This is a genomic window from Halorussus salinisoli, from assembly GCA_005239435.1.
GTDB classification, from domain to species: domain Archaea; phylum Halobacteriota; class Halobacteria; order Halobacteriales; family Haladaptataceae; genus Halorussus; species Halorussus salinisoli.
Genome location: SZNP01000001.1, coordinates 388,345 through 443,385 on the forward strand (window position 1 = coordinate 388,345; position 55,041 = coordinate 443,385).

The 55,041-nt window shown below is 66.3% G+C and carries 59 protein-coding genes and 2 pseudogenes (2 of these 61 cut by a window edge); 36 read left to right on the forward strand and 25 right to left on the reverse strand.

All coding sequences use genetic code 11. The features are described 5' to 3' along the window. The 3 genes from E2484_RS06485 to E2484_RS06495 form a co-directional block, all read right to left on the reverse strand. Positions 1-165, reverse strand: the start of a protein-coding gene (locus E2484_RS06485; protein ID WP_321111986.1) for a cytochrome c biogenesis protein. The gene continues 558 nt to the left of window position 1, outside the view; only the first 165 of its 723 coding nucleotides appear in the window; it begins with the start codon at positions 163-165; its stop codon lies off the left edge, out of view. A gap of 117 nt (positions 166-282) precedes the next feature. Beyond that, positions 283-963 carry a cytochrome c biogenesis CcdA family protein gene (locus E2484_RS06490; RefSeq protein ID WP_137284409.1) on the reverse strand — a complete coding sequence of 227 codons (681 nt, stop codon included), beginning with the start codon at positions 961-963 and terminating at the stop codon, positions 283-285. 28 nt (positions 964-991) lie between these two features. After that, positions 992-2,395: a c-type cytochrome gene (locus tag E2484_RS06495; RefSeq protein WP_321111988.1), complete on the reverse strand. Its 1,404-nt coding sequence runs from the start codon at positions 2,393-2,395 to the stop codon at positions 992-994. Positions 2,396-2,676: 281 nt separating this feature from the next. On the opposite strand from E2484_RS06495, the gene E2484_RS06500 reads away from it, so the two are divergent. Genes E2484_RS06500 through E2484_RS06510 form a run of 3 tightly spaced genes read left to right on the forward strand, consistent with a single transcriptional unit; the run spans position 2,677 to position 6,738 of the window. Continuing rightward, on the forward strand, positions 2,677-3,159 hold the full coding sequence (locus E2484_RS06500) for a thioredoxin family protein (RefSeq protein ID WP_170977254.1): 483 nt from the start codon (positions 2,677-2,679) through the stop codon (positions 3,157-3,159). Continuing rightward, entirely contained in the window at positions 3,156-5,549 is a 2,394-nt protein-coding gene (ccsA, locus tag E2484_RS06505) for a cytochrome c biogenesis protein CcsA (protein ID WP_137284410.1), read from the forward strand. The genes E2484_RS06500 and ccsA overlap by 4 nt, the downstream gene beginning before the upstream one ends. Position 5,550: 1 nt before the next feature. Further along, on the forward strand, positions 5,551-6,738 hold the full coding sequence (locus tag E2484_RS06510; protein ID WP_137284411.1) for a carboxypeptidase-like regulatory domain-containing protein: 1,188 nt from the start codon (positions 5,551-5,553) through the stop codon (positions 6,736-6,738). 191 nt (positions 6,739-6,929) lie between these two features. Here E2484_RS06510 and E2484_RS06515 read toward each other — a convergent pair whose 3' ends face one another. The 11 genes from E2484_RS06515 to E2484_RS06565 form a co-directional block, all read right to left on the reverse strand. Continuing rightward, a complete protein-coding gene (locus tag E2484_RS06515; protein WP_137284412.1) occupies positions 6,930-7,604 on the reverse strand; it encodes a heme exporter protein CcmB in 675 nt (224 codons plus the stop codon). Next, the gene (locus E2484_RS06520) at positions 7,601-8,335 is read right to left on the reverse strand and encodes an ABC transporter ATP-binding protein (protein ID WP_137284413.1); all 735 of its coding nucleotides are present in this window, start codon (positions 8,333-8,335) and stop codon (positions 7,601-7,603) included. Before E2484_RS06520 ends, E2484_RS06515 begins: the two co-directional genes overlap by 4 nt. Next, on the reverse strand, positions 8,332-8,706 hold the full coding sequence (locus E2484_RS06525) for a cytochrome c maturation protein CcmE domain-containing protein (RefSeq protein ID WP_137284414.1): 375 nt from the start codon (positions 8,704-8,706) through the stop codon (positions 8,332-8,334). The genes E2484_RS06520 and E2484_RS06525 overlap by 4 nt, the downstream gene beginning before the upstream one ends. Before the next feature lie 113 nt (positions 8,707-8,819). Next, a complete protein-coding gene (gene nirK / locus E2484_RS06530) occupies positions 8,820-9,884 on the reverse strand; it encodes a copper-containing nitrite reductase (protein WP_137284415.1) in 1,065 nt (354 codons plus the stop codon). Between the two features lie 190 nt (positions 9,885-10,074). Further along, positions 10,075-12,372 carry a nitric-oxide reductase large subunit gene (locus tag E2484_RS06535; RefSeq protein ID WP_137284416.1) on the reverse strand — a complete coding sequence of 766 codons (2,298 nt, stop codon included), beginning with the start codon at positions 12,370-12,372 and terminating at the stop codon, positions 10,075-10,077. A 518-nt stretch (positions 12,373-12,890) separates the two neighbouring features. Then, positions 12,891-13,199 carry a cupin domain-containing protein gene (locus E2484_RS06540; RefSeq protein ID WP_137284417.1) on the reverse strand — a complete coding sequence of 103 codons (309 nt, stop codon included), beginning with the start codon at positions 13,197-13,199 and terminating at the stop codon, positions 12,891-12,893. 22 nt (positions 13,200-13,221) lie between these two features. Continuing rightward, on the reverse strand, positions 13,222-13,449 hold the full coding sequence (locus E2484_RS06545; protein ID WP_137284418.1) for a DUF2249 domain-containing protein: 228 nt from the start codon (positions 13,447-13,449) through the stop codon (positions 13,222-13,224). Positions 13,450-13,635: 186 nt separating this feature from the next. Further along, positions 13,636-14,535, reverse strand: coding sequence for a phosphatase PAP2 family protein (locus E2484_RS06550; protein ID WP_137284419.1), 900 nt, complete (start codon positions 14,533-14,535; stop codon positions 13,636-13,638). 60 nt (positions 14,536-14,595) lie between these two features. Beyond that, positions 14,596-15,975 carry a hypothetical protein gene (locus E2484_RS06555; RefSeq protein WP_137284420.1) on the reverse strand — a complete coding sequence of 460 codons (1,380 nt, stop codon included), beginning with the start codon at positions 15,973-15,975 and terminating at the stop codon, positions 14,596-14,598. Then, positions 15,972-16,199 carry a DUF2249 domain-containing protein gene (locus E2484_RS06560; RefSeq protein WP_137284421.1) on the reverse strand — a complete coding sequence of 76 codons (228 nt, stop codon included), beginning with the start codon at positions 16,197-16,199 and terminating at the stop codon, positions 15,972-15,974. The genes E2484_RS06555 and E2484_RS06560 overlap by 4 nt, the downstream gene beginning before the upstream one ends. Before the next feature lie 25 nt (positions 16,200-16,224). Continuing rightward, positions 16,225-17,088 carry an extracellular solute-binding protein gene (locus tag E2484_RS06565; protein ID WP_170977255.1) on the reverse strand — a complete coding sequence of 288 codons (864 nt, stop codon included), beginning with the start codon at positions 17,086-17,088 and terminating at the stop codon, positions 16,225-16,227. A gap of 207 nt (positions 17,089-17,295) precedes the next feature. Between E2484_RS06565 and E2484_RS06570 the strand changes: the two genes are divergently transcribed. The 7 genes from E2484_RS06570 to E2484_RS06600 are packed head-to-tail and all read left to right on the forward strand — an operon-like array spanning position 17,296 to position 26,343. After that, positions 17,296-20,457 (forward strand): molybdopterin-dependent oxidoreductase, encoded by a 3,162-nt coding sequence (locus E2484_RS06570; protein WP_137285320.1) that lies wholly within the window; start codon positions 17,296-17,298, stop codon positions 20,455-20,457. After that, complete coding sequence (locus E2484_RS06575) at positions 20,457-21,638, forward strand: 4Fe-4S dicluster domain-containing protein (protein ID WP_137284423.1); 1,182 nt, start codon at positions 20,457-20,459, stop codon at positions 21,636-21,638. Before E2484_RS06570 ends, E2484_RS06575 begins: the two co-directional genes overlap by 1 nt. 9 nt (positions 21,639-21,647) lie before the next feature. Next, a complete protein-coding gene (locus E2484_RS06580; RefSeq protein ID WP_137284424.1) occupies positions 21,648-22,481 on the forward strand; it encodes a TorD/DmsD family molecular chaperone in 834 nt (277 codons plus the stop codon). Next, positions 22,474-23,490 (forward strand): ethylbenzene dehydrogenase-related protein, encoded by a 1,017-nt coding sequence (locus E2484_RS06585; RefSeq protein ID WP_137284425.1) that lies wholly within the window; start codon positions 22,474-22,476, stop codon positions 23,488-23,490. Before E2484_RS06580 ends, E2484_RS06585 begins: the two co-directional genes overlap by 8 nt. Continuing rightward, positions 23,487-24,410, forward strand: a complete 924-nt coding sequence (locus E2484_RS06590) for a HEAT repeat domain-containing protein (protein ID WP_137284426.1) — start codon at positions 23,487-23,489, stop codon at positions 24,408-24,410. The genes E2484_RS06585 and E2484_RS06590 overlap by 4 nt, the downstream gene beginning before the upstream one ends. A 6-nt stretch (positions 24,411-24,416) precedes the next feature. Continuing rightward, entirely contained in the window at positions 24,417-25,055 is a 639-nt protein-coding gene (locus tag E2484_RS06595) for a hypothetical protein (protein WP_137284427.1), read from the forward strand. 1 nt (position 25,056) lies between these two features. After that, positions 25,057-26,343 carry a P-loop NTPase gene (locus E2484_RS06600; protein ID WP_137284428.1) on the forward strand — a complete coding sequence of 429 codons (1,287 nt, stop codon included), beginning with the start codon at positions 25,057-25,059 and terminating at the stop codon, positions 26,341-26,343. A gap of 38 nt (positions 26,344-26,381) precedes the next feature. On the opposite strand, the gene E2484_RS06605 is transcribed toward E2484_RS06600, so the two are convergent. Together E2484_RS06605 and E2484_RS06610 are read right to left on the reverse strand one after the other, a co-directional pair. Further along, positions 26,382-26,933 carry a metal-dependent hydrolase gene (locus E2484_RS06605; protein ID WP_137284429.1) on the reverse strand — a complete coding sequence of 184 codons (552 nt, stop codon included), beginning with the start codon at positions 26,931-26,933 and terminating at the stop codon, positions 26,382-26,384. A 64-nt stretch (positions 26,934-26,997) separates the two neighbouring features. Continuing rightward, positions 26,998-27,615: a hypothetical protein gene (locus E2484_RS06610; RefSeq protein WP_137285321.1), complete on the reverse strand. Its 618-nt coding sequence runs from the start codon at positions 27,613-27,615 to the stop codon at positions 26,998-27,000. A gap of 119 nt (positions 27,616-27,734) precedes the next feature. Here E2484_RS06610 and E2484_RS06615 point away from each other — a divergent pair, with 119 nt between their 5' ends. The 3 genes from E2484_RS06615 to E2484_RS06625 are packed head-to-tail and all read left to right on the forward strand — an operon-like array spanning position 27,735 to position 29,884. Continuing rightward, positions 27,735-28,265: a halocyanin domain-containing protein gene (locus E2484_RS06615; protein WP_137284430.1), complete on the forward strand. Its 531-nt coding sequence runs from the start codon at positions 27,735-27,737 to the stop codon at positions 28,263-28,265. A gap of 4 nt (positions 28,266-28,269) precedes the next feature. After that, complete coding sequence (locus tag E2484_RS06620) at positions 28,270-29,403, forward strand: radical SAM protein (protein ID WP_137284431.1); 1,134 nt, start codon at positions 28,270-28,272, stop codon at positions 29,401-29,403. Between the two features lie 7 nt (positions 29,404-29,410). After that, positions 29,411-29,884: a molybdopterin-dependent oxidoreductase gene (locus E2484_RS06625; protein WP_137284432.1), complete on the forward strand. Its 474-nt coding sequence runs from the start codon at positions 29,411-29,413 to the stop codon at positions 29,882-29,884. 191 nt (positions 29,885-30,075) lie between these two features. Here the strand turns inward: E2484_RS06625 and E2484_RS06630 are convergent, their stop codons facing one another. Beyond that, positions 30,076-30,525, reverse strand: a complete 450-nt coding sequence (locus tag E2484_RS06630; protein ID WP_137284433.1) for an adenylyltransferase/cytidyltransferase family protein — start codon at positions 30,523-30,525, stop codon at positions 30,076-30,078. Next, entirely contained in the window at positions 30,522-31,214 is a 693-nt protein-coding gene (gene mobA, locus E2484_RS06635) for a molybdenum cofactor guanylyltransferase (RefSeq protein WP_137284434.1), read from the reverse strand. The genes E2484_RS06630 and mobA overlap by 4 nt, the downstream gene beginning before the upstream one ends. 93 nt (positions 31,215-31,307) lie before the next feature. Between mobA and E2484_RS06640 the strand changes: the two genes are divergently transcribed. The 3 genes from E2484_RS06640 (at position 31,308) to E2484_RS06650 (ending at position 33,511) form a co-directional block, all read left to right on the forward strand. Next, on the forward strand, positions 31,308-31,574 hold the full coding sequence (locus tag E2484_RS06640) for a hypothetical protein (protein ID WP_170977256.1): 267 nt from the start codon (positions 31,308-31,310) through the stop codon (positions 31,572-31,574). A 103-nt stretch (positions 31,575-31,677) separates the two neighbouring features. Beyond that, positions 31,678-32,997, forward strand: coding sequence for a protoporphyrinogen oxidase (hemG, locus tag E2484_RS06645; protein WP_137284436.1), 1,320 nt, complete (start codon positions 31,678-31,680; stop codon positions 32,995-32,997). A gap of 112 nt (positions 32,998-33,109) precedes the next feature. Further along, entirely contained in the window at positions 33,110-33,511 is a 402-nt protein-coding gene (locus E2484_RS06650; RefSeq protein ID WP_137284437.1) for a hypothetical protein, read from the forward strand. 10 nt (positions 33,512-33,521) lie between these two features. On the opposite strand, the gene E2484_RS06655 is transcribed toward E2484_RS06650, so the two are convergent. After that, entirely contained in the window at positions 33,522-34,145 is a 624-nt protein-coding gene (locus E2484_RS06655) for a helix-turn-helix domain-containing protein (protein ID WP_137284438.1), read from the reverse strand. Between the two features lie 135 nt (positions 34,146-34,280). Between E2484_RS06655 and E2484_RS06660 the strand changes: the two genes are divergently transcribed. After that, on the forward strand, positions 34,281-34,553 hold the full coding sequence (locus tag E2484_RS06660; protein WP_137284439.1) for a DUF2249 domain-containing protein: 273 nt from the start codon (positions 34,281-34,283) through the stop codon (positions 34,551-34,553). Positions 34,554-34,586: 33 nt separating this feature from the next. Here the strand turns inward: E2484_RS06660 and E2484_RS06665 are convergent, their stop codons facing one another. Continuing rightward, positions 34,587-34,805, reverse strand: coding sequence for a DUF7511 domain-containing protein (locus E2484_RS06665; RefSeq protein WP_137284440.1), 219 nt, complete (start codon positions 34,803-34,805; stop codon positions 34,587-34,589). Positions 34,806-34,832: 27 nt separating this feature from the next. Next, positions 34,833-35,303 (reverse strand): universal stress protein, encoded by a 471-nt coding sequence (locus tag E2484_RS06670; RefSeq protein WP_137284441.1) that lies wholly within the window; start codon positions 35,301-35,303, stop codon positions 34,833-34,835. 337 nt (positions 35,304-35,640) lie between these two features. Between E2484_RS06670 and E2484_RS06675 the strand changes: the two genes are divergently transcribed. From E2484_RS06675 to E2484_RS06685, 3 genes and pseudogenes are all read left to right on the forward strand, one after another. Then, positions 35,641-35,784 (forward strand): DUF2080 family transposase-associated protein, encoded by a 144-nt coding sequence (locus E2484_RS06675; protein ID WP_137284442.1) that lies wholly within the window; start codon positions 35,641-35,643, stop codon positions 35,782-35,784. After that, positions 35,785-37,013, forward strand: a pseudogene (locus tag E2484_RS06680) (RNA-guided endonuclease InsQ/TnpB family protein). It begins immediately after the preceding gene. A gap of 252 nt (positions 37,014-37,265) precedes the next feature. Further along, positions 37,266-37,445, forward strand: a pseudogene (locus E2484_RS06685) (DoxX family protein); the annotation flags it as partial. A gap of 30 nt (positions 37,446-37,475) precedes the next feature. On the opposite strand, the gene E2484_RS06690 reads toward E2484_RS06685, so the two are convergent. Further along, the gene (locus E2484_RS06690; protein WP_137284443.1) at positions 37,476-37,751 is read right to left on the reverse strand and encodes a DUF7521 family protein; all 276 of its coding nucleotides are present in this window, start codon (positions 37,749-37,751) and stop codon (positions 37,476-37,478) included. A 1-nt stretch (position 37,752) separates the two neighbouring features. Next, on the reverse strand, positions 37,753-38,130 hold the full coding sequence (locus E2484_RS06695; protein WP_137284444.1) for a helix-turn-helix domain-containing protein: 378 nt from the start codon (positions 38,128-38,130) through the stop codon (positions 37,753-37,755). A gap of 164 nt (positions 38,131-38,294) precedes the next feature. Here E2484_RS06695 and E2484_RS06700 point away from each other — a divergent pair, with 164 nt between their 5' ends. From E2484_RS06700 to E2484_RS06710, 3 genes are all read left to right on the forward strand, one after another. Further along, positions 38,295-38,654, forward strand: coding sequence for a response regulator transcription factor (locus E2484_RS06700; RefSeq protein WP_137284445.1), 360 nt, complete (start codon positions 38,295-38,297; stop codon positions 38,652-38,654). Positions 38,655-38,800: 146 nt separating this feature from the next. After that, the gene (locus E2484_RS06705; protein WP_137284446.1) at positions 38,801-39,475 is read left to right on the forward strand and encodes a potassium channel family protein; all 675 of its coding nucleotides are present in this window, start codon (positions 38,801-38,803) and stop codon (positions 39,473-39,475) included. Between the two features lie 826 nt (positions 39,476-40,301). Continuing rightward, positions 40,302-41,168: a dihydrodipicolinate synthase family protein gene (locus E2484_RS06710; protein WP_137284447.1), complete on the forward strand. Its 867-nt coding sequence runs from the start codon at positions 40,302-40,304 to the stop codon at positions 41,166-41,168. A 125-nt stretch (positions 41,169-41,293) separates the two neighbouring features. On the opposite strand, the gene E2484_RS06715 is transcribed toward E2484_RS06710, so the two are convergent. Continuing rightward, positions 41,294-42,493: a carboxylate--amine ligase gene (locus E2484_RS06715; protein ID WP_137284448.1), complete on the reverse strand. Its 1,200-nt coding sequence runs from the start codon at positions 42,491-42,493 to the stop codon at positions 41,294-41,296. A gap of 719 nt (positions 42,494-43,212) precedes the next feature. After that, a complete protein-coding gene (locus tag E2484_RS06720; RefSeq protein ID WP_137284449.1) occupies positions 43,213-43,896 on the reverse strand; it encodes a TOBE domain-containing protein in 684 nt (227 codons plus the stop codon). Positions 43,897-43,957: 61 nt separating this feature from the next. Between E2484_RS06720 and E2484_RS06725 the strand changes: the two genes are divergently transcribed. The 13 genes from E2484_RS06725 to E2484_RS06780 all read left to right on the forward strand — a co-directional run. Further along, positions 43,958-45,070 (forward strand): substrate-binding domain-containing protein, encoded by a 1,113-nt coding sequence (locus E2484_RS06725; RefSeq protein WP_137284450.1) that lies wholly within the window; start codon positions 43,958-43,960, stop codon positions 45,068-45,070. A gap of 4 nt (positions 45,071-45,074) precedes the next feature. Continuing rightward, positions 45,075-46,112, forward strand: coding sequence for an ABC transporter permease (locus tag E2484_RS06730; RefSeq protein ID WP_321112008.1), 1,038 nt, complete (start codon positions 45,075-45,077; stop codon positions 46,110-46,112). A 28-nt stretch (positions 46,113-46,140) separates the two neighbouring features. Further along, positions 46,141-47,211 (forward strand): ABC transporter ATP-binding protein, encoded by a 1,071-nt coding sequence (locus E2484_RS06735; RefSeq protein WP_137284451.1) that lies wholly within the window; start codon positions 46,141-46,143, stop codon positions 47,209-47,211. 104 nt (positions 47,212-47,315) lie between these two features. Continuing rightward, positions 47,316-49,130: an LEA/WHy family protein gene (locus E2484_RS06740; protein ID WP_170977257.1), complete on the forward strand. Its 1,815-nt coding sequence runs from the start codon at positions 47,316-47,318 to the stop codon at positions 49,128-49,130. A gap of 80 nt (positions 49,131-49,210) precedes the next feature. Then, entirely contained in the window at positions 49,211-49,699 is a 489-nt protein-coding gene (locus E2484_RS06745; protein WP_137284453.1) for a GNAT family N-acetyltransferase, read from the forward strand. Positions 49,700-49,845: 146 nt separating this feature from the next. Continuing rightward, positions 49,846-49,995 carry a hypothetical protein gene (locus E2484_RS24810; protein WP_170977258.1) on the forward strand — a complete coding sequence of 50 codons (150 nt, stop codon included), beginning with the start codon at positions 49,846-49,848 and terminating at the stop codon, positions 49,993-49,995. Then, positions 49,988-50,467, forward strand: a complete 480-nt coding sequence (locus E2484_RS06750; RefSeq protein ID WP_137284454.1) for a DUF7384 family protein — start codon at positions 49,988-49,990, stop codon at positions 50,465-50,467. Before E2484_RS24810 ends, E2484_RS06750 begins: the two co-directional genes overlap by 8 nt. Positions 50,468-50,644: 177 nt before the next feature. Next, positions 50,645-51,688: a lysylphosphatidylglycerol synthase transmembrane domain-containing protein gene (locus tag E2484_RS06755; RefSeq protein ID WP_137284455.1), complete on the forward strand. Its 1,044-nt coding sequence runs from the start codon at positions 50,645-50,647 to the stop codon at positions 51,686-51,688. 77 nt (positions 51,689-51,765) lie between these two features. Beyond that, a complete protein-coding gene (locus tag E2484_RS06760) occupies positions 51,766-52,221 on the forward strand; it encodes a 30S ribosomal protein S19e (protein WP_137284456.1) in 456 nt (151 codons plus the stop codon). A 92-nt stretch (positions 52,222-52,313) separates the two neighbouring features. Next, complete coding sequence (locus tag E2484_RS06765; RefSeq protein WP_137284457.1) at positions 52,314-52,655, forward strand: DNA-binding protein; 342 nt, start codon at positions 52,314-52,316, stop codon at positions 52,653-52,655. Between the two features lies 1 nt (position 52,656). Beyond that, on the forward strand, positions 52,657-53,247 hold the full coding sequence (locus E2484_RS06770) for a DUF7411 family protein (RefSeq protein ID WP_137284458.1): 591 nt from the start codon (positions 52,657-52,659) through the stop codon (positions 53,245-53,247). 108 nt (positions 53,248-53,355) lie between these two features. Continuing rightward, positions 53,356-54,663 carry a histidine--tRNA ligase gene (gene hisS / locus E2484_RS06775; protein ID WP_137284459.1) on the forward strand — a complete coding sequence of 436 codons (1,308 nt, stop codon included), beginning with the start codon at positions 53,356-53,358 and terminating at the stop codon, positions 54,661-54,663. A 45-nt stretch (positions 54,664-54,708) separates the two neighbouring features. After that, positions 54,709-55,041, forward strand: partial view of an SHOCT domain-containing protein gene (locus E2484_RS06780; protein ID WP_137284460.1) — the 5' portion only. The gene runs 51 nt beyond the window's last position; 333 of the gene's 384 nt are visible here — the first part of the coding sequence; it begins with the start codon at positions 54,709-54,711; the stop codon falls past the right edge of the window.

The window sequence follows — 55,041 nt, forward strand, 5'->3', positions numbered from 1 at the left end:
GTTCCCGCCGTGTTCGATGCCGTACATCGTCTTCGAGGCGACGCCGAACACCAGAACCAACGATGCCACGCCGAAGACGAGCGTCCCCCACTTGACCGGCCGACTGGTCATCGTGCGGTGGAGGACACCCGTCAACCGACCGACGACGCTACTCAATCCCTTCATGATTCTCTTCTCCGTCGTCCTCTACTCCGTCGTTCTCTTCGCCGCCGTTCTACCGCCGCGTTTCGGTCGGTTCTGCGGTCAGTCAGTTCGTATCCGTTCGTTTCCATGTGTGTCGTTTCAGAGCAAGTCGATTAGCGTAGCGAGCAGTAGTTTGTCGAGACCGAACAGGAGCGCGACGCCCAGCGTGACGAACGCATAACCGGTCGCAGTCCGGAACGAGCGACCGATACCGTCGCCCGTCACCGCGTCGAGGATACGCCGTCCACCGTACGCGACACCCAGAAGCGGCACCGAGAACCCCGCTCCGTAGACGAACAGTAGCCACGCGCTGTGGGTGACGTTCGCCGTCGTTCCGGCGTACGCGAGGACGCCGCCCAGAATCGGACCTACGCAGGGAAGCCAGATGGCTCCGAGCAGGAGACCGACGACGAAGGCGTTCGCTAGCGGATACCGCTTTTCGTCCACTATCTGGGTCATCGTCGTCGCTCGACTCGCGAACCGGGAGGCGTACCGCGAGTAGATGCGATTGAGGTCGTCGTCGGCCATCACGCCCCCGAACGCCAGCATGAAGACCGCGAACGGAACCCTCACGCTGTCGGGCGTCACCGACCCCGCGACTCCGGTGAGGACACCGAGGACGGTGAACGTCAGCGTACTCCCCGCTACCACGGCGACCGGTCGCAGTCGGTGGCCGGTACCACCGACTACCAACACCGGAATCATGGGGAGGCAACACGGCGTAAGTATCGTTACGACGCCCGCGAGGAACACTGCGGTCGTCGTCGGGTCGTCTATCATTCGGTCGAATTCGAACGGCGGTGGAGGGTCAACTCGCTCGATTCTCCCGGTTCGAGGCCGTCGAATCGTCGTCCATGGCGACCGTTATCGCGCCGTGGGCCGTCAGGTCGGTCGAGTTCGAGGCCGTCCGGTTGGACTCGGTTTCGTTCGTCGAGAAGCCGTTGTCGTGCTCCTCGTACGTCCGTATCCAGGTGGTTTGCCACGAGCCGTTGACCGAGGCGTTCCGGAGCGGTTCGTCGTACCGTTCGACGTCGTCCGGAATCACGCTCTCGTTGATCGGCTGAGAGCCGATGGGGATACCGGCCATCATGAGCTTCTTCGTCATCGGGTTCATCTCGTAGCCGTGGCGCTCCTGCACCCGCTGGTAGTAGATACCCTCGTCGGGCGCGCCCGACTCGGCCCAGTCTTTGGGCTGGCGCGGCAGGTGTGGTCGCTCGTGGGCGTTCATGAACCCGGCAACGTCGTGGGAATCGTTCCAGTCCTCGAACGTGTGGGCCGCACCGTACGGCATGGCTTCGCGGATGAAGCCAGCCGACGTGTACATGCGTCCCATGCCAGCACCGTCGTTGTAGGAGTCGGGACCCCACAGCGGCGGGTACTGTCCGGCCTTACCCTGTCCGTCCTTCCCGTGGCAGGACGCACAGTTCTCGAGGTAGAGTTCCGCGCCGCGCACGGGGTTGACCTCGGGAACCGGTACCTTCTCGTCACCTTCGGGTTTGCGGATGTGCCGCCAGGGTGGAACCCGTTCGCTCGGGGTGCCCTTGTTCAACCAGACCATGTACGACTCCATCGCCTGAATCTCTCGGCTGTCGTACTCCGGGACGCCCTCTTCGGAACCGGGCGCGTTCATGCTCCGGAGGAAACAACCCATGATGCGCTGGCGCATGTCGCGCATCCGCTCAGTTCGGCCGGTCCACTCGGGGTAGCCCGCGGCGGTGCCGACGAGCGGAATCATGTCGATGTCCTGCCCGACCATGCCGGTGGTCGTCGGCAGGTCGCCGCCCCCGTGACAGTTCGCACACGAGAGGTCGTTACCGACGTTCTCGGGCATCTCGTTCGACGTGTTGGCGAAGATAGCGCGTCCCTCCCGGATGAGTTCTGCGCGGTTCTCGTTCTCCGGCAGCGTCGAGTTGTTCATCTCCTTCGGGACGAACTTCACCTGGTCGCTGGCCGTCTCGTTCTTGTACTCGAAGTCCTGGTCCCGTAGCTCTTCGTCGTACCACTTCTGCCCGCTCCACGTTCCCGGAAGCGAGATTGCGCCACCGTCCCCGCCCGCGTCGGTCGCGGACGGACCGGCGGACGACCCGCCGACTCCGCCGCCCGCCATCGCAAGCAGACCGTTGACTGCGAGGGCGACGACGACGGCCCCGGCGACCGCGCCGACGACGAGGAGTGCTGGCTTGAGCAACAGAGTAGAATCTCCGCGACTCATACGTTTCGTTTAGCGTGTTCTCGTCTGTTCATCACTCGTCTCCTTCGAACTCGTACTATTGCCCATTCGGTAATTCACTATGTGTACACTTCTCCCATAAAGATTTCCCACTTTCCCCTCACCCATCGAGAAAATTATCACGTTTGGTCCGGTAGAAGTTCCGCTTCGACCAGATGTCCGTCTCTCCTTCTCGAAGCTGTTTGGCCGGGATATCGATTCTATTTCCCGATAATGGGAAGACAGTACATTTTAATGGGTAGCGTACAAGCCGACGAACATCGATGAATCCTCGAAAGTCGATGACGCTCGTCTTCTTGATTCTTCTCCTCGGCATCGGCTACGTCTCGATGGACGCAGCACCGGTACTGAGCGACGAAGAGTACTCCTACCACGGTGACACGGCGTGGCGAACGAACTTCTCCGACGCACGGCAGGTCGCGGCCGAGCAGGACAAGCCCGTCGTCGTCTACTTCTGGACGACCTGGTGTACGTACTGCGAGGACTACAACCGAAAGGTGTACCCCGACCCCGACGTTCAGTCGCACCTCGACGACTTCGTGAAGGTCGCGGTGAACCTCGACAGCGACGCACCCGAGGCATCGCAGCTGAAGCGCCAGTACAACGCCGACTATCCGCCACAGCACGTCATCGTGACTCCCGACGGCGAGGAGTTAGTCCGTATCTCGGGGTACGCCGACAGAGACAGCTTCATCCAGTATCTCGAAACCGCCAAACAGCGCGCCGACTCGGGTGAGACGCGATGAACGTCGGAAACGCGCTCCTCGCGTTCGCGTTCGTCTCGCTCGCCTCGGCAGTGGGGATTCTCGCGCGCTCGTACCTCGTCGACGACCGGTATCTCGAACACGCGACGAAACTCGTCGGCGCTGGCACCGTCCTCCTCCTGAGTGCGCTCGTCCAACTCACGTACCAGTTCGTGATAACCGACTACTCGAACGCCTACGTCTGGAACAACACCGCGGATTACCTCCCGCTCCTCTATCGAGTGACCGGCGTGTACGCCGCCAACGAGGGGTCGATTCTGCTGTGGGCGACTATCGTCTCGCTCGTCGCGTTCGTGGCCGCAGTCGGTCGGGGGTTCTCCGACCGACACGCCAGACTCGTCCACGCGCTCACAGTCGGGGTCGCGACCTACTTCACGGGGATGTTACTCCTCGAAAGTCCGTTCGCGTCGATTCGGACCGAGTTCCCGGAGGCGGCTCCGGGGTTCGTTCCGACGAGCGGACAGGGACTCAACCCCCTTCTCGTGGACCCGTACATGGCGATTCACCCGCCGGTCATGTTCGTGGGGTACGCGCTGCTCACGATGCCGTTCGCCATCGGGGTGGCTCACTTCGTCTCGTTGCTCCGTGGCGACGGGAGCGTCTTCGCGTCGTGGCGCGGGAACGTCACCCGGTGGCTCCGACTCGGTTGGCTGTTCCTGACGGCGGCGGTCGCGCTGGGCGGACTCTGGTCGTACACGGTCCTCGGTTGGGGCGGCATCTGGGCGTGGGACCCGGTCGAAACCGCCATCCTCGTCCCGTGGCTGTTCCTGACCGCCACGCTCCACGCGGTCACCCGGTACCGGCCGAACGGCGAGTACCGCGTCCTCGCTCCGGCGATGACCGCCACCGTCTTCGCGCTCGCCATCTACACCACGTCGGTCGTCCGAAGCGGCGTCTTCCGGAGCGTTCACTCGTTCGCCTCCGGGGGCATCGGGGCATCGTTCCTCGCACTGATAGCCATCACTACCCTCCTCGGCGTGGCCGTACCGCTTGGCTACTGGTTCCTGCGCGACGGGGAGAGCGGGAGTATCGCCGAGGGCGAGTGGCTGACGCGGGACAACCTGCTTCACTCGGCTGTCCTCCTGTTCGGTCTCCTGACGTTCGTGTCGCTGTGGGGGCTGACGTTCCCCGTCCTCCGGAACGCGGTGACCGGTCTGGAGGTGTCGGTCGAGTCCCAGTACTACAACCTCTGGAGTTACCCGCTCGTGCTCGCGGCGCTTCTGCTCCTCGGATTCTACATGGACTTCGACGTGGAGGGCAAGCGTCGGAGTCTGGTCGGATTGTCGGTCTTCACCGCCGGGACGCTCGTCGCCGCCGTCGTCGCACCCTCCGAAACGTGGCGGTTGGCGACGAACCCTCAGGACGCGTTCGTCTATCGTATCGTCGGGAGCGCGAGCGTCCTGTCGGTCCTGCCGCCGGTCGCGTACGCCGTCCTCGGCGTCGTGAAACGGGCCCTCGCCCGGATTCCCGCGGCCGCCACCCGGAACGCGAGGCTCAAGGAGTCGGGAATCACGATGATACACGTCGGGGCCGCACTGCTGGTTCTCTCGCTCCCCTTCGTCTACCTCTTCGCCGGGCAGGCGTCCGTGATGGCGACCGGCGTGGCGTCGGGCACCGTGGACTCCTCGCACCGAGAGGTGCCGGACACGGACTACTCGGTTCGCGTCCTCGACTACTCTCGGAGCGAGTTCCCGCAGAGTCCGTCGCCCGAGTCGTACGCGCTGTCCACCGGGGAAGTCGTGGACCGCGGACCGTCGCTGAACGGGTCGGTACAGGCCGTCTACGGGACGGTAACTGACGTTCGGGACGGTCCGCGAGCGACGGTCGTTCAACTCGACGATTCGAGCGTCTGGGTCGGCGTCGTCGGACAGAACGAGACGAACGTCTCGGTCCAGACGGGGCAACGAATCGTCGCCCGCGGCCGCCTGATGTGGGACTTCGTGCCCGACGCCGACGCGATGGTCCTCGCGCGCCCGGCCACCATCGGCACCGCGTCGAACCCGCCGGACGGTGCCGCCCCCACACGAGTCGTCGCCGACGGCGTCTCGCTCGCCGTCTACGAGGACGGCGAACTGGTCACGACGGGCGTCGCAGGCCAACGCGAGTACGTCCAGCAGAGCGGGATGCAGGTCCGGGACGTAATCGTCGACCGCGGACTCGTCTCGGACACCTACGTCATCGCCGGAGTCAGCGACGGAACCGCCTCGATCACGGTCAAACGAATTCCGCTGATGACGCTACTGCGGGCCAGTATCGTCCTGCTCCTCACGGGGATGCTCCTCGTCCTGCTGTTCGACCCGAAACACGGGGTCCGAACCCGCACGGAGACCCGACAGACAGACGCTACTGCCGAACCGGAGGTCGCCGATTGACATGAATCGAACTCTCGCTCTCGTCCTCGTCGTCGGTTGTATCGCACTCGTCCCGGTCGTCACCGCGTCCACGTCCATCTCGGGCACCGTGACCGTCGAGAACGGCACGGCCGACGGCGCGAAGGTGACGATAGCGCCCGTGTCCGAGGAGTTCCAGCGCGTGGACGACCAGGTCACGACCACGGTGAACGGCACGACGTTCTCGGCCGACGTACCGGACGCTCCCGTCCACGTCGTGCGAATCGTCCACGACGGCGCGGTCCACTACGAGGTCGTCCGGAACGAGACGTCGGTAGACGTGACGCTAAACCGGAGCCTCGACGGACGCGTGGTCGATTCGAACGGCGACCCGAGGCCCAACGCGACGGTCGAACTCGTCGACGCCGCCGACTTCTCGGTGGACCGCGCTCGGGCGGGCGCGAACGGGACGTTCTCGTTCGGCCCGCTCCAACCGAACGCGACGTATCGTCTCAGCGTCACGGTCGATGGCGTCCCGTACCAGCGAACCGTGACCACCGCGTCCGAGAACCAGAGGGTGACCGTCTCGACGCCGCCGCCGACGAGCGACGAAGGCGCGCTGAACGTCTCGGGCGGCAATCCGGCCGGTCACGTCGTTCAGGTCATGGCCCCACAGAACGGGTCGGACACGCCGAGCGTCGTGGAGACCGTCTCGCTCCGCAACACGGCCGACCGTCCGTACGTCGGGCCGGTGACGCTGACCGTCCCGACCGACGGCCGACCCTACTCGGCGATGGCGCAGGGCCGCGAGACGGACTACCGGACCACTCCCGAGGGAGTCGTCGTCAACGTCTCGATAGCGGCGAACGAAACCGCGCGACTCGGCGTCGCGTACGACCTCCCCGGACAGACGTTCGAGAAGCGACTCGGGCGAGACACCCACAACCTCGCGGTCGTCCTCCGAGGGTACGACCCCGAAACCGTCGAACACTCGGCGAACTTGCGCGTCGGGGACGCCCCAATCGCCCTTCTCACGAACGCCGACCCCGTGAGCGCGAACGAGACGATCCGTCTGAACGTCTCGGGCGCTCGTTCGGCGTCCGAGCGGAACGTCTCGTCCGAGACGGCACCCTCCGAGAGCAACTCCGTCCCGACGTTCCCGGCGGTCCCGATATTCGGCGGACTGGCGGCGATGGTCGTCGGCGGACTGGTCGCGTACCGGACGCTGTAGGCCCCCGACGCTCCTCGGCATTACATGTGTACACATTTGCTTAAACTTTCTATACCTTGCTTTAGATTAGCTTACGATTGCTATCGGAATCGTCACGAAACCGCTGCCTGACAGGGGTGCTGTGTTCTAAAAACGCAATACTTCTCGGAGTCACGACGGACAGACCAGTCCCGGTCGCACACCGACCGCGCTCACTCCTCCAGGACGAACTCGAAGGTCGCCAGTCCAGCGAAAAACAGGACGCCCGCGTACGCGAGCAGTATCTGAAGCCACGACCCGAGCGGTGCGCCCGTGGCGAGCGCCGCGGTCAGCTCGACTCCGGCGAGCAGGAGCGGCACGACGAGCGGGACGAGGAGGACGGGGAGGGCGAGTTCGTCCAACCCCGACCGGAACGTCAGCGTCGAGACGACGACGGCGACTGCGGCGAATCCAACCGCGGCCGCGGCGAGGACGCCCACGAGCGCGCCGACGGTCCGGGCCGTCGGCGTCCACCCGAGGAAGACGACGGTCGAGGCGAGGGTCACGACGTCCACCGCGAGTACGAACGTCGCGGTACTCACGACCTTCCCGACGTAGATCGCCGACCGGTCGATGGGAGCGAGCAGGAGTCCGTCCAGCGCGCCGTTTCGCTTCTCGATGGCCGTCGTCTTGCTGGCCCCGAGCGTCCCGGCGAACAGGAACGCTATCCAGAGCGCTCCGCGGCCGACGACTCGCGGGTCCTCGAACGACTTGACGAAACTGAAGGCGAACGAGAGGACGATCAACAGCGCGAACACGGCGGCGGTCGCCGTGACTCGCTTCGTCCGAGCCTCTACGAGGAGGTCTTTCCTGACGACGTGCGCGACTGCTGTGAGATACGCTTTCATCTGTCGTCGGTTCGCTCGGTGAGTCCGATGGCGCGGCGATACGACGCCTCGAACTCGGTGTTCGACAACGGTGCGGTCGGCAGGTCGGCTTCGAGGGTTCCGCGGTCGAGGACGAGCGCGCGCGAACACCGGTCGAGTCCTCGGTCGAGGTCGTGGGTGGTCAGGACGACAGTCCGGTCGTCGAGTTCGTCGAAGACGCCTTCGAGGTCGGCGACTGCGCGCTGGTCGAGTCCGGAGTACGGTTCGTCGAGCAACAGTACGTCCGGGTCGTGCAGGAGCGCCCGCGCGAGCGACAGTCGATTCCGGAGACCGTGAGAGAACTCGTCGGGGAAGTGACTCCCCCGGCGAGTCAACCCCACCGTCTCCAGTACGCGTTCGCACCGTCGGCGCGGGTCGGCGAGTCCGTGGAGTTTCGCGTGAAAACGGAGGTTCTCGCGGGCGGTCATCTCGTCGTACAGCATCGACTCGTGGGTCACGACGCCGATTCGGCGATACGCCGACGAGTCGTCGGCGCGGAACGGGTCGCCGTCGAAGAACACCTCGCCGCTCGTCGGACGGACCAGTCCCGCAATCGTCCGGAGGAGCGTCGATTTCCCGGCACCGTTCGGTCCGAACAGTCCGACCGTCTCCCCGGATTCGATGGCGAACGAGACGCTATCGACCGCGAGGAACTGACCGTAGGACTTCGAGAGGCCGTCGACTCGAATCGCGGGCGGGTCGCTGGGACTCATCCGGCGTCGTCGGGGCGCTCCTCGCCTTCGTGTGCCCGGACCGAGAGTTCCTTCGCGGTAAGCCGTCCGTCCCGATAGACGCCCTTAGCGACGACGATTCGACCGTTCTGCATCGTATCGGGGAGTTGCTTCTCGTAGACGACCGGAATCGAGACGTTGCCGTCGTTCACGCGGAAGGTAGCCCGCTGTCCGTCCGCGTCGAGACCCTCGACCGACCCTTCGAGGTTGACCCACTCGCCCCGGTAGTCGCCCTCGTCGAGCGACGTCGGCGTGACGAACTCCGTCGTGGCGCTCATCGTCGTCGTTCCGAGGACGCCGAACAGCACGAGCATCCCCACGGCCGCGACGACGAGTTTGGTCTTCCGTCGCACTCCCGATAGTTGTGCAACGAATCGGTATTATTGTATCGAATTCGGATTACCTTGCACGACTGCCGGCGTCGGTGGTCGGTCGCGACCCGTGCTACGAAAGAAGCATCGCGGCGTTAGGCGTTCGGTTCGGGGTCGAAGATCTCCGGACGTTCCTCGCCCTCGGCAGCCACGACGGCCATGCAACCCTTGTGGGCGACTCGGCTGAGCGAGTGGTCGACCAGTTTGAACGCACCCGGAACCGGGAAGCCCATCGTCGCTATCGCGGTGCTCCCCGGCGCGACCTGCTTGGTCTGGATGTGGGTCTGCGGTCGGGTCGTCAGCGACCCCTCGGGCCAGAGCTTCTCGAAGACGTTGCCGATGGGGTGGAAGCTACTGGTGAGGTTCGGGCCGCCGGTGACGAAGAACACTCGCGCGGTGTCTCCGGTCTCGACTTTGCCCGCTCCGTACTTGTCGGGCGTGCAGGCGTACTTCTCGCCGTTCATCACGACGTAGGTCGGCTCCTCGCGCTTCATCGCCTCCATGTCGAAGTTGTGCTGGCCCTTCTCGCCCGCCCGCTTGTCGGTGTATATCTCCATCTGGCCGAAGTAGAACTCGTGGTCCACTTCGGGGAGACCATCCTCGGGTTCGACGAGGATGATGCCGAACATGCCCGCGGAGATGTGCATGTCCATGTTCGGGACGGCACAGTGGTAGATGTACGCGCCGGGGTAGGTCGCCTTGAACTTCAGGTTGGCAGTCTCGCCCGGCGCGGTCATCGTGGCCTCGGCACCGCCGCCGGGTCCGGCCGCGGCGTGGAAGTCCACGTTGTGGGGCATGTCGTTCTCGGCCGGGTTCTCGAAGGTGAGGTTGACCGTGTCGCCCTTCCGGACCCGAATCATCGGGCCGGGAACCTGCCCGTTGTAGGTCATGTAGTTGAACGTGACCCCGTCCTCGATCTCGGCCGTGACCTCCTCGGGCCGGAGGGTCACGTCAACCTCCGTCGGCTCGGTGCGGCTAATCGGGTCCGGGATGTCGGTCGGGTCCGCGGCGACGCGCTCGACTGTCTGCTGTTTCTGTTCGTTCATGGCTTTCTGAGTCTGGGTTGCTTTGGGCGCCGACCGGGAGGTACACCCGGCGAGCGTGGCTGCGCCACCGAGGCCGATACCTTGCAGGACTGTGCGACGATTGGTTGCGGGCATTGGGAGTCACCTTACAGTTGCAGATAGTGACCGCCACACCTTCAATCGGGAAACCGATTCTCAGGCCGCAAGAAGGCTAACGAACGTGTTCGTAGCGTTCTCAGGTTCTGAGAATCGCCGCGGATTCCGGACGAAATTTGATAGATAGTGCGAGAAGGCGGAAAAAGAGAAGCGACGCGCCGACCGCGTCTCAGTCGTCGCTCTCGACGACCGACCCGGCCGCCACGGGCGCGTCCGCGGGGTCGTCGGTCGGCGTGGTCTCGCCGCGAGCCAGCACCTTCTTCACCACGTCGTAGCCGAAGATGGCGGTACCGAGGATGACCAGCGTGTCACCCGGCATCCGGAGCCAGAATAGCAGTTGGACGAGGTCGCCCTCGTAGAACGACAGGCTCCGGGCGGCGTCGTAGCTCTGTGTGAACGCCACCTCCAGCTGGAGGAAGCCGACCGGGAGCAGGCTGATGCCGACCATCAGCGCCAGCCCGACGTTCCACGTCCAGAACGCCCACCGGAGGTTGCGCTCGCTCCACTTCGACTCGGGCACCGCGATTCGGAGCATGTACGTCACCATGCCGAGCGCGAGGAAGCCGAACGCGCCGAACATCGCGGCGTGGGCGTGAGCCACCGTGAGGTAGGTCCCGTGCTCGAAGTAGTTGATGAACGGGAGGTTGATGAAGAACCCGAGGACGCCCGCTCCGACGAAGTTCCACACCCCGCTGGCGATGATGAACATGAACGGCAGGGTGTAGGGGAACGACTCATCGCTGCCGGACATCGCTCGGTACTGTCCGATGGCCTCGTAGAGGATGAAAACGAGGGGGATGAGTTCGAGCGTCGAGAAGGCGCTCCCGATGGGCACCCACATGTCGGGCTGGCCGACCCACCAGTAATGGTGGGAGACGCCGATGACGCCCGTGCCCATCACGAGCAGGGCCTGGACCATCACGGCCTTCTCGGCCGAGCGCTTGGTCAAGAGGTTCATGCTGACCAGCGTGACGCCGACCAGCGCGACGATGAAGAACTCGAACGCGCCCTCGACCCACATGTGGACGACCCACCAGCGCCAGAACTCCGTGACGACGATGTTGGTCTGCGGGGTGTAAAGGAAGCCCGCGGTGAACAGCAGGGCGATGGAACCGCCCGCGTACAGAATCATGTGCGCGAGACCGTATCTCGGCTCGCGGTCGAGCAGCGGCTTGAGACCGCGCGCCACGAGGGCGGCCCACGCGAGGAAGCCGACGAGGATGCCGACCTGCCAGAGCCGACCGATTTCGAGGTACTCCAGCCCCTCGTTGCCGAGAATCCACCAGAGTGTGTCGCCGAAGTACCCCTTCGAGCCGAGCCAGATGCCCGCCATGGCACCGACGACGACCACGACGAGGACCCCGAGCAGACGATTTATCCACGTCCCCTGCTTGCGGGGCTCGTGGCCGGTCAGCAACGGCGGGAGGAACAGCCCCGCGCCGAGCCACAGGGTGGCAATCCAGAGGATGCCGAGGTCGAGGTGCCACGTCTTGGCGATGGAGAACGGCAGAATCTGGAGGATGTCGAAGCCCAGCATCTCGCCGAGTCCGAAGAAGGCGTCGCGCTCGATGTAGAAGTGCGCGAGCAGGCCCCCGAGCAGAACTTGCGCGAGGAACAGTCCCGCGCCGACGACGGCGAACCGGAGCGAGGCGGCCTGTCCGGGGAACAGGTTCACCTCGTCGGGTCGGGGCACCGTGACGCCCTCGGTCTCGGGTTCGGGGAGTTCGATGGACTTGTAGAGCCAGACGCCGAATCCGGCCCCGGCGACGAGCAGAATCATCGCGATGACGCTCCACGTCATGGCTGCGCCGGTGGCGTCGTTACCGGCCGCGGGGTGGTACGGCCACTCGTTGGTGTAACTGTGGTCCGCGCCGGGCCGGTCAGTGTGGGAAATCCACGCGGTCCAGAGCGCGAAGTCGGCGAACCGCTCGGCCTCCTCCTCGCTCTCTATCATTCCGGCCGGGACGCCGCGCTCGTGGCTCCCCTCGTGATAGCGCTCGACGTAGACCTGCTGGACCTGGTCGTGGGCGTACGCTTCGGCGGCGGAGTACTCGATGCGGTCGCCGGGTTCACCGTCGGTGAGGTCCGACTTCACCGCCACGTCTACGGTGGCCTGCTCGCCGTCCGAGAGACCACTGTAGGAATCGGTGTCGTACTGTTCGCGGGCGTAGTACTGGCGCATGAACTGCACCTTCAGGTCGAGCGTGTCGGCGGTGTAGTCCTCGCCGTAGTACGCCCCGTTACCCAGAATCGACCCGTGATTCATCATCCCGTTCGACTGGAAGACTGTCTTCCCGTCTCGGACTTGCTCGGCGGTCACGATGGTCTGGCCGTCCGGCCCCTGCACTTCCTTGGGGATGGGCGGGGCCTCCTGATAGGAGTACCAGGCCCCGACGCCCATCACGGCCAAGTTCAGGACGAAGACGACCGCGAGTATCTTGCCGAGCGTGCGACGTTTGACTCTCATACACGTCGAGGTTACCCCTCGTGGGGCTTTTAATTGGAACGCGGTTCCTGCATTCTGGGAAGTCGGACGAACGTGTTCGGTCGGACGAGGACACCCATATCTCACCAATCATAGAGTCGGAAATAACCGTACTGCGACAAGTTCGGTTCCGGCACGATTCGTGGTCGAGACGGTTTCACACGACTGGATTTAAAAGGCGTAGCACGACCGAACGTCGCACGAAGCGAGCGCAGGCCCGAGGACCGCAGGGGAGACGGTGCGGACGCTCCGCAGGTCGAGCAGGTGTCGACTACTCGGTCTCCTCGACGACTGCTGGCCCTCTCGAAACGCCACGGCTCGTTAGTCCGAGTAGACGTTCACTTCGTCGCCTTCGGGAATCGTCGCGAGGTCCGCGGTAGGAAAGTGGGAAGACGAGCGATCCAGACTCGTCGGTTCGCGTCTGCACGTGAATCGAGAGCCACACCAGCGATGCCACACCGGCGTGTCTGCGACCGCACACCGCAGGTTCCGAACCGACGTTACTCGTCGTCGGACCGAGGAGCCAACACCAGCAGCGCGGTGCTGTCCTCCTCGGCCTTCGGCGACACCTCCCGTTTACCGTCGAATCGCAGCAGGTCGCCCGGTTCGAGGACGTTCGACTCGCCGTCGACTCGCACGTCGAGGCGGCCCGAGACTAGGTGAATCACGATTTGGCGTTCGGGATGACGGTGGGCCGGAACCTCGTCGCCCGCGTCGAGCGAGAGGCGGACGGTCTTGGGTTCCGACCCCGGAAACGCCACTTCGCGGGGTCGCTCGGTCAGGTCGTCGAGTGCGACTGTGTCGGTCATGGCTGTGGAGTCGTCGCGGTCGCTACTGCTTCGGGAACTTGGCCACGAACTTCTGGGTCTCTTCGCGTTCGACCTCGTAGTTGTCGGCGTCGAACGACTCGACCTCGGCCTGCATCTCGTAGAACAGCGGCTTGGGTTCGTGGTCGTTGACGATTTCGAGGACCTCGCCGCTGTCCAGGTCGGCGAAGGCGTCGTGTATCTTCGGGTGACGTTGCGGCGGCGGAATCTCACGGACGTCTAATCTCGGCATGACAGGTGGAGATAGTCGTGGCCGTCCCTTCGCGGTTTTCCCGAACGTGTTCGGGGCCACGGGTGCTCACCGCCGAGCACCCGGTGGTAGATGCTAAGAGAAACAAATATCTATGTCTAAGAAATATAAAAATATCTCGAGTGATTGTAGAACTTCCTCGGTGGTAGGAGTCGGGAACAGACTACCTCACTCCGGTCGTTCCCCTCGCTGGCCGAGTCGCCGCCACGCTCGCGCGAGGCGCGACCACTCGACGGTCGGAAGCGCCACGATTCCGAACGCCGCGACCGCGTGCAGACCCGCCCGGAGGAGCGGCCGGGGCGGTGCGAAGTGGCTGGCGAGTCGGAGGCCGAGGACCGCCAGTAGACCGGCCAGTACGACGGAATACGACGGTAAGTCGAGACGCTGGCGGTCGGCGACCGGAACCGCGGTCCAGCCGACGAGTCCGCCAGCGGCCGCGCCGAGAAGCACCACCCCGTGCCCGCCGACCGCCGCACCTGCGGCGAGGAGCAGGGCCGCCCAGTACGCCGGTCGAGCGTCGTGCTGGGCCGAGCGAACGTCCTGCCGGGTGAGACGCGCGACGAGAGCCACGTACGCGAGACCGACTGCGATTCCCGCGACCACGTCGCCGAGGTAGTGGACGCCCAGAACCACCCGCGAGAGTGCGACCGCGCCGACCACGAGACCCGCGGCAGCGAATCGGCGCGTCCGCGTCCCGAAATCGACGGCGAGCGCGGTGGCGGCGTAGACGACCGTGGAACCGAGCGCGTGCCCACTCGGGAACGCCAGTCCACCGACCGCGATTCGGTGATACTCGACCGGCGGGCGGGCGAGCGCGAAGTGGCCCTTGAGACCGGAACTGAGCGCGAGACCGCCGAGGGCGACGGGGAGAAGTGCCGCCGACCAACCTCGGTCCGCGGTCCGCCAGTAGACCCCCGCGACGACGAGCAGCAGAATCGTGGGGTCGCCTAGATACGTCAGGGGGACGAACAGGTCGGCGACCTCGGGCGGAAACAGGGTTCGAATCGCACGACTGAGCGCCGGAAATCGGTTCATCTGGACTCGGTAGTGGCCCTCTCCTCGGACCACAAAAGAAGTCCGCTTTCCGCGAGTTCACCTGACCGCTACTCGTTCCATCGAAACCCGGGGTCACGGAAACTGCTCGTCGGGGTCGCCCGACTCCGCCGCAGGGCTACCGACCGCGCCGATTCGGAGCGACTCCGGGCCGTGTCTGACCACGACGCCGACCAGATTCGCCGAGAAGACCGCGAAACCGAGAGTGGCCGCGACGGCACCGACGAGGCGAGCGGTCCCGACCGCTCCGACCTCGCCGAGAATCACCAGTCCGAGACCGCCGAGCGTGAGCCAGAAGTCCGCGGCGGCGAGGCGGCCGTCGTAGAGGTCGTCTATCATCGGCACCGGTTCCAGCCCCACCCGGTCGCTGTACTGGCGGACCCAGACGATGAACGGGACGACGTGGTAGAGCGTCCCGAGCAGGACGAACCCGACCACCGCGGCCGTCAGGAGATGGCCCGCGCTGGGGTGGCCGAAGGTTGTCACGGGGTCGGTCGGGTCGGCGAGCCACGCCGGGGCCGCCGCGAGCGCCCACGCCGGGAGCGCGAGTGCGACCACCGCGTATCTGGACAGCATCGGCGTCTGCTCGACTCTGGTCTCCGAGAGCTTTCGCGCGAGGACCGCCGCGAACGCGAGCAGGCCCGTCAGGACGAGGAGAGCGCCGATTCGGCCGACCCAGGTCGCATCGACGAGTCGCCCGCCCGCCAGCGCGACCACGCCGACCGGGTACGCCACCTCCTCGACTCGCTGGAGCGTCGTGTCCACCCCGTGAAGTTCGGTCTGGGTGAACATCGTGGCGAGTTGGTAGAGCGCGCCCACGACGGTCGTGAGGACCACGCCGAACACCGCGAGCGTGGCGTGGGCCGCGACGACCTGCGACCGAGCGAGACCCGCCGGGGCCAGCGTCGGCCGGACGAAATCCAGCGCGAGCAGGAATCCGAGCGCGGTGACGACCAGGACGTAGCCGAGCGCGAGCGCGAAGTGGCGCTCGGTCGGGTCGAGCGCGAGACCGGCGGTCTCGTCCGCGGACTCCCCCGACGCCGCGCTCCACAGCGTCCGGCCGACGTTGTAGACGAACGTCCAGAACCCCGCGAGCATGGCCGCGCCAGCGACCGGAAGCCAGTCGAGTCGGGCCGTCACGAGCAGGCCCGCGAACCCCGCGACTCCGCCGGCGACGAGCGCGAGTTGCGCGACCGCTAGTCGCCGGGAGTGGAGTTCGACGCCCGACCAGACCGGGACGAACTGGGTCATCGCGCCCAGAATCGTGACGCAGACCCACCCGACCAGCAGGAGGTGGACGTCGGCCGCCCGAGAGAGTCCCGGCGAGACGCCCGCCGCGCCGACGACGCCGAGCGCCGCGCCCGCGAGCAGGAACCCGAATCCCGCGACGAAGTGCGCGAGCGGAATCGCCATCGGCGGGCCGCGGTCGGCGTCGATACCGCCGGGAACGCTCATCGCGGTTCTATCTCCACCCGCCACTCGTCGGGCGCGACCTGCTCGGTCTCGTGGTCGAAACCGCGCCGGTCGAGCACCGCGTAAAGCGGTTCGGGTTCAAAGCTGTTGACGAGGACCAGCGTCTCGTCGTCGCTGAGGTCCGAGAGCGCCGACGTGATGGCCCCGAACGGTTCGCCGTCGATGTCGCGGGCGTCGAGTTCCCGCTTGGTCTCGTTCGCTGTCATGGGTGTAGTTCCGGCCGTTTACCGCCTATCGATTGTCCCGACCATGTTCGACGGACAGTTCTCCCCGACCGCGGACGACGGGATACTCCTCGGGCACGGCGAATCCGTACTCCCGGAGGCGCTCGGCGTTCTCGACCAGATTCCGGTAGAAGGGTTTTCCCTGGTCGGTCAGGAACGCCGCGGCGTACCGAATCGGTTCGCCGCGAATCGTCTCTCCTTCGACCGACACCTCGGCGGTCCGGTAGTGGTCCGCGAGTGCGGGGTCCGAGAGGTCGAGTTTCGCGGGCAGGTCCACCCGCGGCAGGTCGTGAGCGACCGCCATGTTCCGGTAGGCGAACGCGGCGTCGAGTCCTCCGGCCTCCAGCGTCCGGAGGAGTTGGGTCTCGGGGAACACGTCGGCGTTCTCCCGAATCGCGTCGACGGGCACGCCCTTCCGACCGGCGAGGTCGAGCGCGAGAAGGGTCCGGTAGCCGAGGGGGTCGCGGGCGGGGTCGGTCCGGCCTACCGTGACTTCTTCGCGCGCGAGCGCGGCCCGCCAGTCGTCCCGGATGGCGTCGGCGTACTCGGAGTTCGGGTCGTAGACCACGGTCAGCGCGTTACCGGCGAAGACGGCGCGCCACCCCGAAAGGTCGGAGACGAGTTCGGGGGCCGCGAGCGCGAGCGCGTCGGGGTCGCGCGCTCCCGAGCGCACGAGTTCGGCCGCGGCCAGACTCCCGTGGGCCTCGACGGTCGCCCCGGCCACTTCGCCGGCGACGGTCTGAAGACTTCCGGCGACGAGCGCGTCGGCCGTGCCGGAGTCGGTCGTCCCGGTGCCCGACCCCGTGACCCGAACTCCGAGCGCGCCGCCCGCGAGCGCGCACCCCGAGAGCAGTAGGCTTCGTCGTCTCACGTTCGAGCGTCGGCTCTGGACTCTCAAAAAGGAGTGCGGGCGTTCTCACCGGTTGGGAATCTCACTGAAAAACCCCCGACCCGAAGGTGTTCGGAGGCGTTGTCACGCCGTTAGAATCGGCTCGCCGATTGAAGGACGTAAGGTCGCCAACGTCCGGTGTATGACGCGAGTACCTACGCCGAGACGAGCGACGGGCGGTGGTTCGCGGTGAGTCTCTCACGCCGCGACTTCATCCGCGGTGCCGGGACGGGCGCTGTCGGCGCGCTCCTCACCAGCGGTTGGGGCGCGACCCAGAGCGTCGAACCCGTGACCGAGGTGGACAACCCACTCAAGTCCTACCCGAATCGGGACTGGGAGCAGGTCTACCACGACATCTACGCCTACGACGAGGTTGACTGGACGGTCTGCCACCCCAACTGCACCCAGTCGTGCGCCCTGAACTTCTACATGAAGAACGGGGTGCCGATTCGGGCCGAACAGGTCTACCACAACGAGGAGCCGAGCGTCGGCCCCTCGGGCTACGAGGACGCCGACGTCAGCCAGAACTGGAACCCCCGCGGGTGCATGAAGGGGCTGACGCTCCACCGCCGGACCTTCGAACCGAGTCGGATGAAGTACCCGATGGTTCGGAAAGGGTGGGACCCAGACGACCCGAATCCCGAGGGCCGCGGCGAGGACGAGTTCGAGCGCGTCTCGTGGGACGAGGCCATCGACCTCATCGCCGAGAAGATGGCGAGTCTGGACGACCGCAAGCGGTTCCACATCTTCAACGCCATCAAGGCCGACGGGCTGTTCACCCGCCACGGCGCGGGCCGTCGGCTGGCTTCCATCTTCGGCGGGTGCGAGTGGACCGAGTACGACTGGTACGCCGACCTGCCGCCGGGTCACGTCATGACGACCGGCTACCAGACCAGCGACTCGGACGCCAACGCGTGGCGAAAGGGCGACTACACCATCATTCAGGGCAAGAACCTCATCCACAACAAACTCGCGGACAACCACTGGCTACAGGAAGCCCGCGAGCGCGGTGGCAAGATGGTCGGCATCTACCCCGACTACTCGCCGACGGTCCAGAAGTGCGACCGCTGGCTCCCGATTCGCCCCGGTTCCGACCCGGCGATTCCGCTCGCGTTCGCCCACGTCATCATCGACGAGGAACTGTACGACGCCGACTTCATGCGGAAGTTCACCAGCCTCCCCCTGCTGGTGCGCGAGGACGACGACAAGTACCTCCGCGCCCACGAGGTCTTCTCCGACCGCGAACCCCCGAACGAGGAGGACGAACACGACTGGGGCGACTTCGTAGTCCTCGACCGGAACGGCGACCCCGCGCCGGTCACGCGAGAGGAAGTCGGCGACGAGATGCCCGTGACTCCGCAGTTGGAGGCCGACACCGAGGTCTCGCTGGCCGACGGCGGCTCCGTTTCGGTCCGAACCGACTTCGGGCGGCAGAAGCAGAACATCCTGGAGAACTACTCGCCGGAGACGGTCGAAGATATCACCACCGTCCCGGCCGACGCGCTCCGGAAGACGGCCCGAGAGTTCGCGGCGGCCGAGAACGGCCAGTGGTTCACGGGCGAGGGCATCAACCACTGGTTCCACGCCAACGACTCGCTCCAGCGATCGATCTTCTTCGTCCAGTCGATGCTGGGCAACGTGGGCGACGCCGGGAAGGGCTACTACAACTACTCCGGCCAGTACAAGATCGAACTCGTGGACGGGTATCCCCGCTACGTCAACCCCGACGGGATGAGCGCCCACGGGATGTATCCGGGGTACGCTTTCGCGTTCTTCGGCGGCGAGCAGTTGGACCCCCACGAGATTCGCGGCGACTTCGACCGCGAGTTGGACCTCGTGCCCCAGGGTGACGCCGACGAGCCGGTGATGCCGAAAGGGGCGGAGACGTACACGATGTCGAAACCGACCATCCTGTGGACGATGAACTGCAACCTCCTGAACCAGACCAAACATCAGGAGCACGTCATCAACAACTTCGTCAAGCATCCCGACACCGAGAACGAACTGTTCGTCGTCTCGGACATCCACATGACCTACTCGGCCCAGCACGCCGACATCGTGCTTCCGGCCCCGTCGTGGCTGGAGTGTGACTACCCCGACATCACGGTGGGTCCCGAGAACCCCTTCATCACGATGGACCACGGCGTGATGGACCCCATCTACGACACCATGCAGGACGGGGAGGTCATCGCCCGAGTCGCCGAGAAACTCGACGAGAAGATACCCGAGAGCGAACGCGACCTCTCGTTCCGGTCGTACTTCTCGGAGTTCCTCGACGAGGACGGCGACGTTCGCAAGTACATCCAGGAGACCCTCGACGCGGGCATGACCACGCAGGGCATCGACGTGGAGGACCTCGAAGACGGTCCCGAGCGCCTGAACCTCAAGACGTACCCTCGAATCCCCTTCTACTCTCAGATTCACGAGGATCGGCCGTTCTACACCAAGACCGGCCGGATGGAGTTCCACAAGGAGGAAGACCGGCTCATCGAACTGGGGCGCGACGACCTCGACCACATCGAGAGCGTCGAGGGGACGCCCTACGGCGTCAATCAGAAGTGGGACTCGGCGAAAGACGAGGAGAACCCCCTCTACCACGACGAGGGCTACCAGTTCTACTACAACACGCCCCACAGCAAGTACCGAACCCACTCCTCGTGGGGCATGACCGACTGGAACCTCATCTGGTCGGCCCGCGACTTCGGTTCGACCAGCGCCGACCCCGAGGGGACCGAGCGACTGGTGGACGACTTCTCGTTCCCCGAGGGCGAGGGCGAGACCAGCGAGGCCCCGCCGCTCGGCGAGGCCTTCGTGGAGATTCACCCGAGCGACGCCGAAAAGATAGGCGTCGAGAACGGCGACTACGTCCGAATCGAGGGCAAGCGCGGCGGGACCGTCGTCCGGGCGATGCTCAGCGAGCGCCAACGACCGGGTAAGGCGGGCGACATGGGCCAACTCACCGTCTGGCACGGCTGGTGGCCACAGCACTTCCCCGACGACGAGGACGCCGACGAGGACGACGTGAAGGGGTTCAACACGACGACCAATATCTGGATAGACCCCGGCCAAGAGGTGGACGAACTCGTCCACAAGGCCGTGTTCGGCGACCCGAACATCTCCGAGGAGATCTCCGAGGACATCGCGTGGCACGGCGCGGAACTCGAGCACGGCTACGAGGAGACCGTCTGGGCACCGACTGGGGTGAACCGCGACGACCTCGTGACCGTCGAGAAGTACGAGGAGGCCGACTGGTGGCCCGGCGATGCGAGGCGCGACGACCTCGTGCAGGACTACATCGGCGGGTCACTCCAGTCGAACGGCGGCGGAACGACGACGAGAGGTGACGACTGATGCCAGAAGTGTACAACCCACAACTCGGACGAGAGCAGAGTTACCCCTACGAACGCCGCGACGAGGAGCGCGACTGGCACTGGGGGATGATAATCAACACGAACCGGTGCATCAACTGCAACACCTGCTCGTTCGCCTGCAAGTCCACGTGGACCAGCGGGAAGGGGGAGGAGTACATGTGGTGGATGAACGTGGAAACCGAACCCTACGGCGGCTACCCGATGGGGTGGGACATGCGACTGCTCGACGATTTGGGTCCCGACGAGACCATCTTCGAGGCCGCCGACCAGGGCGAGAAAGTCAAGGGCTACGTCGCCCAGAAGGAGGAGTGGGAGTACCCCGCGCTGGGCGACGACTCGGTTCACGGCGAGTACCCCGAGGACGAAGTGGTCGAGTCCGACCCCGAGGAGGGGAAGTACCACGACATCTGGCAGTTCTACCTGCCGCGACTCTGCAACCACTGCAAGAACCCGGCCTGTCTGGCGGCCTGTCCCCGGAAGGCCATCTACAAGCGCTCGGAGGACGGCATCGTCCTCCTCGACCAGGAGCGGTGTCGGGGCTACCGCAAGTGCGTGAAGGCCTGCCCGTACCACAAGCCGATGTACAACCCCGAGACCGGGGTGTCGGAGAAACCGGTCGGCTGTTTCCCCCGCATCGAGGAGGGCAACGTCCCGCGGTGCGTGAGCAGTTGCATCGGGAAGACGCGACTCCACGGCAACATCAATCGCGGGCCGGACCGAGGACGGCCCAACGGCAAGAAGTCGGCCGCGCCGGGTCGGAGCCCCGTCAACTACCTCGCGAAGTCCGACGAGAAGGTCGGGTTGCCCCTGTATCCGCAGTTCGGCACCCGGCCGCAGGTGTTCTACATGCCGCCGTACCACGTGCCGCCGGAGTTCCTGACCCAGATGTTCACGCCGAACACCGACCAGAAGCGCAACGACTGGCCCGGTAGCACCTACGAGGAGTCCATCGAGATCATCCAGCAACGAGTACGGAACCCGAGCCATCACCTGCTCGGCGTCCTCCAGTTGTTCGGCGCGACGACTCGACTCATCGAGACGTACAACGTCAAGGAGAACCGCGTGAAGGGCTGGGACCGGAAAGGAAAGAAAGTCGTGGACATGCCCATCGAGGAGGACCTCGAAGTCCGCGAGGGCGAGCAGTGGACCAACCAACCGTGAGGTGACAGCATGGACGAAACACCCCCAACCGACGACGACGCCAGCGCGAAGAACGAAGAACATTCGTTAGAGAACGAAAAAAGTTTGTCGAGCAACGAAAGAGAAGCCTCGAACGATGAACCGCAGTCCGGTGCGACGACCGCCGCGGAGCGCCACTCGGCCCGCGCCGCCCTCTACAGCGCGGCGGCGGGCGCGCTCTGCTACCCCGACGACGAGTTGGTCGCGGACCTGACCCACGACGAGACCGCCGAGGGTCTCCGGTCGGCGGCCGAGACGCTCGACCTGACCGCCGAGGTCGAGGCCCTGCTCTCGGCGCTCGGTTCGACCGACTGCGAGTCGCTCGAATCGGCGTACAACGACCTGTTCGGACTGCCGAGCGACGACGGCACCTACCCCGTGGTGCCCTACGAGGCCGAGTACACGGTCGGCGACGAGGTGGGCCGCCAACAGCGCCGAATCGCCACCGTGGTCGGCCTGCTCGAAGCCTTCGGCGTCGAACCGTCGGGCGACTTCGACGAGCGACAGGACCACGTGGTCGTGGAACTCGAACTGCTACAGGTGCTGGCCGCGCGGCGTGCGGTCGCCCACGAGCAGGGCGATACCGACACCGCCGACAACCTCGAACGCGCCGAGGCGATGGTCCTGGACGAACACCTCGGGGACTTCGTGCCCGCGTTCGCCCACGAGGTCCGGAAATCGACGGACGTCGACGCCGAGGACGCGTCGGCGGTCTACCGGGCCGCCGCCGACCTCGCGGAGAACGTCGTCACCCGCGACCTCGCCAGCCACCCCGAACCGGACGTGGAGTTCAAGGCGTCGTCGGAGGTGCGGTCCCGTGCCTGATCGAGACGCCGCGCGGCGCGCGACCATCGTCACGGCCGTCGTCGTGGCCGCACTCGTCGTCGCACAGACCGCGGTCACGGCCGCGGTCACGAGCGGGAGCCAACCGGCGATGTCGGTCGAGTCGGTGCCGAGCGACCCCGGCGCGTCCCAGTGGAGCGACGCCCCCGAGCGCACGGTCTCGCTGTCGAAACAGCAGATGGCTCCCCCGTTCGGCGGTGGGAGCATCGACGAGATGGCGGTCCAGACCGTCCACAACGACAGCCACACCGCGTTCCGGTTGACGTGGGAGGACCCGACCCGCGACGCCAACATCCGCGCGCCGGAAAACTACAGCGACGCCGCCGCGGTGATGCTCCGGACCGGCGACCAACCGCCCATCACGATGGGCGCGGCCGGGAAGCCGGTGGATATCTGGTACTGGCGCGCGAGTTGGCAGTCGGCCGACGACGAGTCGTCGGGCGGCGACATGTACGCGTACCCGCATCCCGACGACGAGACAAAGCCAGCACGGGCCGCCGGGAATCCGCTCTCGACGCCGCCGACGGACCGGTTCGCCCAGAACTACTACGCCAAGGGGTACGGGTCGCTGACCCACGCGCCGCGCCAGAACGTCCGGGCGCGCGCCGAGCGGACCGACGACGGCTGGTCGGTGGTGTTCGTCCGCGAACACGGCACCGAGGGTAAGTTCGACGCCGACCTCTCCGAGGGCGAGAACGTCTACCTCGCGTTCGCGGTGTGGAACGGGAGCGCCGACGAGGTGAACGGCCAGAAGTCGCTGACGCTCCAGTTCACTCAACTCGACACCGGGGAATGGGCGATGAGCGACGCGAGCAGTGGGTCGAGTGGATCGAGCAGCGCGGGTCAGTCGGCTGAATCGGACGGCGGGTCGGACTCCGGCGGTCAGTCCGAAGGTCTGTGGATGACTCACTCGGTCACGAACTGGGTCGTCGGTCTCGTGGCGACGACCCTGCTCACGTGGTCGGTCGTCTACTGGAGGGCCAGAGGATGAGCGAGAAGTACGCCAACCGGAGCGCCCGCGCTCGGTCGCCCGCCGACGACGAGACCGACCTCCGGAGCCTGCTCGAATCGCCCTGCGAGTACGAGCGCCAGGACGCCGCGCTCGCGCTGGTGGACCGCGCCGAGAGTGAGGGTCTCGACCCCGAAACCGCGAACGCGCTCGCCGAACGACTCGCCGAGGACGAGAGCGAGGACGTGCGTCAGTTCGCCGTCGAGGCGCTGGGCGTGGCCGGAGGCGAAGCGACCGGAAACGACGCGACCGAGGGCGCGGAAACCGCCATCCGGGCCGCGCTCGGCGACGACGAGGAGTGGGTCCGGGCCGAGGCGGTGGTCGCGCTCTCGCGGGTCGCGCCCGGGGCCGACGTGCTCGCGGACGCGCTCGGCGACGACAGCGGGTGGGTCCGGCGCAACGCGGTCATCGCGCTGGGCAAGACCGAGCGAGCGACCGCCGAGGAGTTGGCCGACCGAATCAAGAACGACCCCCATCCGGCGGTCCGGGAGTACGCCGCCCTCTACCTCGGCAAGCGCGCCGACGACGCCGGAACGGGAGCCGAGGAGGCAGTTCGCCTGCTGGCGGCGGTGCTGGCCCGCGACCCCGAGGCGTTCGTCCGGGCGAAGGCGGCCGAGTCGCTCGGCGACCTCGCCACCGACCGGGCCGAGCAGGCGCTCGAAACCCACGGCGTCACCGACCGGAGCGACGACGTGAAGCGAACTGTCAAGCGCGCGCTGGCGTCGGCCCGCGGCGTGGACCCCGACCAGTTGGACGTGGAGATAGACGACGGCCCGCCCGGCGGCGGACCCCAGGCACCCGGCGAGACGCCGGGCGGCGGTCCCGGAGACGGTCCGGGCGGAACCCCCGACGGGCCGGGACCGAGCGGCGGACAGATTCCCGGCGACCCGACCCAGAGGTGACACACTATGTCGAACACTGACCCAGAGAGCGAAGCGGCACAGGGCGAATCAGTCGGCGTCTCCGCGAGCGAAGAGGGTGGAGGCTCGACGGACGAAAAGCGTGAGTCCGTCGGCGTCTCCATCCCCGACGAACACGTCGGCGCGTTCGTCGCCGAGGTGTTCGAGGACGTGGAGCGCGACACGACGTGGGAACGGGTCGTCTCGGCGCTGGTGGCCGACGAGGCCCGGAGTGAGTGGGACGCCCTCGTACCGACCGAGCAGGTCGCGGCGGTCCTCTCGGCCGCCGCCGACTACGACGAGCGCGCGGTCGGCCGCCTCTCCGGAATCCCGACCGACCGCGGCCAACCCACGCCCGAAATCCGCGACGACTTCGAGGAAGCGATGCGGTGTCGCCGGAACGCCGACCAGTTCCGCGACGGCGTGGCCTCGGCCTACGCCGACGGAGTCGTCGGCGACGACGAGTTGGTCGCCGCGGTCGAGGAAGGCGACTTCGATACCGGCGTCATCGCCGAGCGCGAGGACGAACTCGACCGAGTGGCCAACGCCTACGACTTCGAGTTCCGGCCCTACGGCGGCACCCTGATGCACGACGAGGGCGAGGGCGAAGACGAAGAAAATCCGCTGGAAGACTTCGAGGCGTGGTAAGATGACCGAAACTATCGAAACCCGCGTCGGCGAGGCGGTCGCCAGCGTCGAGGACCCCGACTTCGGTGCGAGCGTCGTCGACGCCGGACTCGTGACCGACGTGTCGGTCGCCGACGGTATCGCCACGATTTCGGTGGATCTGGCGGGCGCGGACCCCGAAGACGCCGAGGAAGTCTCGGAGGCGATCCGACGCGCCGCGTTCGAAGTCGCGGGCGTCGAGCAGGTCCGGGTCGAGGGCGACACCCCCGATTCGGCTGGCGGGACGCACGGCGGCGCGGCGCGAGCGCACGACCACGGCTCCGGGTCGATGCTTCCGGAGGTCGAACACGTGATCGCGGTCGGGAGCGCGAAGGGCGGGGTCGGCAAGACCACCGTGGCGACCCACCTCGCTCGCGCGCTGGCCGACGACTACGACGTGGGCCTGTTCGACGCCGACATCCACGGCCCGAACGTGCCCGAGATGGTCGGCGTCGAGGGGCCGGTCGAAGCCACCGACGACGGACAGGCCGCTCCGGCGGAGGTGGACGGTATGCAGGTCATGAGCATCGGTCTCATCGCCAACGACGCACCGCTGGCGTGGCGCGGGGCGATGGCCCACGACGCGCTGACCGAACTGCTCGAAGACACCGCGTGGTCCGACCGCGACGTGCTGGTCGTGGACCTGCCGCCGGGCACCGGCGACGTGGTGCTGACGATGCTCCAGGAGGTGCCGGTGACGGGGTCGGTCCTGGTCACAACGCCGTTTCCGACCAGCCTCTCGGACACGGGCCGGAGCGCCGCGCTGCTGGAGGAGAACGGCGTTCCGGTCGTCGGCGCGGCCGTGAACATGCGCGGGTTCACCTGCGAGAACTGCGGCCACGACCACGACCTCTACGGCGACGGCGACCCCGGCGACGAGTTGGGCGTAGAGGTGCTGGCCGAACTCCCGTTCGACCGCGGGTTGCAGACTCCCGATTCGGAGGAACCGCCTGCGCCCGTGGCCGCCCTCGCGGGAGCAGTGAGCGACCACCTCGAACGCGACGACACGGGACCGGTCTCGGTGCCCGACTCGGCGCTCGACGTTCGGGGTCTGCCGCCGCGAATCCGCCACGAGCAGGTCGGCGAGGAGTTCCGAGCCTTGGACCCGGGCGAGGAGTTCTACGTGGTGAACGACCACGACCCCTCGCCGCTGGCCGAGATGCTGGCCGGGGAGTGCGACGGTGGGTCGGCCGACGACGTGTTCGACACCTGCGAGGTGCATCGCCGCGCGCCCGACGAGTGGGTGCTAGAGGTACGGCGGGCGGCGTGAGTCGGCGGCCGTCTCGAACCTGTAGCGTTCGTTTCTCGCTACGACGTCGGCGAGGCGCTACCGCCACTGGGCTTCTGCCAGTAGTAGAGACCGACGTTGAGCGCGATACCGACGACGAGCAGGCCCCAGTTGAACCACGGATTGTTGTACCACACCACGTCGATGCCGAACGATTGGCGGTAGAGCGGCCAGAGCGGTTCGATGGCCTCCGAGATGTCCGGGGCCGAGAGCATGTCGGCGAAGACGTGAGCAACACCGGCGACGAACACCATCACGAACCCGAGCGAGTAGGCGTTGGCCTCCGCCGCCTCGGAGAACCAGTCGGAGTCGTCCAGCGCCGTCTTCAGAACCCACCCGACCAGCGGGCCGATGACGGCGGCCAGAATCGTGACCGTGAACACGGTGTGGAAGACGCCGTGGTGCTTGACCGTCGGCAGGATTCCCTCCAGAACGAGGTCTACGTCGGGTAGCATCCCGAACCAGAACCCGACGCCGACGAACGTCGCGGCGGTCTTCCGGTGGTCGATGACGAGCCACGCGGGTGCGAGCCATATGAGCGCCATGCCGAGGTGTCCGGATACGTCGACCATACAGGTCGTTCGATACTCGCGCCCATACTCTTGGTGGCAGGGTCCACCGGCGCGACGCGTCGCGTCAGAACGGAAGCGACGAGTCGTCCGGGTCCTTCTCAGAAACCTCTTCCATTCTTTTGGCAATATTGTCGTTTTCGTTAGCCGCTTTTACGTTGCCGTCACCGTTCCGAAGTCGGTCGTCCAACCGCCGAAGCTTCTCGTTGATCTCGGTGCTCTCGTGGTGCATCGGTGCGACCGCGACCGTCACCCGGTCGTAGTCGTGGCGGTCGGCCAGACCGTTCCACGCCCGGAACGCGCCGACGGTGAGACTGTCGCTCTGCGGACAGAACTCGGTCGTGGGAGTGAACTCCGCGAGCAGAACGTCGGCGGAGTCGGCCCCGTCGCTCCCTTCGGACGCGGCGTCGGGCGCGCGAGCGTACCGCCACCCGGCGTCGGGGTGCCGGGTGTCGAGGTTGAGTCGGGCGAGATTGTAGCCGAAGGTGGCGTCGTAGACGCCGCGCTCTTCGAAGATGTCGCGCGTGAGTCGGTGGAACGCGCAGTGGTCGTCGCCGGTCAGCAGGTCGGTCCCGTCGAGGAACGGGCCGGGTTCGGGCAGGTGGTCCGGCCGGAACTCGTCGTACTCGTCGAACGTCTCCTCGTCGGCGTCGTCGGTGGCGAAGGGTCGCGGGATGGTGGGCATACTTGCAACTATCGCCGAGCGTCGGGTAGCCATAACCCCGAACACGTTCGAAATGCGTTTTCACAAAGTGGGAATCAGGGCCACCGCCATTTATGTAGCCCCCAAAGGACCGAGTGAAGATGAACCGAGATACTCTCGACCGACGAACGATGTTGAAGACGATGGCTGTCGGCGCGACCAGTATGGCGCTGGCTGGTTGTTCGAGCGGCGGCGGTGGTTCCGGCGGTGACGATTCCGGCGGCGACTCGGGCGGCGACGAAAGCGACGGCGACTCCGGCGGGAGCGACTCCGGCGGGAGCGAGTCGATGAGTTTCGACGGTTGGTTCGACAACGTGGGGAACTACGACGGCGTGGTAGACGAAACCGGTTCGTCGGAGGTCACGGTGGAAGTCGGCGCGGAGGGCAACAACGGCGCGTTCGCGTTCGGTCCCGCCGCGGTCAAAGTCTCGAAGGGGACGAAGGTGGTCTGGGAGTGGACCGGCGAGGGCGGGTCCCACAACGTCGCAGCCGAAGGTGGCGAGTTCAAGAGCGAGACGGTCGGCGAAGAGGGCCACACCTTCTTGCACACCTTCGACAGCACGGGCAAGTTCAAGTACGCCTGCACGCCCCACGAGGCGATGGGGATGAAGGGCGCAATCGTCGTGGAGTAACTCCATGTCGAAACCAGCGCATCGTTCGGCAGGGCCGCCGCGACGGGTCGACACCGACGAGCGACCCTTCGTCCTCATCTGGGAGTTGACGCAGGCCTGCGACCTGACCTGCGAACACTGCCGGGCCGACGCCCAACCCGACCGCCATCCCGACGAACTCACGACCGAGGAGGCGAAGACCCTCCTCGACCAGACCAGCGAGTTCGGCGAGAACCAACTGGTGGTGTTCTCGGGCGGCGACCCGCTGAAGCGCGACGACGCCGTGGAGCTCGTGGAGTACGGCACCGAAGTCGGCCTGAGCGTGACGATGACCCCGAGCGGGACCGCCTCGCTGTCGCCCGACGCCGTGGCCGACCTCGCCGACGCGGGCCTGCGCCGGATGGCGGTCAGCATCGACGGCGCGAACGCCGCGCGCCACGACGCCTTCCGCGGCGAGCAGGGGAGTTTCGAGGAGACGGTGTCGGCCGCCCAGTCCGCCACCAACGAGGGGCTTCCCTTGCAGGTCAACACCACGGTCTGCCGCCAGACCATCGCGGACTTGCCCGAAATCGCCGACCTCGTGGCCGACCTCGGCGCGGTCCTCTGGAGCGTCTTCTTCCTCGTGCCGGTAGGTCGAGGCACGGCGCTCGACCCCATCTCGCCGGACCGGGCCGAGCGCGTGATGGAGTGGCTGGTCGAGGAGGCGGACGAGTGGCCCTTCGGCCTCAAGACGACCGAGGCACCCCACTACCGGCGGGTGTCCATCCAGCAGACCGAGGCGACCCCGAAGCGCCAGATGGGCATCACCGCGGGCGACGGCTTCGCCTTCGTGAGCCACGTCGGCGAGGTCTACCCCTCGGGGTTCCTGCCCGAGTCGGCGGGCAACGTCCGCGAGCGGAGCGTCGTGGACATCTACCGGGACTCGGACCTCTTCCAGTCGCTCCGCGACGAGGACGCCCTCCGCGGCAAGTGCGGGGCCTGTCCCTACCGGAACGTCTGCGGCGGAAGTCGGTCGCGGGCCTACGCGACCACGGGCGACCCCCTCGAAAGCGACCCGCTCTGCTCGTTCGTCCCCGAGGGCTACGACGGCCCGCTCCCGTGGGACGACGCCGACCCGGGACCGGAAACGGACCCGGAGCACGCGGTCAACTCTACGTAGGAGAATCATGCAATCCGCGAACGTCGAATCGAACGAGGACGGAGAGCGAACGCCCACGGGACCCGAGCCGCCCGGCCCGGTCGAAGTCGAGGGCCGAAAGACGGTCGTCGTCTCGCCCGCCGAAACCCGGACCGGCGATCTCCCGCGGGCGACCCGCACCTGCACGGTCGAGTGCGCCTCGGGCGTCCGCGCGACCGACGAGTGGGCGGGCGTCCCGGTGGACGCGCTCGCGGCCGCGGCCGACTTCCCAGGCGAGACGACCCACCTCCGAATCGAGGCCGCGGAGTTCGCGGCCGACGTGCCGGTTCTGCCCTCGCTCGACGGAATCGTGGCGTTCGAGCGCCGGGGCGGTCGCGACGACGAGGAGGCCGGACTCCCGCGATTCGTCGCTGACGGCGTGGACGGCGAGCGACTCGTCAAGCGCGTCGAGCGGATTTCGGCCGTCACGCTGGACGCCGGGGAAGAGCCGAGAGTCGGTTGATATCCCGCTTCAGGCGGCGAATCAGTTACTGCCGAATGATGTGATCTTTCGCCGCTTCCTTGAGCGCGTCACGGTCCGAGCGGGAGAGGGTCTCTCCGCGGTACTTGCAGTCCCAGTTCACACTGTAAGCAGACGAACAGTATCCGATTAAAATTTCTGATACACTTCATTTCGGCGCAGATTGGAGGTAGCTACGGCTGGAAAACCGCTACTTCCTGCTCGCCGCGCTCGGCCAGAATCCGCTCGACGATGGCGCTCGACGAGTACAGTCGCTCGTCGTCGGCCTCGGCCAGCGACGCCCGCCTGACCTCGCACTCGACGCCCCACTCGGCGAGCATCGCCGCGACTTTCGCCTCGTCGTGGTGCTGGTCGCCGCCCAGTACCAGCACGTCCGGGTCGATGCGGCGGATGGGCGCAGAGATGTCGGTCGAATCGCCCGCGTGGGCTGCCGTCACCGGGTCGAGGGCCTCGACCATCCGGACACGCTGGTCGTCGGGCAGGACCGGGTCCTTGTGGGCCACGCGCTCGCCGTTCGCCACGACGACGTGGAGTTCGTCGCCCGCGTCCGCGGCCTCCCGCAGGTAGTGGACGTGGCCCGGGTGGAGCAGGTCGAAGGTCCCGATCGCGACGACCCGGGTCATCTCGGCGCACTCACCTCTCGCTGACGCTCCGGCGAGGACGCCTCCCCCGCCTCCCCGAGCATCTCGACCGCCTGCTCGCGGTCCGCGGGCGTGTCCACGTCGAACAGGCTTCTGCCGGCGTTTCCGGCCGCCGACTCGGCCGGGACCGACCGAGCGTCGAGGCGGTCGAACAGCGCCGAGAGCCGCGCCTCGCCGCCGTCGAGCAGGGCGTCACAGGCCTGCCGAGCGCGAGCGGTCCGGTAGACCGCCTGCGTCGGGTGAAGTCGGCCCTCGGTCCGGACCGCGGCGGCCTCGGCGTCCGGGTCGTCGTCCAGTCGCTCGGCGAGAGCCGAGAGGAGTCGCGGGTCGAGAAACGGCGCGTCGCAGGCCACCAGCGCGCAGTTCGCGGTCTCGACCGCTCGGAGCGCGGCCCGAAACCCGAACAGGGGGCCGCGGTCGGGCACCGAGTCGGGAGCGAATCGAATCGGAACCGGAACCGAGCCGAGCGCGTCGGCGAACGCCTCGCGCTGGTCGGTCCGGCAGTTGACCACCACGCGGTCGGCCGCTTCGCCGAGTCGCGCGACGACCCGAGCGAGGAGGGGCCGACCGCCGAGGCGGGCCAGCGCCTTGTCGCAGTCGCCGAACCGCCGGGAGTACCCGCCCGCGAGGACGACGCCAGTCAGGTCGTCGGTCTCCATCTCCGGAGTCATCTCTCGTCCGGTGATTCTCACCCCTCGGCGGTAGTGGTTGGGCCGAACGGGTTCGGCGCAGGCGCTTCGGAGGGAGCGATACAACGACAGTTCGTGAACCGACTCGTCGAAGTGGACGCAGACCCCGACCCGGAGGCTGTCGCCAACCAAATCCGGGACCGGGCCGAGCGCGTCCGTCGCCGGGAACTCGAAACCGCACTCGGGCGTCTGGAAGCCAGCGGCGAGGTGACGCCCGCCGAGCGTCGAGCGGTCGCGTCGCTCTCGGCCAGTATCACCGACGCGCTGGTCGAACGCTGGGCGTCGAATCTCGTCGCCGGCGAGATGGACGCCGAGGCCGCGCTCGACCTGCTCGCGGAGTGACACCGGAGTCGCTGCCCGCAGAGCGCGCCGGAGACACCAGCGCGCCGCCGGACCGAACAGGTTCGGGAACGGGAGTAACGAGGTGGCGTTCCGAGAGTCGAGTATGAGCGTCGGTATCGTCGGCGGCGGTATCACGGGACTGGCGACACACCACTACCTCCGGGAGTCGGGCGTCGAGAGCGTCGTCTTCGAGGCCGACGACGAACCCGGCGGGGTCGTCCGGAGCGCGGAAGTCGAGGGGAGGGTCCTCGACTTCGGGCCACAGCGGACCCGCCTCACGCCGAGCATCCGGGAGTTGGTCGAGTCGGTGGGACTCGACGACGAGATGCGACGGGCCTCGGACCCACCGCTGTACGTCTACCGCGACGGGAAGTTACGACTCGTTCCCCAATCGCCGCGGGAGGCCGTGACGACCGACCTGCTCTCGTGGCGCGGGAAGGCCCGCGCGCTGTTGGAACCCCTGACCGGCCCGGCGCGCGACGGCGAGACCGTAGAGGCATTACTGACCCGGAAGTTCGGGTCGGAAGTCGCGCGCTACTACTTCGGGCCGCTCTACGGCGGCATCTACGGCTCGCACCCCGGCAAGATGCCGACGGAGTACTCCCTGGCGAAGGCGCTCGACGCGGCCGGAATCGAGGGAAGCGTGCTGACCTCGGTCGCTCGGAAGGTGCTAGCGGGCCGGGACGCCCCGCCTATCGTCTCGTTCGACGCGGGCCTCCAGCGACTCCCCGAGGCACTCGCCGAGACTCACAGCGAGAGCGTGCGACTGGAGACGCCAGTCCGGGAGGTTCGGCGCGCGGAGGGCCACGACGGGGAGGGAGACCGGGCGGGACTCGTCGTCGAGACCACCGACGGCGAGGAGTACGTGGACGACCTCGTCGTGACCACGCCGGCGGACGTGACCGCCGACCTCCTCGGGGACCTCGCGCCCGACTCCGCCGCGGCGCTCCGGGAGTTGAACTACAACCCGCAGGCGGTCGTTCACCTTCACTCGGAGGCCGACCTGACCGGCGCGGGGTATCAGGTCCAGTACGACGAGGCGTTCCTGACGCTCGGCGTGACGTGGAACGCCAGCCTGCTCGGCCGCGACGGCGTCTACACCTGCTATCTCGGCGGGTCTCGGAACCCGGAACTGGTTGAGGAGAGCGACGACGAACTGGCGTCGGTTGCAGTCGAGGAGTTTGAGGAGATAACCGGCCACTCGGCGCGGGCGCTTTCGGTCCGCCGACTCCGGCGCGGGATGCCCGCCTACGACCGGAGTTGGTCGGCGCTCGACCGGGTTTCCGCGCCGCAGGGGGTTCGGCTGTGTACGAACTACACCGCGCGCGCCGGGATACCGGGCCGGGTTCGGGAGGCGAAGCGAGTGGCCGAGGAGTTGGCCGACCGCGGGCGTACAGAAGTGCCACCCCGCGAAAGTCACTGAGCTGGGACCGCAGTTCGGGACGACCGGTTTCGGAGGCTAGGCTCTAGGGTCGTACTAGTATCATGTGCAGAAGATAACACGTACTTCCACGGGGGCCCTCGGTCCGAGTACGATGGGACTTAGCGACTTCGAACCGCCGTGCGAAAATCCGTACGAGTGCATCGACGAACAAGTTAGAGAGTGCATCGACGGCCCCGTCGGTCGGCAGGAATCGGACGAGGGATACACGTATTACGTCGGGATGGTGAAGCGGGGTCGGGCGTTCGTGACGGTCCAACCGAACGTCTGGCTCTACCTCGACCCCTCCGTCAGAAGTGGAATCGACGCGTACAGTCCACCGCAGGCGGTGAGCGAACACCAGCAGTTCGAGCGGGTACCCGACGGCGAGAAGTGGCGTTCGTCGTTCGGTCACCGAGTGAAAGTCAGACCGGTCGGGGAGTGTGAACTTTCGGCGCAGACGATCCGTGCTGTGCGCCAGTCGTACGGACAGGTTCGACGGACGACACTCCGTTGATATCCGTCGGCTACCCCTCCACGTACTCCTTGACGATCTTCTCCTCTACGCGGTGCAGGGTCTCGCTGGCGGTCGATTTCGCCACGTCCGCCTCTCCGGCGAGTTCGGTCAGCGAACACCGCCGCGGGGTGTCGTAGTACCCCTCCTCGACCGCCGTGTTCAGCAACTCGCGCTGGCGGTCGGTCAGCAGACTCTCGGAGTTGACCATCTCCCGGACGTACTCCACGTCGAACTGCATCCCGAAGGCCTCCAGTTGCGCGGTGAACGCCGAGAGGCGGTCGCGTGACGCCGTGAGTTCCACTTCGGCCTCGCCGTCGCGGATGGTGAACGGGAGTTCGAGCGGCAGGCCCGACTCCTGGACCGTGAACAGCAGGAGCGGCGCGGTCGTCTCGAACTCGACGAGCGCGGACTCCTCGGAGGCTTGCTGGAGGTCGAGGCGCACGATGTCCTCGCGGTCGTCCATCGCGCCGACGACCGCGGGCAGGTCCGACGACGTAATCTCCAGCAGGCCGACGCCCGTCTCGTCGGCCGGGAACGCGGCCAGTACACGGAACTCGGTGTCCGGGAATTCCGACGATACCTCGGAGATCCACACGTCTTCGGGGAGCGTGATGTGTAGTTTCGCGGTTGGCATCTCTAGCTACTGTTTCTCTTCCCGCAAATGGATAAGTCTTCCCGAACATGTTCGCATTTCTCCCCGGCGACGATCGGTAGGCCGACGAACGTGTTCGGGGCAAACGTCGTGGGAGCGGGCCGCGTAGCGGCGGGTATGCAGACCGACTTCACCGAACGAGCAGTCGAGCGCACCGACGCCCCGGCCGACCGGTCCCGCGAGGTTCTCGACGTTCGGGAATTCGGGCCGCCGAAACCGCTGACCGAGACGCTCGAAACGCTGGCGGACCTCGCCGACGGAACCGTGCTCGTGCAGGTCAACGACCGGGCCCCGCAACACCTCTACCCCAAACTCACCGACAGGGGGTACGAGTTCGAGACCGTCACCGACGAGGACGCGGTTCTGACGGCGATCTGGCGGAAGAACTGAGCCGGCCGACGTACCGGGTCGCTCCCGGCCGGTTCACAGCATCTCGTCGAGCGCGACGTACGACCCTTCTTCGGCGGTAATCCACTCGGTTACGAGGGCTTCGTCCGAGGCCCCATCCGGATAGAGGGTACACTCGTCGGACTGGGAGTCGTGTTCGACCACGACCGCAGTCAGGGCGTCGAGTCGGTCGGAGGACGCGTCGTCGGTCGGCGGCGTTCCGTCGTCGGCGTTGGGTGGAGCGGTGTTCGTCATGGTTGGAGTTAGGCGGCGAGTAGGGAGTCAGTTGTCGGAGTTGGCGTCCAGCGCGGCCTCGACGACCGGCGAGTCGGCGTCCGCGATGTTGACCGTCAGGACGGGCACCGTCGAGAGGGTGACGACCTTCTGGGAGACGCTACCGAGCATGTCGCGCGTCGGGTCGGCCCCGTGGGTGCCCATGACCACGAGGTCGGCATCGCGGTCGTCTGCGGCCGCGAGAATCTCGTCGGCGGGGTTTCCCTGCCGAATCTCGGTCGTGACCGTCACGTCGTCGAACCTGGCCGCGGCCTCGTCGGTCGCGCGCTCGCCTTCTTCGCGGAGTCGGTCCGTCACTTCGGGAATCCGGTCGTCTTCGAGCGTCAGGAACGCTCGGTCGTCCACGACGTAGAGGACGTGAACGTCGGCCCCCCGCCGACCGGCGACGTCGCGGGCGTGTTCGACCACCGTCTCCATAGCTTCGCTCCCGTCGGTCGGAAGCAACACCGTGTCGTACATTACGTGCGATACTCGGTGCCGGGACGGTATATATGTGCTCAGTCGTTCCCACTCGATGAAAACGGAAGACGACCCCCGACAGAAGCTAACCTCTAACGTTCACAAATTTACCTAAATTCAGGCGCTAATGCCCCGTCCTCAAGGAGTCGTTCGAGAGAGCTTCGCTCTCTCGTGATCACGAAAATCTTCGATTTTCGGACAACAACGCAGGCCGAAGGCCGAGTAGCGCAGTAGGTCGGGGATACAGCACCGTCATTGTCCTACAAACAGTCTGCGACGACCAGCCCACAGGCTCACCGATACGATTATACATCTAGACAGTGTATCTATATCGTACATGGACCAGTTCACAATCAACGGCCACGAAGTCATAGACGGCGAGGTGAAAGCCACCGGCAACGGCGCTCATGTCTATGTCCCGAAACGGTGGCGCGGTGCGGACGTGAAAGTCGTCCGTACTTCTGAACCCGACGATGAATAGATGAACTACAACTACAGGTATCGACTGAACCCGTCCGATGACATCCGTGAGCGATTAGCGTGGACTGTCGATACCTGTAGGCAGGTCTACAACCACTTCCTCCACCGTTTCAATCGGCACGACGATACCTCGGCGTACTCCGAGCAAAAGCGTCTGCCGGACCTGAAAGACTGGTGGACTGACCTGCAAGACGTTCACTCAAAGGTGCTTCAGAAAGCCGTCCAGAGGTTATACGACAACCTCTCGACGCTCAAGGCCCGCAAAGAGAACGGCTACAACGTCGGGGAGTTGAAGTGGAAAGCGCCGGGAGAGTACCAATCATTCACCTACAGTCAGTCTGGCTTCAAACTCAAAAACACGAGTGGTCAGACTCGACTGTGGCTCTCGAAGATTGGTGACATCCCCATCATGTTTCACCGTGACCTTCCCGACGACGCGACCCTCAAGACCGTCACGGTCAAACGCGAACCCACCGGCACGTGGTACGCCATCCTTGGCGTCGAAACCTCCGACGACCCACCCGAGAAGCCCGAGAAGGTGACTGACGCTGTTGGTATCGACGTGGGTATCCTGAAACATGTCCACGACAGCAATGGAACCGCTGTCGAGTCACCTGACCTCTCCGACGAACGCGAGCGGTTGGAACGCGCCCAACGCAATCTCTCGCGGAAGGAACACGGCTCGAACAACTGGGAGGAACAGCGCAAGACGGTTGCCCGCAGACACGCCGACTTGAAGCGCAAACGCCGAGATTTCCTGCACAAACTCTCGGCGTACTACGCCCGCGAGTACGACCTTGTAGCGGTTGAGGATTTGGACGCGAAAGGGCTGGTTGAACTCCCCGGTAACTCTCGGAATCGGGCGGGAGCCTCGTGGGGGACGTTCCTCCGGATGCTCGAATACAAATGCGAGCGCGAAGAGCGCACTTTGTCGCCGTAGACCCCCGAGGAACGACGAAAGAGTGCGCGTCATGCGGAACGAAGACGGACAAACCGCTGTGGGTGCGTGAGCATTCGTGTCCGTCGTGTGGGTTCGAGGTGGACAGAGACGCGAATGCGTCGTGGAACATTCTGTCTCGCGGTCTCGAACAAGTAGGGACGGGCTGTCCCGAATCAACGCCTGTGGAGACTGCGCTCCCTACGGACACCGATTCGGTGTCTGCAAAGCGCGTCGTGGAAGCAGGAAGCCCCACCCTCAAGGAGCGACCCGCGTCAGCGGTGAGCGAGTAGGGTGGGGAGGAAGTCACTTATTCAGCCGTTCTCGCCGTCTGGGGAAGGGATACACGGATATACGTCTTCAGTGTGGAATTTCTTACATGACAATCGTAGTTCCGTTCGACGGCTCCGAACTCTCCGAGGCCGCCCTCGTGCGCGCGACTGCGCTACGGGGAGGCCTTCGAGGAGAGCGTCCTCGCACTCACTATCGTCCCCGAGAGCGACGTGGAGTACGCCCGCGAACACGGCTGGCTCGGACTCGACGAGGACTGGGAGGTCCAGCACGGTCTGGTCAACGGCGACCTCGCGTACATGATGGTTTTCCTCGCCGTGGCGGCGTTCGGCGCGGGACGACTCCTCGGACTCGACGCGCTGATAGAGAAGTACGAAACGGGCGGCGAACTACTGGTCGAGCGCTACCCCAAACTGCGGTACGTCCTCGGCTGAATCCCCTCCGCTCGGACGCCTCTCGTTCCGTCACTCGGCGTACAGCGAGTAGAGGATGATAGCGAATCCGACAGCAGTCAGCGCGCTCTCGACGACGAGCGCCGACGTTGCGGCGGTTTCGAGCAGGCGGTCCACGACGCCCGCGAGTAGCGACCCGAGCGTGACGGTGCCGAACCCGAGCGCCAGCGCCCGGAGCGCGGTCGCGCCGGTCCGGCGGTAGGCCTTGAACGCGAAGTAGGTGATGAGACCACCCAGTACAAGCGTTATGGTCTTGAGAGCGACGACGGTAGAGGTGATGTGAACCATGTCAGGTCTCCTTGCGGACCTCGGCCCAGAGGCCCGCGAGTTGCTCCTCGGCCGACTGGGTCGGTCGGGTGATGGACACCTCGAACTGGCGCTCCTCGTCGAGGAACACCTTGACCTCCTCGAACGCCAGGGCGTACTCCGAAGTGTGGTGGCCGTCGGTCCGGATGGCGGTCTGCTCGCTCAGTATCGAGGCGTCGGTGAGTCGCTCTAGTTTCCGATACGTGGTCGACGTGGGAATGTCACACTGGGTGGAAATTTCGCTCGCGGTCATGGGTTCTTGGATTTGGCGGACGATTCGCCTGCAGTCAGGGTCGTCCAGGGCGTCGAGGACGGATTGGAGTTCCGGCGAGTCCTCAGTCCCCAACGGGTCGCGGACCATCGAATGGGATTCATTCTGATACGAACATAAGACGTTCGACTTCAGTCCCAAAAAGCGGTTCCGACCAGCGGAACGAACTGGAACGGTCTGCAACGGACTGCCCCATCGTTATAGCTACGGACCAAACTAGGAACCGTACCGAAGTGGCCTCTACCAAAATCGACATGAACGAAACGCCGACCATACTGATAGTAGATGATAATCGCCCGCTCGCGGACGGCTTTGCTCGCGCCCTCCCCGAAGAATACGAAGTGTTGACCGCCTACACGGGTAAGGAGGCCCGGGAATCGTTCCACGAGGACGTCGACGCGGTCCTGCTGGACCGTCGCCTACCGGACGTTTCGGGAGACGAACTCCTCGACGAGATTCGAGAGGGGGAGTTCGATTGCCGAATCGCGGTCGTCTCGGCAGACCAACAGTCCTCCGACCTCGACTGCGACACTTACCTCACGAAACCGCTCGCCGGCCCCGACGTCGTTCGTGACACCGTTGAAGACCTCCTCGACGGAAACGTCTCGGACTGACCATCTCGGACGTCTCGGCCTGACTATCTCGGGGTCGTGGCTCCTCGCCCACGACTGCGCTCGTGGCTGTTCACGACCATCTGTTTCGTGAACTGTTCACCGATTCGACGCGAACCCTTTTGTCCCTTCTCGGAGTACGTAGTCCCATGAGATTTGTTATCGTTGGTGCAGGACGGGTCGGTCTGCGTACCGCCCGCATCTTGCAGGAAGAGGGCCACGAAGTGACCGTCGTGGAGAACGACGCCGACAAGGCCGAGCGCGGTCGTAAGGAAGGTTTCGTGGTCATTGAGGGCGACGGGGCCAGCGAGGAGATCCTGGAGCAGACCGACCTCGAAACCGCCGACGCTATCGGCGGGTTGACCGGCGACCTGAACGTCAACTTCGCGGCGTGCATGATCGGCAAGCACTACGGCTGTCGGACGGTCCTGCGCATCGACGAGGACTACCGCGAGGACATCTACCACAAGTTCGCCGATGACGTGGACGAGGTGGTCTACCCCGAGCGCCTCGGTGCGGCAGGTGCGAAGACCGCACTACTCGGCGGGAACTTCAACGTCATCGCCGACCTGACCGAGCAACTCCAGTTGACCACCGTGGTCGTGGCCGACGACTCGCCGATCGTCGGCCAGCATGTCAGCGCGGTCGAACTCCCCGAGGACGCGCGCATCTACGCCCACGGTCGGGCGCGAGAGCGCATGACGATTCCGCTGCCGAACACGACGATAGAGGGGGGCGACCAACTCGCGGTCATCGCCGACCAGACGGCCCTGTCGAACGTGCGCCAGCGTCTCCAGGGCGAGGCGGCGGAAACGGCCGAGTAGGCTTCCGGATTCGGTCGCCTATCCCAACGTGCGGTACGGGAAGCCTCGCCGTTTACAGCGAGAAGGAAGTCACCGAACGAAGTACGAACTTCCAAAAAATCGACCGAGGAGGGCAGTGGGTAGCGCGGGGTAGTGGTTGACACCCCGAAACGAGAACTTTCGTGGGAGGATTGGTGACACTGTGGCGAGAAGCCAACTCGCCGCCAGAGCCTCCGGCGTCGTCGGGCTGTCGACCGGGAGACTGCTGCACGCTTCGCGCCCGAGCCGTCCGGGCGCATTCCATTCTTTGGCCGGTTCGGACTTTGTTATGTGCCGTCTGCACCGGCTGCAGGTTGCGTCTGCACACCGAACGGTCCAGTCAGACGACACCTAGGCCGGCCGTAAGAGGTGATTACTGGGCGTATCTGTCTTCGACTCCTGCGGTGCGGCGTAACACTCGTCCCTACCACGACTCGCCGAGGAAGTTCCGAAAGGGGGAGTGGGAGAGGGTGTGGTGGTGTGCCGGGCGCGCGGTGTGGGAGGATGGGGGAAGAGAGGCCGTCGATGCGCGCCCAGTCGGGCGTGTGAACGGGACCTACTTAAAGGTGCGTCAGACGGACGGCGACGAAATCGCCCTCGGGCTACGGTTCTCTCCGACGACTGCGAGGTCTGGACGGTCGCGGTCGGTCTCGGCGTGACCGGACTCGACACGGTCGGACTCGGCACGGCGGACTCGATTCGGCGAGGGTAGTTGCGAGTCGTCCTCGGACTCGCCGCGGTGAGGAGTTTCACCGTCGCACTTGCCGAGTCGCCTACCTTCAAGGTCGGCCGGACCGAGACTGGTCGTATGTACGGAACCGGCGTGCCGCTGATTACGCCCTTCGACGAGGACGGGGAACTCGACGCCGAGCGACTCCGAGAACTCGTCGGATGGGTGCAAGACGGCGGCGTGGACTTCATCGTTCCCTGCGGGTCGAACAGCGAAGCCGAACTGATGGGCGTCGAGGAGCGTGCCCGCGTGGTCGAACTCGTCGCCGACGAGGCCGACGTGCCGGTTGTGGCCGGGACGGGCCACCCCGGACTGAAGGAGACGCTCCGCCAGACCGACCTCGCCGCCGAGGCCGGCGCGGACGCCGCGCTGGTGGTGACGCCGTTCTACTACCACCACGACGACGAGGCACTGGAAGACTACTACCGCGAGGTCGCCGACGAGAGTCCGATTCCGATCTACCTCTACAGCGTGCCGGTCTTCACCGACGTGAAACTCTCGCCCGAGGTGGTCGGGCGACTCGCCAGCCACGACAACGTGGCCGGGATGAAAGACTCCAGCGGCGACGTCGAGACCCTCCAGCGCGAGCGCAGACTGACCGACGACGAGGAGTTCGACCTGTTCGTCGGCAGCGGGAGCGTCTACGCCCACGCGCTCGCGTCGGGCGCCGACGGCGGGATTCTGGGACTGGCGAACGTCGTGCCCGAGCGCGCCAGCGAGATTTTCGAACTCCATCAGGCCGCCGAAGACCAGGCGGCCCGCCAACTCAACGCGCGACTGGTGGAACTCAACCGGGCGGTTACCTCCCGATTCGGCGTGCCGGGCGCGAAGGCCGCGATGGCCGAGCGAGGCGTCCCCGCGGGCTATCCGCGCAAGCCGCATCGGGAGGTCGGCGAGGACGTGCGCGCCGAAATCGCGGAACTGGTCGAGGTCGCCACGCCGTAGGCGGGACTTTTTATCCGTTCTTCGCACCGATTGCTCCGGTGTCCGTGGCGATTCGTAGCAGAGCGAGAGGAATTCGTAAACGAGTTTCCGATTACAGCGTCGTCTGACCGCCGAAAAGAGCCGACTCAGTTGCTTTTCGAGAGCGTCTGAAGCACCCCGCTGACGAAGGGCCGGGGGTCGTCGAGTCGGAGGAAGTCGAAGCGGGGTTGTCGGACGACCGACTCGCCGATCTCCCACGCGGTCTCCCGGAGCGTCGGCCGTTCCACGAACGGCGACTCGTCGCGGAGGACGCTGGTGAGGTAGCCGAGTTCGCCGTACAGCAGGTGGCTCCCGACGCCGAGTTCGAAACCGGGGTCGATTTCGCTCTGGCGGCCCTGCGACTGGAGCCAGTAGTAGTGAGGGAAGTCCGCGCCCGCCTGCACCGTCGAGGGGAGCGACTGCCACATCCGGGGGTTGATTTCGGTCAGGTAGTACTCGCCGGTTTCGGCGTGTTCCATGTACTCGATGCAGGCCAGACCGTGCCAGTCGAGTTCACCGAGTAAGTCGCGGGCGACCGCTTCGAGTTCCGGGTCGTACATCGATTCTCGGTAGACACCGCCGCCGCCGGTGTAGGAGTTGCCCCGAATCTGGTGGTGCTGGAACGTGGCGACCGGTTCGCCGCGGTCGTACAGTCCGGCGAACATGTACTCGTCGCTCGACGGGACGAACTCCTGTACGATGGGGACGTGGTTCATCTCGGCCAGCATCTCCTCGCGGTCGGGTTGCTCGCCCGGCCGGTTGTGGGTGACGTTGTTGACCTCCTCGGCCTCGCTCGGGCCGTGCGTATCGACGTACTCGTCGGCGAGCAGGTTGTACCGGGACTTGACGATGCGCTCGCCGTCCCAGTCGTCCACCTCGTCGAACGGTCTGGTCTCGGGGACCGGCACGCCCGCGGCCTCGGCGGCCTCGGCGAGTTTCACCCGGTCGTGAACTCGTTCCAGCGTGGCGATGTCGGGTACTTCGAGCGAGACGTACTCGGCGAACTCGTCGCGGTACTTCGACAGCAGGTAGGCGTCGTACTCCCGGACGGGAATCACGGTCCGTACGTCGTCGCGCGCGGCGAGGTCCAAGAGCGCGTCCTTGTACGCCAGCAGGTCCTCGTCGGGCGACGGAAGCGTGGCCGTCTCGTCGCAGAACCGCGAGGCGAACACGGGGACGTGGTCGTGTTCCGAGGCCGTGACGGTGTGAACGCCGCGCCCACCGAGCGACCGCAGACAGGGGTAACTGTACGGTGCGACGCCCGTCGGGACGAGCACCGACGGCGCGTCATCGTTAGTCAGCGACATGTCATCGAATTCAGTCTCGGTTAACTTCAGTATAGGCCGCCAAACTGCTTCCGTGGCGGCAGTAGGGCGCTCTTTCCCCGGCGCAGGAGTGGTTTCCGTGCGGACGTGTGGTTTCACCCTAACAATGAAAATCGACGCTAGACGTCTCTATTTATTTCTTTAGGAAACGAACGTATTTCCCAGACGGGGGTTTCGATAGTTCGGTGCGTCGCTCCGCGTTTCGGGAGGTGTTCGTGGCTTGTCAACGCGAGTCGTGGTGTAGTGTCTGGCTGCTGTTCGAGCCGGTGAATTTGACTCCTCGCTTTCACCGAACAGCGGAGGACGTCGGGTGTGGGTCAACGAGGAGTGGAGAACGTCGGAATCGGGTTCGACCGCAACCGAGAACCTCAGTTCCGGGTTCGACTGCCAACAGCGAACCTCGGAGGAGCTAGCTACTCCGTGAGTCAATCGTACCGCACGGCCCCGTACAGCACCGCACGGCCCCGCACCGCACTGCACGACCCCGTACAGCACCACATAGCACCGCACCAGCCGCACACCTCCCCAACCGATTCCTTCGCTCCCGCCGGTCGCTCGGTCATCCCTCGCACGGACGGGCGCGGCGCTCACGAGCGCCGCGCCAGCGCGCGCCGAACAGGAAGACAGGCACGCGATACGGGCCGGAAGACGAGTACGCGTCGACCCGGAAGAATCGCGAGTTCCGGGCCTCCGGCCGTCGGTCACACCTCGCGCGGACTCGCCCGGGTCGCAGTCGCCTTGAACGACGCCACGACTTCCGATTCCTCTCGCAGGTCCAGTTTCTCGATGCTCGACACGGTGACGATGGCGGCCAGCGGCGCGTCCGCGCCCACGTCCACGAGGACGCGCGCGACCTGCGCTCCGGCGTCGATGGCCGCGACGGTCCCGACGAAGCGGTTCCGGGCGCTCGTGGCCTCCTCGGGCGGCGCGTCGTCGGGCGCGCTGAGCGTCACGGCGTCGGCCCGGATGGCGACGTTCACCGCGTCGGCCGCGGGTGCGAGCGCCCGGACCTGCCCGGCGTCGGTCTCGACCGTAGCGAGTTCGCCCTCCCGCGCGACGACCCTGCCCGACAGGACCGTCTCCTCGACCTCCGCGGTGCCGGTGAACTCCGAGCGGAGGCGCTCGAACCGGGCCAGCAGGTCGCGGGCCTCGTCGGTGAGGTCGCTCCCGCCGCCGCCCGACCCGCCGCGCTGGCGGACTACCAGCGGGCCGAGCGCGTCTTCGAGCGCGGTGAGTCGCTGGTGGGCGCGGGAGTACGATCGACCGAGGGCGTCGGCGGCCCGGTTGAGCGACCCCTCCGCGTCGATGGTTCGGAGGAGTTCTGCGTCGGCGGCGTCGAACTCCACCCCGTCGGCCCGGAGGTGAGCTTCGAATCCGGCGTCCATACTCCGACTCACGGGACGGTCGAGCAAAACCGTTATGTCTCAGCCGATAGAACGCAGGGTTATGTCTGAGAAGGAACAACGCTCCCGGCGTCGTCGGACCGCGTCCGACTGCTCGTCGAGCGACGTTCGACGGCGAGGGTTTCTCCGGGCGACCGGTGCGCTCGGAGTAGCCGGACTCACCGGACTCGCGGGCTGTGTGGCCGGACAGTTAGGTGTCGACGGGACGACGACAGCCGAAGACGCCGCCGACGCCGGCGGGGACACTACGTCGTCGGCTGACTCGATGACGATTTTCCACGCGGGGAGTCTCGCCCCGCCGTTCGGCGCGGCCGAACCGAAGTTCGAGGAGAAGTACGGGGTTTCGGTCAACCGGGAAGCCAAAGGGTCGGTCGCGTCTACGAAGAAAATCACCGCGCAGGGGCGGAAAGCCGACGTGTTGGGCGTCTCGGACTTCCGACTCGTTCGGGACCGGTTACTCCCCGACCACGGCAGTTGGTACGCCATCTTCGCCACGAACGCCATGTCGCTCCAGTACCGCGAGGACTCGCCCGGGGCCGACGAAATCGGCCCGGACAACTGGTGGGAAGTCCTGAGTCGAGACGACGTGACGATAGGTCACAGCGACCCCGCCATCGACCCCGGCGGCTACCGGGCGGTCATGGCGATGCAGTTGGGCAAGGAGAAGTTCGAGGGAGAGCGACTCTACGACGAGCGGACTCACCGGAAAATCCGCGAGAACATGACCGTCCCGACCGGGACCGAGACCAAACTCGAAGGACAACTCGAATCCGGCAAACTCGACTACGCGCTCTACTACCGGTCTATCGCCTCCCAGTCGGGGATGCCCTACGTGGACCTCCAACCCCACGTCGACCTCTCGAAACTCACCACGAAGTACGCCGAACACTACGAGAAAGCGACCGTCGATGCGGGCGGCACCGAGTACGTCGGCGCACCAATCGCGTACGGCGTCACCGTCCCGAGCGTGGCCGAGGCCCCGACCCGGGGTGCCCAGTGGGTCGAATACGCGATAACCGACCCCGGCCAGCAGATTCTGAAGGAGAAGGGTCTCATCCCGAAGCAACCCGCGATCGTCACGAAGGACGGCAACGTCCCCGCTCGCGTCGCCAAGCACGCAGAAGCAAAGACTTCAGTCGGCCCGCTTGAACTCTAAAACCGTGAGTACCGACACGGAGACGAAGGGCGAAACCGGCCCCCGGTCCGACGCCGATGCGTCCGCCTCGGCGCGGGCGTCGGCCGACGAGGAGGGCGTCCTCGCCCGAATCGGCACCGGTACGACCGTCCTCGCGGTCGTCTCGGTTCAACTCGTCGCGTTCGCCGTCGCGCTCGCGGTCGGTTACCCCGGCGCGTACGCCGGGTTCGCGGTCCTCTCGGCGGGAGCCATCGCGGCGTCCCGCGACCGAGGGGCCTTCGGTGCGCTGGCGGCGACCCTCGGCACCGCGCTCCTCGTCGCCCTCGGCCTGCCCCTGCTGATGATGATTGCCCGACAGGACCCCGCGCTGGTCGCGGAGATGGCGGCCGACCCGGCGGTCCAGCAGGCGCTCTACCTCTCGGTGTACGCGCCGCTGCTCGCCGCCGTCGTCAGCGTGGCGCTCGGGGTCCCGCTCGCACTGCTCCTCGCCCGGGGCTTCCCCGGCCAGGCGCTGGTCGAGAGCCTCGTCGACCTCCCGCTCGTGGTCCCCCACAGCGTCGCGGGACTCGCCGTCCTGTTCGGGTTCGGCGAGGGCGGTGCCTTCCCGCAGTTCGAGATTCTCGGAACCGTACTCGGCATGGTGCTGGCCATGACGTTCGTCTCGGCACCCTTCGCCGTCAACGCGGCCCGCGAGGCCTTCGAGTCGGTGCCGACCCGGGTGGAGTGGGCCGCCCGGACGCTCGGCGCGAACCGCTTCGAGACGTTCCGGCGCGTGACCGCTCCGATGGCGTGGCGCGGCGTCCTGACCGGCGGTGTCCTCGCGTGGGCGCGGGCCGTCTCGGAGTTCGGCGCGGTCGCCATCGTGGCCTACAGCGTGGAGTTCTTCTACCTCCCCGAGGGCGAGACTCTCAGCGCCCAGCATGCGCCCGTCTTCATCTACAACACCTACCTCTCGGCCGGACTCGACGAGTCGGGCGCGGTCGCCACCCTCCTGCTGGCGCTCTCGGCGGTCATCTTCCTGCTGGTCCGGACGGTCGCCTACGACGACGGAGGGTGGCCGTGACCCGGACGACTGCCGGAGGTGGTCGGCCGTGACGCTCGAAATCGACGTTTCCGCGGCGTTCACCGCCGAGGGCGCGGACCGGTTCGAGGTGACTGCGGACCTCTCGGTCGCCGACGGCGAGACGCTGGTGGTCCTCGGGCCGAGCGGGTCGGGCAAGAGCCTCCTGCTGGAGACCGTCGCGGGGTTCCACGACCACGAGGGTCGGGTCGCGCTCTCGAACCGGGACCTGACCGACGTTCCCCCGGAGGACCGCGGCCTCGGGTTCGTCTTCCAGGACTACGCTCTGTTCCCCCACATGACCGTCCGGGAGAACGTCGCCTTCGGCGGGAACTACCACGAGACCCGCGACCCCGACGACCTGCTCGCGGAGTTCGGCGTGGCGGACCTCGCCGACCGCTACCCGCCGACCCTCTCCGGCGGCGAGTCCCAGCGAGTCGCCCTCGCGCGGGCCTTGGCCGTCCGGCCCGACGCCTTCCTGCTGGACGAACCCCTCTCGGCGCTCGACGTGCCGACCCGCCAGACGCTCCGAGAGGTGTTGGCCGACGTGCTGGCCGACCAGACCGCGGTGTACGTCACCCACAACCGGACGACGGCGCGGGCCATCGCCGACCGCGTGGCGGTCATCCGGGACGGGGAAATCGTTCAGACCGGCACGCCCGAGGCCGTCTTCGAGTGCCCCGACTCTCCCTTCGTCGCCCGGTTCACGGGCGCGAACTGCCTCGAACTCGACGGCGGCGCGCTCACGGTGCCCGGCGGGAGTTTGACTTTCGACGGCGCGAGCGAGACCGGGACGTCAGGTGTGGGAGGGACACCGGGTGAGGGGGAGACTACGGGCGAGGGAACGACGACGAGCGAGACGGCCACCCACCTCGCAGTCCGACCCGAACACGTCGAGCTCGACCCCGCGGACCCCGACTTCTCGGCGTCGGTAGAGCGCGTCCTCCGAGAAGACGGGCGGTGTCGCCTCGCACTCGACGTGGCGGGCCAGCGACTCGACGCCTACGTCGAGTCCCACCATCTTCCCCCGTCTCCGCCCGAGGGCGAAGCGGTCGGGGTCGCGCTCCCCCGCGACCGGGTGGCCCTGCTGTCGGACCGATAGCTCCGACGTCCGGTGTTTATAACGTCTTCCCGGCGAGAAAATTACTTAGGGGATGGTCAGAAACCACCTCGCATGGCACGCGAACAGCGAATCGGGGTGGTGCGGTGAGTCTCGTCGGGGGAACGCTCGGGAAGGTCGCGGCGGTCCTCGCGGCCGGACTGGTCGTCTCGGCCGCCGGGGTCGGCGCGGCGGTCTCCACGGGCGTCCTGAACCTCCAACCGCCCGCAGTCGAATCGGTCGAGAACGAGTGGGGAGAAATATCGCAGGAGCGCACGGGCATCCAGACCCGAATCGTCGTGAACAACCCGAACGGCGTCGGCATTCCCGGCGTGGCGGGCGTCTCCTACGACGTGGCGATGAACGACGTGACCGTCGCCGAGGGGTCGAGCGGCGGTCTCTCGCTGTCGCCCGGCCGGAACGAGGTGACGCTCCGGACCGACGTCGACAACGAGAAGATACCGGCGTGGTGGGCCAGCCACATCAACGACGGCGAGCGGACGACGGTCTCGGTCGAACCGTCGGTGAACGCCGCCTTCCTCTCGAAGAGTCTACCGTCGCGCGACAGAACCTTCGAGACCGACATGCTCTCGTCGTTCGACAGCGACTCGGGCCAGTCGGTCGAGTTCGGCGACGAGACCCTCCTGACCGTCAAGGAGACCGAGGCGTCGTGGGGGACGGCCACTCGGAACGAGACGCCGCTCCGGTTTGCCGGGACGGTCCACAACCCCAACGGCGCACCCATCAGGTTCTCGAAAATCGGCTACGAAGTGTCGATGAACGACGTGACGGTCGCCGAGGGAACCACGGGCGAGAGCGTCGAAATTGCTGGCGAGTCCACCGAGACCATCCACGTCAACTCGACGCTGGACAACCGAAAGTTGGACGAGTGGTGGGTCAGCCACCTCCGGAACGACGAGACGACGAACCTCGACGTGTCGGTGTTCGCGGTCGCCGAGACCGACTCCGGCACCGAGCGCGTCCCGCTTCCGTTCCTGAGCGAGCGCGTGGTCTTCGAGACCGACATCCTCGCCGGCGGGCAGGCGACCACCCGCTCGGTCGAAACCGGCGACAACTTCGGGTTCGAACCGCCGGTCGTCGAGTCGGTCGAGCGCGACTGGTCGGCGACCGACTCCGGCACTCGGTTCTCGACCAACGTCGTTGTGAACAACCCCAACGACGCGGACTCGGTGCTCTCCGACGCGGCGCTCGACGCCGAGTACCGGATGTCGCTCAACGGCGTGACGCTCGTGGAGGACCGCACCGAATCGACGCTCGTACCGGGCCGCAACGAACTCGGCTTCGCCGGCGAGGTGAGCGACCGAACCATCAAGAAGTGGTGGATCAGTCACGTCGAGAACGGCGAGCGAACCGCCCTGACGATCGAGAGTCACGCGCTTGCCGACCTCGGATTCGCCGAACTGCCGGTCCCGCTCCCCGAGCAGAACCGGACCTTCGAGACGGACATGCTCGGTGGCTTCTCGGGGGCCGACGAGGAGGTCGAGACACGCGGTCAGACGGTCGCCAGACTCCACGATATGAACTCTCGCTGGGGAGACGCCACGATGGACCGGACGCCGATGCTGATTTCGGGCGAGGTCACCAACGAGCGATCCCGGCCGCTGACCGTCGTGAAGTTCGGCTACGAGGTCCGGGCGAACGACGTGGTGCTGGCCGACGACGAGTCCCACGTCGGCACGACGATTCCGGGCGAGACGACCCGGAGTATCGAGACGACGGGATACCTCGACAACGACCAGATACCGTCGTGGTGGGTCAGCCACCTCCAGCGCAACGAGCAGACCGAGCTAAACGTGTCCTACTACGCCGTACTCGAGTACGGCGGCCAGCAGTTCACGGTCGAGCTTGACTCGATGAGCTACACCGACACCGTCGAGACGAACGCCTTCGGCGAGAAGTAGGACGCCACTGCGGACGATTTTTGCTACCAATTCGCACGCAATCGGTAACGGTTTCGTACCGGAACGACACGGTCCAGTCGATGCCCGACGTTCGTGACCTCACGCCCGAGGACGCCCCGGAACTGACCGCGCTCTACGGGGAGTACGAGTGGTGGGACGACCGCGACGTCGCGGGAGTCCGCGAGGCGCTGGCCGAGACCGAAGTCGCCGTCGGCGTCGAGTGCGAGGCGAGAACCGCCTCGGAAGCGAGCGGTGGCGAACCGCGAGCGGACGACGGCGAACTCGTCGCCGCGGCACGAGTCCTGACCGACTATAACTACTACGCGAACGTCTTCGACGTTATCGTGGCCGCGGACCGCCGCGGCGAGGGTCTCGGCGAGGTCCTGATGAACGCGGTGTGCGACCACCCGGACTTGCAGTCGGTTCCCGGCCTCTCGCTCCTCTGTCGAGAGGGGTTGGTTCCGTTCTACGAGTCGGTCGGCTTCGAACCGTTCGACTCGGAGTTCGAAGTCCCCGAGGGCGGCACCGAGGAGTTAGTCCGGATGACCTACGCGCACGACGACTCGTAGAGAGGCGAACGCTCGCCTCGACGAACCACCGGTTTGCCGAGTTCTGCGGTGCGTAGCGACCGGGTGGAGCGTTCTACGTCTCGCACCAGCAAGAAGTCCGAGAAAAGTAGCGCAGACTTTTCACCGTTCACACCCCATTCCCGAGCATGAACTGGGCCGACCTCTTCGAGCGCGGCGAGGCGTACGAGACCGACGTGGCGACGATACGCGAGGCGCTCGCGTCCCGCCGAGACCACGCAAGCGAGGGCACGGGTTCGGAGAGCGAGAACGCGAGTTCGGAGGGCGAGGATGCCTGAGGCCTCCGAAACGAACCCGGCCCGCATCGTGGCGGACGCCGACGTGCTGGTCGCCGACCTCCTCGTCGGCGACTCGGCCCGCGAGGCGATGGACGAAATCCGCGGCCACTCGTGGGTCGAACTGGTCGCCAGCAATCACCTGCTCGACGACGCCGAGGCCGTGATTCGGGACCTCGCGGGCGACGACCTCGCGGCGGCGTGGCGCGAGAAAATCGAAGCCCTGCGCGTCGAAGTCGAACACCCTGAGGGCGACAACCCGGCGCTGGCGAGCGCGTATCACGGGCGGGCCGCCCACGTTCTGAGCTACGACGAGGGGCTTCGAGGCGCGGAAGCGAGCGCGACCCTCGGGTCGCGCCTGAACGTAAGCGTCAAGACGCCCGACGGGTTCGCGGCGCTGTTCGACGCGGAATCGCTGTACGAGGCCGTGGAGGACGGGGAGTATCCGGGTCCGGACCAGGACCCGCGAACGTAGACTTCGGGCACTAGCGCGCCGGGACGGGAGGCGAGAACGGCGCGCCGAGTTCGGGGTCGAAACGAGCGCCGCTCCGAATGACGAGCGACTGCTCGGTTCGTCTCGCGTGAACACTGCTCGCACCCGAACTCTCGTCTTCGGTGGCTTCAAGCCCCGACCGACCGTCGGTGGGAGTCGATGGACGTAGACTACGGGGACGCGCGTTCGATACTCGTCGGGTTCGGCGCTGGCGGCGTCGTTCTGCTGGCGCTCTACTCCATAGTCGGTCTGGAGGACGTGCTGTCGGCGCTGTCGCGGGCCGACCCGTGGCTCGTCGCGGCGGTCTGTGCCGCGGCAGTCGGCTGGCTGTTCGCGTGGGGACTGGCGCTTCGAACCGTCCTCTCGGTCATCGCGGTCGAAGTGACGGTTTTACGGTCGTTCCTGCTGTTCGCAGGCGCGACCTTCGCAAACAACGTCACCCCATTCGGTCAGGCCGGCGGCGAACCCTTCAGCGCCCTGCTGGTCTCGCGCACGACCGGGACCGAGTACGAGAACGGACTGGCCGCGGTCGCCAGCGTGGACACCCTCAACTTCGTGCCCTCCATCTCGTTCGCACTCGTCGGCGTCAGTTACTACGCGACCCGGTTCACCGTGGGTGACGAGGTGGAACTTGCGGCGGCGTCGATTCTCGCGCTCGCACTCGCGGTTCCGGTCCTCGCGTATGTCGGGTGGCGGAACCGCCACCGCGTCTCCGACTTCGTAATCGCGGCCGCGGTCCCCGTGGGCCGGGCGCTCGGCCGCGTCGTTCCCCGAGTCGACCCGCCCAAGGAGTCGCAGGTCCGCCACCGAATCGAGGGGTTCTTCGGCGCGTTGGAGCGCGTCGGCGGCGATCAACACCAGTTGGCGCTCGCGCTGTCGTTCTCGGCGCTCGGATGGTTCCTGCTCTCGGTGTCGCTGTGGCTCTCGCTGCTCGCGCTCGGCCACTCGGTTCCGTTCGCGGCCGCGCTGTTCATCGTCCCGCTCGGGAGCGTGGCTGGCGTCACGCCGTTACCGGGAGGACTCGGTGGCGTGGAGGCCACCCTAATCCTGCTCATCGTCCCCATCACGGGCGTCGACGCTCAGACCGCGGCGGCCGCGGCGGTCCTCCACCGCGGCGCGACCTACCTGCTCCCGGTCCTGCTCGGCGGGAGCGCGACAGCGATGCTGGAGGCCGACAACGCTCACGGGTCGGCAAGCGACTGAGACGCCGACTCTGAGACTCTGGCCCAGCCACGTTCCGTAACGATGGCTTTAAACGCCGCGGAACGGAATTCGTGGGTATGACGACGCTCTACGACGTTCCCGCGGACGACCTCATCGACGCGGTCGCCGCGAACCTGGAGGACCGACTCGAACAACCGGATTGGGCCGAGTACGCCAAGACCGGCGAAAGCCGCGAACTCCCGCCCGAACAGGAGAACTTCTGGTCGCGCCGCGCCGCCAGCCTGCTCCGGAAAGTCGCTATCGACGGCCCGGTCGGCGTCGAGCGACTCTCCACCGAGTACGGCGACAAGAAGGGCGGTTCGAACCGCTATCAGGTCGCTCCCGAACACCGTACGGACGGTAGCCGGAACGTCATCCGGACTATCCTCCAGCAGCTCGAAGACGAGGACCTCGTGGGCACCGAGGGCAGCGCGGGCCGCATCGTGACCGGCGAGGGTCGAAGCCTCCTCGACGACGCCGCGGGCGAGGTCATGGAGGACCTCGACCGACCGGAACTCGAACGCTACGCGTAGACGAACCGCAGCGATACGTTTCTGCGACTCCCCGAACGACATCCCGGCTCCGTAATCATTTTTGGCCACGGGCGTTAACTACGAGATAACGTATGAGCGAACAGCCCGACGACGAGCGACTCGAAGAACTCCGCAAGCAGAAGATGCAGGAGATGCAGGACCAGGCCGACCAGAGCGAGGCCCAGGAGCAGGCCCAACAGCAGGCCGACGCCCAGAAGCAGGCGCTACTCCGCAAGCATCTCACCGACGGTGCGCGCAAGCGACTCAACTCCGTCCGGATGAGCAAGCCCGACTTCGCCGACCAAGTTGAGCGACAGGTCCTCGCGCTGGCTCAGAGCGGCCGCGTCAGCGGTAAGATCGACGAGGACAAGATGAAAGAGCTTCTCCGCGAACTCAAGCCCGACTCGAAGAGCTTCAACATCCGGCGTCGGTGAGATGGATCTCGGGCTACTCTACAGCGGCGGGAAAGACTCGACGCTCGCCGGCCTCCTGCTCGAAGACTTCTACGACGTAACGCTCGTCACCGCCACGTTCGGCGTCACCGACGCCCACGAACACGCTCGCCGGACCGCCGACCACCTCGGCTTCGAGTTCGAGACGGTCGAGTTGGACGGCGACGTGGCCGAGCAAGCCGTCGAGCAGATGGTCGAGGACGGCTACCCCCGTAACGGCATCCAGCAGGTTCACCTCCACGCGCTCGAAGTCGTCGCGGACATGGAGTTCGACGCGGTGGCCGACGGTACCCGCCGCGACGACCGGGTGCCCTCGGTGTCACGGGCACAGGCCCAGAGTCTCGAAGACCGCCACAAGGTCGATTACATCGTCCCGCTGGCGGGGTTCGGGCGCGGGGCGGTCGATTCCCTCGTGGACGAGACGCTGGACGTGACCGTTGGCCCGAGCGAGCAGATTCCGAAGGCCGACTACGAGGACGAACTCCGAGAACTGCTGGTGCGCGAGTACGGCGACGACGCCGTGGCCGACGTGTTCCCGGACCACACCCAGACCTACGTGAACGGTCTCAATTGACGGTCGCCGACTCTTCACGTTCTCGCTCGTCGGTCGCCGCCGACTTGTCGTCCGGCAAGACGCGCGCAAAGTAAAAGTTTCAAGCGCGCGCTCGCCCAACGCTTCTCCATGTACGACCGCATCAAGGGCTTCCGCGACTTCTACCCCGGCGAGATGGGTGCGCGCCGCGAGATGTTCGACACGCTCGAAGCGACCGCGCGCCAGTACGGCTTCCGAGAGGTCGGCACGCCCGCGCTCGAACGAACCCAGATGTACGTGGACAAGAGCGGCGAGGAGATCGTCGAGGAACTGTACGCCTTCGAGGACCAGGGTGGCCGGGAGGTGGCGCTAACTCCGGAACTCACCCCGACCGTCGCCCGGATGGTCGTGGCGAAACAGCAGGAACTCTCCAAGCCCATCAAGTGGTTCTCGACCCGACCGTTCTGGCGCTACGAGGAACCCCAGCAGGGCCGCTTCCGGGAGTTCTACCAGACCAACGTGGACATCTTCGGCTCCTCTGACCCGGCGGCCGACGCCGAAGTCCTCTCGTACGCGGCCGACGCGCTGACCGGTCTCGGTCTCACGAGCGATGACTTCGAGTTCCGAGTCAGCCACCGCGACATCCTCGGCGGCCTGCTCGAAGCCTTCGACGCCGACGTGGACACCGCGGCGGCTATCCGCGCGGTGGACAAGAGCGCGAAGGTCGAGGACGAGGAGTACTACGGCCTGCTCTCGGACGCGGGCCTCTCCTACGCACAGGCAGAGGAGTTCGACGACCTGCTCGACACGCCCGAGGACGACCTGGACGAACTCGTCGCGTTCGCCGGGACCGAGCGCGTCGAGGACGCGGTGACGAACCTCCAGAACGTCCTCGAAGCCACGGCGGAGTTCGGCGCGCGCGAGTACTGCGACCTCTCGCTCCGGACCGCTCGCGGTCTCGACTATTACACCGGCGTCGTCTTCGAGTGCTTCGACTCGACCGGCGAGGTCAAGCGCTCGGTGTTCGGCGGCGGCCGCTACGACGACCTCATCGAGAGTTTCGGCGGCCAGCCAACGCCCGCGGTGGGAGTCGCGCCGGGGGCCGCCCCGCTCTCGCTGCTCTGCCAGCGCGCGGGCGTCTGGCCCGAGGAGAGCGCCACGACCGACTACTACGTCCTCCAGGTCGGCGACACCCGCGACGTGGCGGCCGAGATAACTCGCGAACTTCGCGGCGAGGGTCACGTCGTCGAGACCGACGTGGCGGGCCGGAGCTTCGGCGCGCAACTCGATTACGCCGACTCCATCAACGCCGAGACGGTCGTCATCGTCGGCGAACAGGACCTCGCGGACGGGAACGTGACGGTCAAGGACATGGACTCGGGCGACCAGACGCAGGTACCCGTCGAGGAGTTCCCGCCGGAGGACGCCCCGCGTCCGACCTACGAGGACTTCGAGTAGTCGGTCTGTTCAACTTTTTTGGTACCGTCCCTCATAGCCCCGGACATGCGCGATAGTTCGTTGCAGTTCGAGAAGAAGACTCTACTTCCGACCCTGTCGGTGCTGACGTTCGGTCTGACCGCGCTCGCGGCGGTACTCGGCTTGGGGTCCCTCGTGCCCGTCATCTTCGTGCTGGGGTTCTTCATCGTCGTGCCGCTGGTGGCGATTCTCGGCGACTCGCTCCCGATGGTCGGCACTGGGGACGACGACGTGTCGGTCAAGTCGTCGGTGTCCGACACGTCCGAGGACGACGCGATAGACGAACTCCGTGCGCGCTACGCGAGGGGTGAGTTGACCGACGCGGAGTTCGAGCGGCGACTCGAACGACTCCTCGAAACC

Coding starts and splice junctions, on each gene's coding strand:
- E2484_RS06490 (WP_137284409.1), bottom strand. CDS start 963: ATGATAGACGACCCGACGACGACCGCAGTGTTCCTCGCGGGCGTCGTA.
- E2484_RS06495 (WP_321111988.1), bottom strand. CDS start 2,395: ATGAGTCGCGGAGATTCTACTCTGTTGCTCAAGCCAGCACTCCTCGTC.
- E2484_RS06500 (WP_170977254.1), top strand. CDS start 2,677: ATGAATCCTCGAAAGTCGATGACGCTCGTCTTCTTGATTCTTCTCCTC.
- ccsA (WP_137284410.1), top strand. CDS start 3,156: ATGAACGTCGGAAACGCGCTCCTCGCGTTCGCGTTCGTCTCGCTCGCC.
- E2484_RS06510 (WP_137284411.1), top strand. CDS start 5,551: ATGAATCGAACTCTCGCTCTCGTCCTCGTCGTCGGTTGTATCGCACTC.
- E2484_RS06515 (WP_137284412.1), bottom strand. CDS start 7,604: ATGAAAGCGTATCTCACAGCAGTCGCGCACGTCGTCAGGAAAGACCTC.
- E2484_RS06520 (WP_137284413.1), bottom strand. CDS start 8,335: ATGAGTCCCAGCGACCCGCCCGCGATTCGAGTCGACGGCCTCTCGAAG.
- nirK (WP_137284415.1), bottom strand. CDS start 9,884: ATGCCCGCAACCAATCGTCGCACAGTCCTGCAAGGTATCGGCCTCGGT.
- E2484_RS06535 (WP_137284416.1), bottom strand. CDS start 12,372: ATGAGAGTCAAACGTCGCACGCTCGGCAAGATACTCGCGGTCGTCTTC.
- E2484_RS06540 (WP_137284417.1), bottom strand. CDS start 13,199: ATGACCGACACAGTCGCACTCGACGACCTGACCGAGCGACCCCGCGAA.
- E2484_RS06545 (WP_137284418.1), bottom strand. CDS start 13,449: ATGCCGAGATTAGACGTCCGTGAGATTCCGCCGCCGCAACGTCACCCG.
- E2484_RS06555 (WP_137284420.1), bottom strand. CDS start 15,975: ATGAGCGTTCCCGGCGGTATCGACGCCGACCGCGGCCCGCCGATGGCG.
- E2484_RS06560 (WP_137284421.1), bottom strand. CDS start 16,199: ATGACAGCGAACGAGACCAAGCGGGAACTCGACGCCCGCGACATCGAC.
- E2484_RS06575 (WP_137284423.1), top strand. CDS start 20,457: ATGCCAGAAGTGTACAACCCACAACTCGGACGAGAGCAGAGTTACCCC.
- E2484_RS06580 (WP_137284424.1), top strand. CDS start 21,648: ATGGACGAAACACCCCCAACCGACGACGACGCCAGCGCGAAGAACGAA.
- E2484_RS06590 (WP_137284426.1), top strand. CDS start 23,487: ATGAGCGAGAAGTACGCCAACCGGAGCGCCCGCGCTCGGTCGCCCGCC.
- E2484_RS06595 (WP_137284427.1), top strand. CDS start 24,417: ATGTCGAACACTGACCCAGAGAGCGAAGCGGCACAGGGCGAATCAGTC.
- E2484_RS06600 (WP_137284428.1), top strand. CDS start 25,057: ATGACCGAAACTATCGAAACCCGCGTCGGCGAGGCGGTCGCCAGCGTC.
- E2484_RS06605 (WP_137284429.1), bottom strand. CDS start 26,933: ATGGTCGACGTATCCGGACACCTCGGCATGGCGCTCATATGGCTCGCA.
- E2484_RS06610 (WP_137285321.1), bottom strand. CDS start 27,615: ATGCCCACCATCCCGCGACCCTTCGCCACCGACGACGCCGACGAGGAG.
- E2484_RS06615 (WP_137284430.1), top strand. CDS start 27,735: ATGAACCGAGATACTCTCGACCGACGAACGATGTTGAAGACGATGGCT.
- E2484_RS06620 (WP_137284431.1), top strand. CDS start 28,270: ATGTCGAAACCAGCGCATCGTTCGGCAGGGCCGCCGCGACGGGTCGAC.
- E2484_RS06625 (WP_137284432.1), top strand. CDS start 29,411: ATGCAATCCGCGAACGTCGAATCGAACGAGGACGGAGAGCGAACGCCC.
- E2484_RS06630 (WP_137284433.1), bottom strand. CDS start 30,525: ATGACCCGGGTCGTCGCGATCGGGACCTTCGACCTGCTCCACCCGGGC.
- mobA (WP_137284434.1), bottom strand. CDS start 31,214: ATGACTCCGGAGATGGAGACCGACGACCTGACTGGCGTCGTCCTCGCG.
- hemG (WP_137284436.1), top strand. CDS start 31,678: ATGAGCGTCGGTATCGTCGGCGGCGGTATCACGGGACTGGCGACACAC.
- E2484_RS06650 (WP_137284437.1), top strand. CDS start 33,110: ATGGGACTTAGCGACTTCGAACCGCCGTGCGAAAATCCGTACGAGTGC.
- E2484_RS06655 (WP_137284438.1), bottom strand. CDS start 34,145: ATGCCAACCGCGAAACTACACATCACGCTCCCCGAAGACGTGTGGATC.
- E2484_RS06660 (WP_137284439.1), top strand. CDS start 34,281: ATGCAGACCGACTTCACCGAACGAGCAGTCGAGCGCACCGACGCCCCG.
- E2484_RS06665 (WP_137284440.1), bottom strand. CDS start 34,805: ATGACGAACACCGCTCCACCCAACGCCGACGACGGAACGCCGCCGACC.
- E2484_RS06670 (WP_137284441.1), bottom strand. CDS start 35,303: ATGTACGACACGGTGTTGCTTCCGACCGACGGGAGCGAAGCTATGGAG.
- E2484_RS06675 (WP_137284442.1), top strand. CDS start 35,641: ATGGACCAGTTCACAATCAACGGCCACGAAGTCATAGACGGCGAGGTG.
- E2484_RS06690 (WP_137284443.1), bottom strand. CDS start 37,751: ATGGTTCACATCACCTCTACCGTCGTCGCTCTCAAGACCATAACGCTT.
- E2484_RS06695 (WP_137284444.1), bottom strand. CDS start 38,130: ATGGTCCGCGACCCGTTGGGGACTGAGGACTCGCCGGAACTCCAATCC.
- E2484_RS06700 (WP_137284445.1), top strand. CDS start 38,295: ATGAACGAAACGCCGACCATACTGATAGTAGATGATAATCGCCCGCTC.
- E2484_RS06705 (WP_137284446.1), top strand. CDS start 38,801: ATGAGATTTGTTATCGTTGGTGCAGGACGGGTCGGTCTGCGTACCGCC.
- E2484_RS06710 (WP_137284447.1), top strand. CDS start 40,302: ATGTACGGAACCGGCGTGCCGCTGATTACGCCCTTCGACGAGGACGGG.
- E2484_RS06715 (WP_137284448.1), bottom strand. CDS start 42,493: ATGTCGCTGACTAACGATGACGCGCCGTCGGTGCTCGTCCCGACGGGC.
- E2484_RS06720 (WP_137284449.1), bottom strand. CDS start 43,896: ATGGACGCCGGATTCGAAGCTCACCTCCGGGCCGACGGGGTGGAGTTC.
- E2484_RS06725 (WP_137284450.1), top strand. CDS start 43,958: ATGTCTGAGAAGGAACAACGCTCCCGGCGTCGTCGGACCGCGTCCGAC.
- E2484_RS06745 (WP_137284453.1), top strand. CDS start 49,211: ATGCCCGACGTTCGTGACCTCACGCCCGAGGACGCCCCGGAACTGACC.
- E2484_RS24810 (WP_170977258.1), top strand. CDS start 49,846: ATGAACTGGGCCGACCTCTTCGAGCGCGGCGAGGCGTACGAGACCGAC.
- E2484_RS06750 (WP_137284454.1), top strand. CDS start 49,988: ATGCCTGAGGCCTCCGAAACGAACCCGGCCCGCATCGTGGCGGACGCC.
- E2484_RS06755 (WP_137284455.1), top strand. CDS start 50,645: ATGGACGTAGACTACGGGGACGCGCGTTCGATACTCGTCGGGTTCGGC.
- E2484_RS06760 (WP_137284456.1), top strand. CDS start 51,766: ATGACGACGCTCTACGACGTTCCCGCGGACGACCTCATCGACGCGGTC.
- E2484_RS06765 (WP_137284457.1), top strand. CDS start 52,314: ATGAGCGAACAGCCCGACGACGAGCGACTCGAAGAACTCCGCAAGCAG.
- E2484_RS06770 (WP_137284458.1), top strand. CDS start 52,657: ATGGATCTCGGGCTACTCTACAGCGGCGGGAAAGACTCGACGCTCGCC.
- hisS (WP_137284459.1), top strand. CDS start 53,356: ATGTACGACCGCATCAAGGGCTTCCGCGACTTCTACCCCGGCGAGATG.